This window comes from Rahnella sp. CJA17(1/100), from assembly GCF_963881615.1.
In the GTDB taxonomy this organism is placed as follows: domain Bacteria; phylum Pseudomonadota; class Gammaproteobacteria; order Enterobacterales; family Enterobacteriaceae; genus Rahnella; species Rahnella aceris.
This window is the reverse complement of the sequence record NZ_CAWOJA010000044.1, coordinates 230687-287994: the sequence shown is the minus strand read 5'-3', so window position 1 is coordinate 287994 and position 57308 is coordinate 230687. Positions and strand designations below refer to the sequence as shown.

Below are 57308 nucleotides of genomic sequence, written 5' to 3'. Positions count from 1 at the left end.
ATCATGGTGGGTTTGGATAAAGTGACCGAAGGTGGCGGTGAACGCCAGTGGCTGGTCGGTATGGCGGCAAGTTTCGCAAAATCCAGCCTGTCTATGGATGATGCCGATGCGGATACTGACAGCCAGTCAGCACGCGTTTACTCAAGCCTGGACTTCAATAATGGCGCATTCTTCGATACTTCTCTGAGCTACAGCCACTTCAGCAACTCAACAGAAAGCACCATGAGCAACGGTCAGCAAGTATCAGGTGATAACTCGACTGATGCATGGGGCTTTGGTCTGAAACTGGGTTATGACTGGAAATTCGCTCCTCAGGCTTATTTGACACCATACGCAAGCATTACTGGCGTGTTTATCGGCGATGACGATTACAGCATGAGCAACAACATGCATGTCAGCGATCAGGCTTATGACAGCATGCGTTATGAGCTGGGTGGTAATCTGGGTTATACCTTCGACCTGGGTGCAGATCAGGCAATTAGCCCGTACGGCACACTGGCGTATGTGTATGAAGATGCTAACAACGATGCAAACATCAATGGCGACCGTATCGACAACGGCGTTGATGGTTCTGCTGTCCGCGTTGGTTTAGGCGGTCAGTTCGACATGAGCAAAAACTTCACCGTTTACGCAGGGGCTAACTACCTTGGCGGCAGCGATGTTGACCAGCCTTGGGCAGCAAACCTGGGTATGAAATACCGCTGGTAACTTGCCGGTCTGAATAACACTCTTCAGTAATTTTTTGGCCCCTTTTCAGGGGCCAATTTTTTTGGCATCTTCACGACTTTGCTGATTAGGATTCTGCTGCAGTGACATTTTCTGAAAAATAACTTCTACTATACTTATCAATATCCTGAATCGTTCAGGACGAGATGTTTAGGGAGTTACAGAATGGGAATAATTAAAACCGTTATCCTGCTGGCCGTCATTTACGCGATTTTTCTTTTTTCGGGTTATGGCGTGACGGTAGGCAGCAGTGAGAATGCCGCAGGACTGGGACTGAAATGCCAGTACTTAACCGCCAGAGGAATTGTAAGTTCGCAATATATTCACTCTGACAGTGGCGTCATCGGTGTTGCAAACTGCCCGATTTTCAAGCGGGTGGATGAAGTGGTCGACAATAAATAAAACAAATATTTTACCGCACTACATTATTGTCATGCCCGCGGATGCAGGCATGACAATTATTTATCAGCTGTCGTGCCTGGTAAATTTCAGCTCGATCAGTGAGATTGCTTTCTCGATAGCGCGCTTCGTCACAGGATCTGCACCGGCAGGATGCTTGCTGAAATCAATGCTTTTCAACTGATGAGACATCTTCTCGCGCACTTCTGCTGGCGCAATAATTTCAATCACATCCAGAATTTGTTTAATTACCAGCTGGCATGCAACCAGATCGGATTCGATTTCCTGTTCTCTGTTCAAAGACTCAGACATGAGCTGCTCCTTCCATAATGGTCATTCATAAAAATTATGGCCGCGAGGATATCACGCCCTTTCCTGAAATTCTCTTTTCTGCCACTTCACATTTTTTCGTCCGATAAAGACGGACAAATAAGCAGCAAACGCACCGCGTCGGATGTTGCCAGGGGCATAATAGTTCTATGCTTAACAGGATGACAAAAATGGAGATGCGCTATGTTCGCACTTGTTTTGACTATTTGTTATCTGGGCGGAGGATGTGAAGACTTAGTCGTTGATGCCTTTAATACTCAGAAACAATGCATGGTCGCGATGCATCAGCAAGGTTTACGCCAGGCTGGCTGTTACCCAATCGAAGATTTTATCGACGGCTACTGGATCCCTGCACATGAGAACGTTGACTACTGAACATTTGTGTCAGCATTCACACAGCGCGACAAAAAATGCCATAACGATTGCTAAAGTGTTCGAAGAACGGTATGAATACCCTGTTACTCATTGATATTTAACCATATTAACAGGACAGGAAATGGCAATGACGATACGTAAAACTTATGGGTGCTTCAAAAAAATTCCTCTCGCACTCCTTTTCTCCGGCTCTTTCATGGCTTCTTTTGCTACCTACGCTGCGACCGTTCCCGCAGGTGTTGAACTGGCAGCCAAACAGGAAATTGTCCGCAACAACGGTAGCGAACCCGCGTCACTTGATCCGCACAAAGTGGAGAGCGACGTTGAATTCAATATCCTCAGCGATCTTTTTGCCGGACTGGTTACTATAGATAACAAAGGCAATGCGCAACCTTCTCTGGCGGAGAACTGGGAAACTAAAGATAACAAAACCTGGGTTTTCCATCTGCGCCCTGGAATCGTCTGGTCTGATGGTTCGCCCATCACCGCGCAGGATGTCGTTTTCAGCTGGCAACGCCTTATAGACCCGAAAACGGCTTCACCTTATGAAACCTATCTTAGCAGTATGCATGTACTGAACGCCGGCGACATCATCAACGGCAAGAAGCCTGCTGACCAACTGGGTATCAAAGCGCTGGATAAGCAGACGCTGGAAATTACCCTGGATCAACCGCTTTCCTATTTCCTTGGTATGCTGGCACACCCTTCTCTCTCCCCGATCAGTCAGGCAGAGGTAGAGAAATACGGCGATAAGTGGACTCAGCCAGGCAATCTGATCAGCAGCGGTCCGTTTAAGCTTGATACATGGACGGTTAACGAACGCATCACGGCTGTCCGCAACCCGAACTACTGGGATAACGCACATACTGTCATCAACAAAGTCACTTATTTACCGATCGCTTCGGGGACTGCGGACGTTAACCGCTATAAAGCCGGTGAAATCGACATTACTTATACCGTCCCTTCCCCGCTGTTTGCATCGCTGAAAAAAGAGCTGGGTTCGCAAGTTCATGTCAGCCCTTATCTGGCCGTTTATTACTATGCAATGAACACGCAGAAGCCGCCGTTTAACGATGTTCGCGTGCGTAAAGCGCTGAATCTGGCGATTGATAAGTCAATCATTGCCGATAAAGTCATGGGTCAGGGACAAACGCCAGCCTGGCATCTTTCTCCTGATAACACCGGCGGTTTTACTTTCGCCAAACCTAAAGAGGCCAGCCTGACACAGGAACAGCGTAACGAAGAAGCTAAAAAGTTGCTGACAGAAGCAGGTTTCGGTCCGAACCATCCGCTGAAATTCAACCTGCTGTATAACACTTCTGAAGCGCATCAGCGCATTGCGATTGCCGCCGCATCAATGTGGAAAAAGAATCTGGGCGTCGATGCTGTTTTACAGAATCAGGAATGGAAAACCATGCTGGACACCATGCATCAGGGCACATATGAAGTGGTGCGTTATGCGTGGATTGCAGACTATAACGAGCCGTCCACTTTTCTGAATACCCTGCGCACGGGTAACAGCGAGAACACGCCAAAATTCAGCAATGCCGCCTACGATAAGGCACTGGATGATGCGTTAAAAGCCACGGACAAAGCGGATGTGGGCAAAGCCTATCAGCAGGCGGAACAGGTGTTAACCGAGCAGTCGCCGGTCATTCCTTTGTATCACTACGTCAGCGCCCGTCTGGTCAAACCCTATGTGGGTGGTTTCAACGACAGCCTGCTCAATTACATTTATACCAAAGACTTGTATGTAATTAAGCATTAAGCTGTCTTCCTCTCCTTGCGGCGATTGACTGCCTGAGGAGAGGCTTTTCAAATGCTACGCACCGCCCTTCTTCCTCTAACCCACTTGCCACGCGCCGCCCAGATGATAGATTGTACGTAAATCACACAAACGGGAGCCGTTATGAAATTCTCGGAAAGTGAGATCCAACCGCTCTGGGATGAAGTCGCGCGTATTATCGGTGATGGTGTCATTAAGATGCGCCACAGAGGAGAACCTCTGAGTGCCGATGCGCTGATTAATTATCTCGACGAGCAACTGGCCTGCGCGACGGGGGTCCAGCGCCGTATTATGCTGGGTGCAGCAATTAATATGCTTAAAGCCGACCGGCGTTGCTGATTGTGCGACACAGCAAAACCTCGCAGCCTTTTCAGGCAACGAGTTACTTATCAATGATCCGTCAGTCGCTACTTAGATTGTGCCGCACGTCCCTGCGCAAATAAGAAAATGCGCTGGGTGATGTCATCAGCGCCCAGAATATTCCCTTTCTGCTCCAGATTAGCTCTGGCATATGCCACATCATGAGCCTGATCGACCATGCTGATCACCCGGTCACGGGTTGGTTTATCCAGTATTCCCAGTAATGTTGTTAAAATCGCCTGATAAGCATTTGAAGCATAAGTCAGTTGTCTTTCACGTTGTTCCAGCGCGTCAATGCGAACCATCAGGGCCTGCAATTGCTCTTGATGCGTCATAGCAGCATCCTTCTTCACGGGTGGAAAATAACCGGAGACAGCGGAGAAAGCAGACCTCCGCCGGTTACTGAATATAAGTTTAGCAGACTTAAAAAAAGTGAAGTCCCTCGCCTTCTATATATAAAGTAAACCTTTGTTCAATGAGCCGTTAACTGCCTCGGCAGATGTAACCGGGATAAGCCACTCATGGCCGTCGGCAAGCAGATTCTCTTATCTGAGAAGTAACAGCAGCAGTACCTGCTTACAGATAGCAAAATGACAAACCGGGGCTGTTATGACATTTTCTGCCACAGCACTATGTGTTCATTTGGGAGAATTCAGTTGAAAAAAACGATGTTGGGTGCAGCCATTTTCAGCATGATGTTAGTGAGTTCATTTGCTCAGGCAGAAGGATGTCTCAAAGGGGCAGTGGCGGGGGGTGTAGTCGGTCATCTGAAACATCACGCTGTTCTCGGCGCGGTGGCAGGATGCGCTATTGGGCATCATCTCGCAGCACAAGCTAAAAAACAGCAGGTCGCGGCCGCTAAATAAACAGCATCAGGGCCGCAGAATCCCCTGATGAAATAAGTTTCTGGTTATTCCTGAGCAACGACCTTTTTCGGGATACCATTAATCGTCATCTTCATATTAGTTCAAATAAAAAGCCTCGCTAATGCGAGGCTTAAAAGAATGCTATGTCATTTTTAATCAAATACGCCATTGATAATCGTAGTGACAATTGCAGTACTCAGGGCAATGAGAACTAAATCATCCCCCACAGCTCGCCATTCATAACCAGGATAATACGGCAACTCGTTCAGCATTGAGGCCGGAACCGCTTTCCTGGCAATGCCCGGAGGCAATGGTTTGCCACGCATTAAATTTTTTGCGATTCCTGGTGGTAGAGCCTGATATCCGGTTAATCCATAGTTAACTGCGAGTGAACGGGCACGTGAGAAGCTTATATCTGACGAGACATGGTCTGGCTTACCATAATTTTTGCGATTCCCGGAGTGCTCAGATGATTTACCATTTCCCTGACCTTTATTGGCGTGGCCGTTGCCATTGCTATTACCGTTGCTATTGCCGTTACCATTACTATTCCCATTCCCGGGATTAGCAAAAACGGGAGCTGACAGCACTGTCAGAGAAATAACCGCCGCCAGAGCAATCTGGAGTGTGCGACGCTTAAACATGATGGTTGTTCCTTGAGGTAAATTACACTTTTTAAATCTATGTGAGAAAACGCCCTTTCACAATATCATGCATTCCTATTTTATATTTTTAAGACGATGTAAAGCTTAATAACGCTGTTCTCATTATTTATCAGGATCATCGCCCAAATTATTAATCAAATAGCTCTCATGTTTTCACGGACAAAGACTGCAGGAAAGGTTTGTGGTTCTGATTATTTAAATCAGGTGTTTTCAGTCTGGGTTTGCAGAAGATTTTACAGGGGTTTGCAGAAGAATTTTTGGAGGGATGAAAAACAAAGGGGGCGCGATGCCCCCGATGTCGACTTCAACAATTTCGCAATTACATATTTGCGATCATGTCGTCGGCAAACTCGCTACATTTGCGCAGCTTAGCGCCTTCCATCAGACGTTCGAAATCGTAAGTCACAGTTTTGGCAGCGATTGCGCCTTCCATGCCTTTGACGATCAGGTCTGCGGCTTCGAACCATTCCATATGACGCAGCATCATTTCTGCGGACAGAATGATTGAACCCGGGTTCACTTTGTCCTGACCGGCATATTTCGGTGCAGTACCGTGAGTGGCTTCGAACAGTGCACAATCAGAACCGATGTTTGCGCCCGGTGCGATACCAATGCCGCCAACCTGCGCCGCCAGAGCGTCAGAAATGTAGTCACCGTTGAGGTTCATACAGGCGATAACGTCATATTCAGCAGGACGCAGCAGGATTTGTTGCAGGAATGCATCCGCAATCACGTCTTTAATAATGATGTCTTTGCCGTTGTTCGGGTTCTTGATTTTCACCCACGGGCCGCCGTCGATCAGCTCACCGCCGAACTCTTCGCGCGCCAGCTGGTAGCCCCAATCCTTGAAGGCACCTTCGGTGAACTTCATGATGTTGCCTTTATGAACCAGCGTCAGTGAATCACGGTCATTGGTGATGGTGTATTCAATCGCCGCACGAACCAGACGTTTGGTGCCTTCTTCGGAGCAAGGTTTGATACCAATACCGCATTCTTGTGGGAAACGGATTTTCTTCACGCCCATTTCTTCTTGCAGGAACTTGATCACTTTATCAGCTTCAGCAGAACCGGCTTTCCACTCGATACCTGCGTAGATATCTTCAGAGTTCTCGCGGAAGATCACCATGTCGGTATCTTCAGGACGCTTCACCGGGCTTGGTGTGCCGGTGTAATAGCGTACCGGACGCAGACAGATGTACAGGTCGAGTTGCTGGCGAAGTGCCACGTTCAGGGAGCGAATGCCGCCGCCAACTGGAGTTGTCAGTGGGCCTTTGATAGCAACACGGTAATCACGGATCAGATCGAGGGTTTCTTCTGGCAACCAGACATCTTTGCCGTACAGTTCTACGGATTTTTCGCCGGTGTAGATTTCCATCCAGGAGATTTTACGCTCACCTTTGTAGGCTTTCTGAACAGCCGCATCAACGACTTTGATCATGGCAGGCGTCACATCAACACCGATGCCATCACCTTCGATAAATGGGATAACAGGATTATTAGGAATGACCAGTTTACCCTGAGCGTCTACTGTAATCTTTTTACCTTCAGCCGGAACAACTACTTTGCTTTCCATTAACCTCTCCTTCGAGCGCATTTTTGTTAAAAATTTGTAAGATGCCGGTCGATATTACTCGAATATTTCTCGCTAGCCAATCCGAAACATTTTTCAAGTATAATGCGCTAATTCTCTCTAACTTCAATGCCTATGAACCCGCTATCTTTTAAAAATCACAACGTTAAACGTTTCAGCAAAAGGCCGTCTAAAGCACAATCTGCCCCAAAAGGGCCAGTAAAGGTGATTCTTTTCAATAAACCGTTTGATGTGCTGCCACAATTCACTGATGAGGCGGGTCGTGCGACACTTAAAGATTACATTCCATTAACAGATATTTATGCCGCTGGCCGTCTGGATCGGGACAGCGAAGGTTTACTGGTGTTGACCAACGATGGCAAACTGCAGGCTGCGCTGACCCAACCCGGCAAGCGCACCGGTAAGATTTACTATGTCCAGGTCGAGGGCGAACCGGATGACGCCGCAGTGAAATCATTGCGTGAAGGCATCACGTTGAAAGACGGCCCGACGCTGCCCGCAGGTGCAGAGATTGTGCCAGAGCCGGAATGGCTGTGGGCGCGCAATCCGCCGATCCGCGAACGGAAATCTATCCCGACAGCGTGGTTAAAAATCACGTTATACGAGGGAAGAAACCGTCAGGTGCGCCGCATGACGGCTCATGTCGGTTTCCCGACATTGCGTCTGATCCGTTACAGCATGGGCGAGTTTACTCTCGGCGATTTACAACCCGGCCAATGGAAGGAAATCCCACATGTTTAAACCGCACGTCACTGTCGCCTGCGTGGTGCAGGCACAGGGAAAGTTTCTGGTTGTTGAAGAAACCATTCACGGCAAAGTCACCTGGAATCAACCTGCCGGACATCTTGAAGCCAATGAGACCTTAGTCAGCGCCGCAAAACGCGAGCTGTATGAGGAAACCGGCATCCACGCCGAGCCGCAGTTTTTCCTGGGTTTACATCAGTGGCAGGCGCCGGACGATACGCCGTTCCTGCGTTTCGCTTTCGTGATTGATTTGCCTGAAATGCTGGAAACTGCGCCGCAGGACGATGATATCGACCAGTGCCGTTGGGTCAGCGCCGAAGAAATTATCGGCTCTGCGCAATTGCGCTCGCCGCTGGTGGCCGAAAGCATCCGCTGCTATCAGCAATCGCCGCGTTACCCTCTGGAAATCCTGCACAATTTCAATCTGCCGGAATAACGGCCCTTCTCCGGTTGTTGCCACGCAGTTAATCAGCGATGCAGCAACCGGCCCGACGTGATAAAATTTTGCGCTTCACGATTTACCTCGTGTAAAGCAGTACCTCTCTGTTCGGGTTTCTGTGGTGTTCGGGTTTTCTGTGAACTATGAGTTGCGCGCGGCCTTCATCCTCGTGGGACAAGCTTCAGAAAAACACCGTCAGTACCGGGCAATTAATTCATGTGTTTCGGGACTATTATGTCTGACAACAGCCAGAAAAAAGTGATCGTCGGGATGTCCGGCGGTGTCGATTCCTCTGTCTCTGCGTACCTTTTGCAACAGCAGGGTTACCAGGTCGAGGGCCTCTTCATGAAAAATTGGGAAGAGGATGACGACGAAGAATATTGCACAGCAGCCACCGACCTTGCGGATGCGCAAGCCGTGTGTGACAAGCTGGGTATCGAACTGCACACCGTGAATTTCGCTGCGGAATATTGGGACAACGTGTTCGAATTATTCCTTGAGGAATACAAAGCCGGACGCACGCCAAACCCGGATATCCTGTGCAACAAAGAGATCAAATTCAAAGCCTTCCTGGAATTTGCGGCTGAAGACCTGGGCGCAGATTATATCGCGACCGGCCACTACGTGCGCCGCCAGGATATCAATGGCGTCAGCCATTTGCTGCGGGGCGTTGATGGCAATAAAGACCAGAGCTATTTCCTCTACACGCTCGGTCACGAACAGGTCGCACAAAGCCTGTTCCCGGTCGGTGAGCTGGAAAAACCGGAAGTTCGCCGCATCGCCGAAGAACTGGATTTGATCACCGCGAAGAAAAAAGACTCTACCGGCATCTGCTTTATTGGTGAGCGTAAATTCCGTGATTTCCTGGGCCGCTATTTACCGGCGCAACCGGGCGTGATCAAAAGCGTTGACGGTCAGGTGATGGGACAACATCAGGGTCTGATGTATCACACACTCGGTCAGCGTAAAGGTCTGGGCATCGGCGGGCAGAAAGACGGCAGCGAAGAACCGTGGTACACCGTCGAGAAGGATGTGGAAAACAACATTCTTTACGTCGCACAGGGCCACGAGCATCCGCGCCTGATGAATGTCGGTCTGATTGCCCAACAGTTGCACTGGGTGGATCGCAAAACGCTGACCGGCCCGCTCACCTGCACCGTGAAAACCCGTTACCGCCAGGAAGATATCCCGTGCGTAGTGACACCGCTCGGTGACGACCGCATCGAGGTGCGTTTCGATGCACCCGTTGCCGCCGTCACGCCGGGTCAGTCAGCGGTGTTTTATCTCGGGGAAGTGTGCCTCGGCGGGGGCGTAATTGAACAGCGTCTGCCGCTTCAGGCCTGATATCGAGTCAATATGTGATTGAATAAGGGACGCTTTCGGGCGTCCCGCTTTATTTCTGCCCGACTGTGACGCCCTGCACTGATTCCGAACTGTGTTTAGGGGCAGTTTTATGGCATGATCTGTCGCCATGAATTTGGGCTATTTCATTGTCACTGCGTCTCATCGTTTCAAAACGCTTACAGGAGTAAACGTGGCTAAAAATTATTACGACATTACGCTGGCTTTGGCGGGGATCTGTCAGGCAGCACGCCTGGTTCAGCAACTGGCACATGAAGGCCAATGCTCACAGCAAGAAATGTCAGTGTCACTGCGCAGCCTGCTGGAGATGAATCCGGCCTCGACGCTGGCAGTTTACGGTAATAATGAAGCCAATTTGAAGATGGGGCTTGAGACGCTGCTGGGCGTGCTGAACGCTAACCGCCAGGGGCCGGGCGCTGAGTTAACGCGTTATGCGTTAAGCCTGATGGTGCTGGAGCGCAAGCTGTACGCCAACAAAGCCGCCATGAATCAGCTCGGTGAACGTATCGACCAGCTCGACCGTCAACTCGCGCATTTCGAACTGGAATCTGAAACGATGATCAGCTCTCTGGCCTCGATTTATGTCGACGTAGTCAGCCCGGCCGGTCCGCGTATTCAGGTGACCGGTTCACCGGCAATTTTGCAAAATTCGCAAGTGCAGGCAAAGGTCCGCGCCATTTTACTGGCCGGGATCCGCTCCGCGGTGCTGTGGCACCAGGTCGGCGGTGGCCGCCTGCAACTAATGTTTTCCCGTAATCGCTTGTTTGAACAGGCGAAGAATATTCTCGCTCATTGTTAATAAGATCCCAGGAGTTGCTACCGATGGAATTATCCTCACTGACCGCCGTTTCCCCCGTTGATGGACGCTACGGTGATAAAGTCAGCGCGCTGCGTACTATTTTCAGCGAATTTGGCCTGCTGAAATTCCGTGTGCAGGTTGAAGTACGTTGGCTGCAAAAACTGGCAGCCTGTGCAGAAATCAAGGAAGTTCCTGCTTTTGATGCCGACGCAAACGCTTTCCTCGACCAGATTGTGGCAAATTTTGATGTTAATGACGCACAGCGCATTAAAGATATCGAAAAAACCACCAATCATGATGTCAAAGCCGTTGAGTATTTCCTGAAAGAAAAAGTGGCTACGCTCCCTGCCCTGCATGCGGTGTCTGAATTCATTCACTTCGCCTGTACTTCTGAAGACATCAATAACCTGTCTCACGCACTGATGCTGCAAACTGCACGTCAGGATGTGATGCTGCCGTACTGGAAACAGATTATTGATGCCGTGAAAGACCTGGCACACAAATACCGCGACATTCCGCTGCTGTCCCGTACCCACGGCCAGCCTGCTACGCCATCCACCATCGGTAAAGAACTGGCTAACGTCGCTTACCGTATGGATCGTCAGTTTAAGCAACTGCAAAACGTCGAAATCCTGGGTAAAATCAACGGTGCAGTCGGCAACTACAATGCTCACATCGTGGCGTATCCGGAAGTGAACTGGCACCAGTTCAGTGAAGAGTTCGTTACCTCTCTGGGCATTACCTGGAATCCGTACACTACCCAGATCGAGCCACATGACTACATCGCCGAACTGTTTGACTGCGTGGCGCGTTTCAATACCATCCTGATCGACTTCGACCGCGACATCTGGGGTTACATTGCCCTGAACCACTTCAAGCAGCGCACTATTGCAGGCGAAATCGGTTCTTCTACCATGCCGCACAAAGTGAACCCGATCGACTTCGAAAACTCCGAAGGCAACCTCGGTCTGTCAAATGCGGTATTGCAGCATCTGGCCAGCAAATTGCCGGTTTCCCGCTGGCAGCGCGACCTGACGGATTCTACTGTACTGCGCAACCTCGGCGTGGGTCTGGGCTATGCGCTGATCGCGTATCAGGCAACCATGAAAGGCGTCAGCAAGCTGGAAGTGAACGAAGCGAATCTGGCGAACGAACTGGATCACAACTGGGAAGTACTGGCTGAACCTATCCAGACCGTGATGCGTCGTTACGGCATTGAAAAGCCTTACGAGAAGCTGAAAGAGCTGACACGCGGCAAGCGCGTTGATGCCGCCGGCATGCAGGCATTTATCGATTCGCTTGAATTACCCGAAGACGAGAAAGTGCGTCTGAAAGCCATGACACCGGGCAACTACATCGGCCGCGCCACCACCATGGTTGACGAACTGAAGTAAGTTTTTGCTCTGCACGTCAAAAGGCGACCTTCGGGTTAATGCCGGTCACTTAAGCATTTTTATGAATACAAATTCATTTTTGTGCTTCAAAGGATAATGAAGGAATCAGGCTTATAGCGCTATTTTTCTTCATCGAAGGCCCAAATTCACGGGCCTCATTTCCTTAAGTGACCGGCATTAACCTTCGGGTCGCCTTTTTTATGCCGCGCCTGGCGGAAGCCGCTTATAATTCGTTTAGGTTCTGTTGATGTTCGGCACACCTGCGTTGACCTGAGGTTGATTAAAATGTTTCTGAATCATTTACAATCGCACTCAGAATGTTTGATCCATTTTTCGCGCTGTCAGGATAAGGAATCACCATGCGAATTTTAGTCATTGAAGATAACGCACTGTTACGTCATCACCTCTCAGTACAGCTGCGGGAAATGGGCCATCAGGTCGATGCGGCAGAAGACGCCAAAGAAGCAGACTATTTTCTGCATGAGCATGCGCCTGATATCGCCATTGTTGACCTCGGCTTGCCTGGTGAAGATGGCCTGAGCCTGATCCGCCGCTGGCGAAGTCATCAGAACAATCTGCCGATTCTGGTGCTGACCGCCCGCGAAAGCTGGCAGGATAAAGTCGCTGTGCTGGAAGCCGGTGCGGATGATTACGTCACTAAGCCATTCCATCTGGAAGAAGTGCTGGCGCGCATGCAGGCGCTGATGCGCCGTAACAGCGGTCTCGCTTCACAGGTGATCACGCTGCAACCTTTCCAGATTGATCTGTCACGTCGTGAACTGACCGTCAATGAGCAGCCGATTAAACTGACCGCTTTCGAATACACGATTATAGAGACACTGATCCGCAATGCGGGAAAGGTGGTCAGCAAGGACTCTCTGATGCTTCAGCTCTATCCGGATGCCGAGCTGCGTGAAAGTCACACCGTCGATGTTCTGATGGGCCGTCTGCGCAAAAAATTGCAGGCAGAACACCCGGTTGATGTGATAACGACCGTACGTGGTCAGGGTTACCGTTTCGACATCAGGCCATAATCATCGTCATTTTCAAAGGACGCTTCATGAAAGGACGTCGTACCCGGAACCCCTTCTCCCTTCGCGTCCGCTTTATGATGGCGACCGCTGCGGTGGTACTTACCCTGTCGCTGGCCTACGGGCTGGTGGCCGTGGTGGGTTACATGGTGAGTTTCGACAAAACCGCCTACCGGCTCCTGCGCGGCGAAAGTAACCTCTTCTTCAGCCTTGCACAATGGCGCGACGGCAAACTGACTATCAACGTTCCGCCTGATCTCGACCTCAACACGCCGACGCTGGTGTTCATTTACGACGCAGACGGAAAACTGTTATGGGCCGAGCGCCGCATCCCTGAGCTCGAAGCGCATATCGATAAAGCGTGGATGAATAAACCCGGCTTCTATGAGCTGGATACCGACACGCAAATCAGCAGTGAAGTCCTGGGTAACAACCCGCAAGCGCAGGATAAGTTGAAGGATTACGACGATACCGACGCCAACGCGATGACCCACTCCATTGCGGTCAATACCTATAATGCAACCTCGCGCCTGCCGGCGCTGAACATTGTGGTGGTCGATACCATTCCGCAGGAATTACAGCGTTCTGATCTTGTCTGGGAATGGTTCAGCTATGTCTTACTGGCGAACCTGCTGCTGGTGGTGCCTTTGTTATGGCTGGCAGCTTACTGGAGCCTGAGGCCAATCAAAGAACTGATCCATCAGGTCGCCGAACTGGAAACCCACGAGCGGGAATCACTGGATGAAAACCCGCCACGTGAACTGCGCGGTCTGGTGCGTAACCTGAATATTTTGCTGCACGGGGAGCGTGGCCGTTATGATCGTTACCGCACCACGCTGGCTGACCTGACGCACAGCCTGAAAACGCCGCTGGCTGTCTTGCAGTCCACCCTGCGTGCACTGCGCAATGGTAAACAGATGACCATTGAAGATGCCGAGCCGGTGATGCTTGAGCAAATCAGCCGCATCTCACAGCAGATTGGCTATTACCTGCATCGCGCGACATTGCGCTCCGAACAAAACCTACTGATCCGTGAAGTTCACTCCGTCCCGGCGATCCTCGACGGATTATGTTCGGCGTTGAATAAGGTTTATCAGCGTAAAGGCGTGGTGATCACGGTGGATATTTCACCGGAAATCACCTTTGTGGGCGAAAAAAATGACTTCATGGAAGTGATGGGTAACGTGATAGACAACGCCTGCAAATACTGTCTGGAGTTTGTCGAAATCAGTGCCGTCCATACCGAGAATCAGTTGGTGATCCTGATTGAAGACGATGGCCCGGGTATTCCGGTAAGTAAGCGCGAGGTGATTTTCCAGCGCGGGCAGCGGGCAGATACCTTGCGTCCGGGACAAGGGCTGGGGTTATCGCTCGCCAACGACATCATTGAACAGTACGACGGCAAAATTATCATTGGTGACAGCCCGCTTGGCGGCGCCAGCATGCGCGTCTGTTTTGGCCTGCAACAAGGCATTGAACTGGAATAACGTTCTCCCCCGATTATTTTGCCAGCAAATTTCGGCGCAATCTTAAGCATAGTGCAAAATTTGCTGGCAATTGCCCAACTCAGCCGCAACACCTTCCGTTATAATCATTTACAGACTCTTCTCTTCCTTATCACCCTCCATTTAATGCAAGGGAAATACTATGGATTACCAACTCGACCTAGACTGGAATGATTTCCTGCAGCGTTACTGGCAAAAGCGTCCTGTGGTGTTAAAACGCGGCTTTAAAAATTTCGTCGATCCGATTTCTCCGGACGAACTGGCTGGTCTGGCGATGGAAAATGAGGTGGACAGCCGTCTGGTGAGCAATCAGGACGGCAAGTGGAATGTCAGCCACGGGCCGTTTGAAAGTTACGATCATCTGGGTGAAACGGGCTGGTCGGTTCTGGTGCAGGCAGTCGATCACTGGCATGAACCCTCTTCCCATCTGATGACGCCATTCCGCCACATTCCTGACTGGCGCATGGACGATTTGATGATTTCCTTCTCGGTGCCCGGCGGTGGTGTTGGCCCGCATCTGGATCAGTACGACGTATTTATTATTCAGGGCACTGGCCGCCGCCGCTGGCGTGTGGGCGAGAAAGTCGCCATGAAACAACATTGCCCGCATCCTGATTTGCTGCAGGTCGAGCCGTTCGAGGCGATTATTGATGAAGAACTGGAGCCGGGCGATATCGTCTACATTCCGCCGGGCTTCCCGCACGACGGCTATTCGCTGGAAAACTCCCTCAACTATTCCGTCGGTTTCCGTGCGCCAAACGCCCGTGAGATGGTCAGTGGTTTTGCAGATTTCGTGCTTTCCCGCGAGCTGGGCAGCCACCGTTACAGCGATCCGGAACTGGTGGAACGTGAACATCCGGCCGAAGTGCAACCGGCTGAGCTGGATAAACTGCGCGGCATGATGCTGGATCTGATTGGTAATCCGGCGCATTTCAACAGCTGGTTTGGCGAGTTTATTTCCCAGTCGCGTCATGAGCTGGATCTGGCACCGCCGGAACCGCCTTATCAGCCGGGTGAGATTTATGAACTGCTGGAGTCGGGTGAAACGCTGGAACGTCTGGGCGGTCTTCGCGTGCTGCGCGTGGGTGATACCTGTTACGTCAACGGCGAAGCCATGACCACGGAACATATCGGCGCAGTAGATGCAATTGCCCGCCATAAAACCGTAACCAAAGACATGCTTGGCGATGCGCTGGACGATCCCTCATTCCTTGCACTGCTGTCTTCGCTGGTTAACAGTGGTTACTGGTACTTTAACGACTGACCGGTGTTGCGCTAATAAAATAAAAGGGACGATGTTTTCAGACATCGCCCCTTTTTTGTCGCCACCCGCACCGTCAGTGCTTCACGGCTTCTTTTGCTGTCAGCTCAGCAATACGCATAATCACGGAGACCGCTTTTTCCATTCCTTCGAGCGTCACGAATTCGTGTTTTCCATGGAAGTTATAACCGCCGGTGAAGATATTCGGGCATGGCAAACCGCGAAACGAAAGCTGCGCGCCATCAGTGCCGCCACGAATGGGCTTCATGATTGGCTCGATATCGCAATCTTTCATCGCCTGCTGCGCCAGCGCAATAATGTGCGGATGCTGAGCCACTTTGTCGCGCATGTTGTAATAGTGATCGTCGAGCGTCACTTCGATATAACAATCACGGTGCAGGCCTTTGCCGACCACGTGTGCGACATCAATAATTTTTTGCTTACGGGCTTCGAACTGCGTTTTGTCGAAATCACGGATGATGTAATGCATTTCCGCACGCTCAACGTTGCCCTTGATGGTCGTCAGATGGTAGAAACCTTCGTAACCTTCTGTATGCTCGGGCGTTTCATCTGCAGGCAGCTCGTTGTGAAAACGCGTCGCCAGTGACAGCGCATTCACCATCACCCCTTTGGCACTGCCCGGATGCACATTATTACCGACAATTTTAATCGTGGCCGACGCAGCGTTGAAGTTCTCAAACTCCAGCTCCCCCACTCCGCCACCGTCGACGGTGTAGGCCCACTGCGCGCCGAATGCAGGAATATCAAAACTCTGCGCGCCTTTGCCGATTTCCTCGTCTGGCGTGAAGGCGATACGCACCGGTCCGTGCGGAATATTGCTGTTTTTCAGTCGCACCATCGCGGTAATAATTTCTGCGATACCAGATTTATCATCAGACCCGAGCAAGGTTTTGCCGTCGGTGGTGATAATCGTGTGCCCGAGAAGCTGATGTAATACCGGGAACATCACAGGCGATAAAATCTCGTCGCCATTTCCCAGTGCGATATCGCCGCCGCGGTAATTTTCCACAATTTGTGGATTAACGTGTTTAGCCGTGAAATCAGGCGCGGTATCCAGATGGGAAATAAAGCCAATCACCGGCACTTTCCAGGCCACATTGCCTGGCAAGGTGGCCATCACGCAGCCTTTATCACTGAGCGTAACCTGAGAAAAACCTAGCTCGGTCAGTTCATTACGCAGGGCCTGCGCCAGCCTGAGTTGTCCGTCGGTGCTGGGCGTGTGTTTAACATTGGGCTTAGATTGAGTATCGAAAGAAACATAATGAAGAAAACGATCAAGCAACTTATTCATTTGGGTATCCTCTGGCGGCTGGGTTTTATTATGCGCAGCATGAAAACCCTGAATATTGCGTCAGGTCATTTTTCACCAAGTTTAACGAGATATGTCTATGGGGCAGGCGCAATTTTTGGCGAGAACAATAAAAAAAAGCCTGGTGATCACCAGGCCTGGTCTTTCTTGGTCAGGAACTTATGGACAAATTCCGGTACGACCTGGCTCGCCAGCCCGTAGTGCTTCATATCGAATTCGCTTTCAACCTGACTCGGTTCAAGATTCAGTTCAACAGCACAGGCGCCGCCGATGCGCGCTTCATGGACAAATCCCGCGGCCGGATAAACGTGGCCAGACGTACCGATAGCGACAAAGAAATCGGCTTTTGCCAGCGCATCGTAAATCTCATCCATGCCAAAAGGCATTTCACCGAACCAGACTATGTGCGGACGCAACGGTGCCGGAAACTGACAGCAGTGACAGCGGTCATCCACACTCAGGTCGCCCGGCCAGTCCAGCACCTGACCCGATTGTGTACAGCGCACTTTTAGCAATTCGCCGTGCATATGAATGACGCGTAAGCTGCCCGCGCGCTCGTGCAGGTTATCGATATTTTGCGTAACCAGCAGGAAGTTCTCACCGAGCGCCTCTTCCAGCGTGGCCAGCGCGTAATGTGCAGCATTCGGTTTGAGATCTTCTGCCTGCAACTGACGGCGGCGCTCATTATAAAAACGCTGTACCAGTTCAGGATCACGGCGATAGCCTTCGGGCGTCGCCACATCCTCAACATGATGTTCTTCCCACAAACCGTCAGCGGCGCGGAAAGTACGGATGCCAGACTCGGCGGAAATCCCTGCGCCGGTCAGCACCACGACAAACGGCTTCTTCAACGACGCAGCCGCCATCGAGTCACGGTGGAAAATATTCGACCGGAACCGCTGATGGCGAATGCGCTTATTTTTGCGAAACCGACACAGACGATGACGTGTGCGCATGAAGTGCTCCTTACTCTCTGTGTCTGATTAAGACTTCATTTAAAAATGGATTACTGACCGCCACTGAGTACGCGGGCAGGATCGATACGGCTCGCACGCCGCGCCGGATACCAGCTTGCCAGCAAACTCAGCACCAGGGCGGTTACCAGCACCCCTGCGACATCCAGCCAGTGAACTTCAGAAGGCAGGAAGTCGATGAAATAAATATCGCCCGACAGGAACTGGTGACCGGTCAGTTTTTGCAATGCATTGACGATGTTAGTCAGCTGGAAGGCCGCAATCACGCCGATCACTACACCTGCAACGCTACCGACCAGCCCCGCCAGTAAACCGTACCAGATGAAGACTGCGCGGATAAGTCCGTCTTTCGCACCCAGTGTGCGCAAAATCGCAATATCGCTGCTTTTATCTTTCACCGCCATCACCAGCGTTGAAACGATATTGAAGCAGGCCACACCAATCACCAGCACCATCGCCATATACATGATAGCGCGCACCATTTGGATATCACGGTACATGTAGCCATAAGTTCCGATCCAGCTGCTGATATAAACGTAAGCCTGAGTCACTTCACCAGCGTCGTGCACCAGTTTCTGTGCGGCAAAGACATCGTTCACTTTGATATCAATACCGGTCACGCTGCTGCCCATATCCTGATATTGCTGGGCATCGGCCAGAGGCACCATGCCAAGGCTGTGATCAAGTTGTCCGCTGAGCTGCAAAATACCGGCAACCTGCAGGCGAATACGTTTTGGCTGCAACAGCTTCATTTCCGGGTCGCTGTTCGGGATCATCACGGTCACCCAGTCGCCCTGCTTCACGCCCACCGCATCCGCGACACCTTTGCCGAGGATCAGCTGTTGCTGACCGGCTTTAAAATTCTGCCAGGCATTATTCTGCACGAATTTCGGCGCGGCACTGACTCGCGGTTCACTCTGTGGATCAACACCTTTCAGCTGGATGGCGCGCAGTTTGGCGCCGTGCTCAATCAGGCCGTTGAACTGGATATAGGGTGCAGCCGCCACAATACCCGGCACTTTTTCCACCCGATCCAGCACGCCCTGCCAGTTGTTGAACGGCTGATTGACCGGGCGGATTTCGCCGTGCGGTACGACCGCCAGTACGCGTTCTTTCAGCTCACGTTCAAAACCATTCATGGCGCTGAGGCCAACGATCAGCACCGCCACACCCAGTGCAATGCCTAACGTTGAAATCACCGAAATCAGCGACACCATGCCGCTGCGACGGCGTCCACGGCTGAACCGCAGGCCAATCAATAATGAAAAAGGAATGCCAGACATTACTTCGCTCCCAGCAACATCGATTCCTGCTGCAACTTGCCGTCACGCATTTCCAGCTGACGCGTCAGACGGTTCGCCAGTTGCAGATCATGCGTCACCACCAGAAACGCCGTGCCCTGGCGCACATTCAGTTCGCCGAGCAATTCGAAAATGCTGTCGGCATTGCGCTGATCGAGATTACCGGTCGGTTCATCGGCCAGCACCAGCGAAGGATTATTCACCAGCGCACGGGCAATTGCCACCCGCTGACGTTCACCACCGGAAAGCTCGGAAGGACGGTGATTGCTGCGATGTTGCAGTCCCACCGCTTCGAGCATCGCCAGCGCGCGTTCCTGCACTTCGGCAGATTTCTTTTTGCCAATCAGCAGCGGCATCGCGACGTTTTCCAGCGCGGTGAAATCCGGCAGCAAATGGTGGAACTGATAGATGAAGCCCAGCTCGCGGTTACGCAATTCAGATTTCGCCGATGAAGACATCGCGTTCAGAGACTGACCTTTGAAAATCACTTCGCCGGACGTCGGGGAATCGAGTCCACCCAGCAAATGCAGCAAAGTACTTTTGCCGGAACCGGAGGTGCCGACAATCGCCATCATCTCACCCGGCTGCATGGCGAAGCTGACGTCGCGCAGCACGTCGGTGTGCATTTTACCTTCCTGATAAGTCTTACAGAGGTTTTCACACTGCAATAATAAAGAATTACTCATAACGTAAAGCCTCTGCGGGATGGGTGGCAGCAGCGCGCCAGGAAGGATAAAGCGTAGATAATAAAGCAATAGCCATAGCAACCAGCGCGATGACCACGACCTGAACCGGTTCGATATCGACCGGCAGCGACGCGCCATCGAGCATCAGCCCGATAGCTGGCATAATTGTATTCAGTTGGGTGGCCAGCACCACGCCGAGCACGGCACCGAGCAACGCGCCGATCACACCGGCACTGGCGCCCTGCACCATAAACAGCGCCATAATCTGGCGACGGCTTAAGCCCTGTGTTTGCAAAATGGCCACTTCGGCTTGCTTCTCCATCACCAGTAAACCCAGTGACGTAATAATGTTAAACGCGGCGACGGCGACGATCAGGCTCAGCAGCAGCCCCATCATATTTTTCTCCATGCGCACCGCCTGGAACAATTCGCCGCGGCGTTCACGCCAGTCTTTCCAGCTTGCACCGTCAGGCAGTTTTTGCGTACTCAGACTGTCGACGTCCAGCGGTTTGTCGAGGAACAAACGCCAGCCGGTGACATTGCCTTTCGGATACAGCATCAGGCGTGAGGCGTCCTGAATGTTCACCAGCATCTGGTAACCATCCACTTCGCTGTTGGCGGAGAAAGTGCCGATAACGTTGAACAAACGCTGGCTCGGGACGCGCCCGACCGGCGTGAACTGGCTGACACTGGTGACCATCAGACGCAGTTGATCGCCACGGCGCACTTTTAACTGCTGCGCCAGCTGATCGCCAAGAATAACGTTGTATTTACCGGGTTGAAGTTCCTGCTGGGCAACCCCAATTAAGTATTTCGCCAGCGGGTCTTTCTGGTCAGGATCGACACCAAGCATCACGCCCACCGCGACGCTGCCTGGGCTTTGCAGCACGACATCGCCGGTGGTCAGCGGTACAGCGCGGTTAACACTTTTCAGCGTCGACACCTGTTGATGGGTGATTTTCTGAGGGTCGAGGGATCCGCCCGGCGTGGTGATTAACGCCTGAGGCATCAGACCCAGGATGTTACCTTCCAGATCTTTCTCAAAACCGTTCATCACTGACAGCACGGTCACCAGCGCCATCACGCCGAGAGTGATACCAATGGTGGATAACCAGGAGACAAACCGCCCGAAGCGGTCCGAAGCACGCCCGCGCATGTAGCGCAGACCTATAAATAACGCGACAGGTTGATACATAACATCCGTTTTAAGTGCTTGGCCGCAAATAAGTGCGTGGCGCAGACTAAAGTGATCAAGGATAATAAAGGCTAGCACCGCTTTATGGAACCATTAACCCAAAGTAATCGGTTTAACTTTGTGACGCCGTTGACCCTTTTATACAGACAACGGGTTGACCCCGATTACCCCTGCAAAGCAAGATACGGTCTGCTAATTGGCCTCCGACAGCCGCCAAAACGAGAACTCAACACAGCCTATGTCTCAAGATTATCGTTATTCGTTGCCTGAACGCCCGGGCGACAACCGCCTGTTAGGCCAGCTTACAGGCTCCGCCTGCGCGCTGGAATGTGCCCAAATCAGTGAACGCCATACAGGCCCGATCCTGCTGATTGCGCCTGATATGCAAAATGCCCTGCGCCTGCGCGATGAAATTCAACAGTTTACTGACAACAAAGTCCTGAGTATTGCGGACTGGGAAACGCTACCTTACGACAGTTTTTCTCCACATCAGGAAATTATTTCTTCACGCCTTTCCAGTTTGTATCAGCTTCCTACTATGGAACGCGGCATCATTATTCTGCCGGTGAATACACTGATGCAACGCGTCTGCCCGCACGAATTCCTGCACGGTCACGCGCTGGTGATGAAGAAAGGTCAGCAGCTTTCGCGCGATAAATTGCGTGCACAGCTGGAACAGGCCGGTTATCGCAGCGTAGATCAGGTGATGGAGCACGGCGAGTTTGCCACCCGTGGCGCTCTGCTGGATTTGTATCCGATGGGCAGCGAAGAACCTTATCGCATTGATTTCTTTGATGATGAAATCGACAGCCTGCGCATTTTCGATGTGGATACCCAGCGCACGCTGAGTGAAGTGGAACATATCAATCTGCTACCCGCGCACGAATTTCCAACCGATAAAAATGCCATTGAACTGTTCCGCAGCCAATGGCGCGAGAAGTTCGAAGTACGTCGCGATGCCGAACACGTTTATCAGCAGGTCAGTAAAGGGACCTTCCCCGCCGGTATCGAATACTGGCAGCCGTTGTTTTTCAGTCAGCCGCTGACCACGCTGTTCAGCTATCTGCCGGAAAACACGCTGGTATTGAATACCGGCGATCTCGAAGCCGCCGCTGAGCGCTTCTGGCAGGACGCCTGCCAGCGTTACGAAAGCCGCCGTGTCGATCCGATGCGTCCGCTGCTCGAGCCGGAAAATCTCTGGCTGCGTGTGGAGTCGCTGTTTACCGAGCTGAAAGCCTGGCCACGTGTTCAGCTGCGTACTGATTCGCTGCCGAAGAAAGCCGCCAATACCAATCTGAGTTACGAAAAGCTGCCAGACTTATCCGTTCAGCCGCAGAATAAAGCGCCGATGGATAACCTGCGTCGCTTTAATGAATCCTTTGCCGGCAGCCTGGTATTCTCCGTAGAAAGTGAAGGCCGCCGCGAAACGCTTCAGGATTTGCTGGCACGCATCAAGCTGATGCCGACGCTTATCACCCGGATTGAAGAAGCCGATATCGCCGGTCGTTACATCATGATCGGCGCGTGCGAACGTGGTTTTCTGGATGCGGATAAACAGCTGGCGCTGATCTGTGAAAGCGATCTGCTTGGTGAACGCGTGGCGCGTCGCCGTCAGGACAGCCGCCGGTCGATCAACACCGATACACTGATCCGTAATCTCGCCGAACTGCGTCCCGGCCAGCCGGTAGTGCATGTCGAACACGGCGTGGGCCGTTATCTCGGGCTGACAACGCTTGAAACCGGCGGCATCACTGCCGAATACCTGATACTGACCTACGCAGGTGAAGACAAACTGTATGTGCCGGTATCATCGCTGCATCTCATCAGCCGCTATGCCGGTGGCGCGGATGAGAGCGCGCCGCTGCATAAACTCGGCGGTGAAGCCTGGTCAAAAGCGCGGCAGAAAGCGGCCGAGAAAGTGCGCGATGTCGCTGCGGAACTGCTGGATATCTACGCCCAGCGCGAAGCCAAAAGTGGTTTCGCGTTCAAGCACGACAAAGCACAGTATCAGCTGTTCTGTCAGGCTTTCCCGTTTGAAACCACGCCGGATCAGGCACAGGCCATTAACGCGGTACTGACTGACATGACCCAACCGCTGGCGATGGACCGGCTGGTATGCGGCGACGTCGGTTTCGGTAAAACCGAAGTAGCGATGCGCGCAGCCTTCCTCGCCGTTTCCAACAATAAGCAGGTGGCCGTTCTGGTACCGACCACCCTGCTGGCACAACAGCACTTCGATAACTTCCGCGACCGCTTCGCCAGCTGGCCAGTGCGCATCGAAATGATGTCGCGTTTCCGCAGCGCCAAAGAACAAAACGTCGTGCTGGAAGATGCGGTTGAAGGCAAAGTCGATATTATTATCGGCACACACAAACTGCTGCAAACCGATCTACGCTGGAAAGATCTGGGACTGCTGATTGTCGATGAAGAGCACCGTTTCGGCGTACGCCATAAAGAGCGCATCAAGGCGATGCGTGCAGACGTAGATATTCTTACCCTGACCGCAACGCCTATCCCGCGTACGCTGAACATGGCTATGAGCGGCATGCGCGATCTGTCGATTATTGCCACACCGCCCGCGCGTCGTATGGCGGTGAAAACCTTTGTGCGCGAGTACGACAGTCTGGTCGTGCGTGAGGCAATCCTGCGTGAAATTCTGCGCGGCGGGCAGGTTTATTATCTCTACAACGATGTCGAGAATATCGAGAAAGCCTCGCAGCGGCTGGCCGAACTCGTGCCGGAAGCGCGCATTGCCATCGGCCACGGTCAGATGCGTGAACGCGACCTCGAGCGTGTGATGAATGATTTCCATCACCAGCGTTTCAACGTGCTGGTGTGTACCACCATTATCGAAACCGGTATCGATATCCCGACGGCGAACACAATCATTATTGAGCGCGCCGACCACTTTGGTCTGGCGCAGTTGCATCAGTTGCGTGGCCGCGTAGGGCGGTCACACCATCAGGCCTATGCATATCTGCTGACGCCACCACCGAAAGCCATGTCGGCCGATGCACATAAACGTCTGGAGGCCATTGCCTCGCTGGAAGACCTGGGTGCCGGTTTTGCGCTGGCGACGCACGACCTTGAAATCCGCGGTGCTGGCGAACTGCTCGGCGAAGGCCAGAGCGGCCAGATGACCAGTATCGGTTTCTCGCTGTATATGGAGTTGCTGGAAAACGCCGTCGAAGCGTTGAAAGAAGGCCGCGAGCCATCGCTGGAGGATTTAACCACCAGCCAGACCGAAGTTGAAATGCGCATGCCTGCGCTGCTGCCGGAGGATTTCATTCCTGATGTGAATACGCGCCTGTCATTGTATAAACGTATCGCCAGTGCGAAAACCGAAGGCGAACTGGATGAACTCCGCGTTGAGCTGATCGACCGTTTTGGCACACTGCCGGACGGTGCGCGCAATCTGTTGCTGATTGCCGTGCTGCGCCTGAAAGCCAAAGAACTCGGTATCCGGCGTATTGAAGGCAATGAGCGCGGCGGATTCATTGAGTTTGGCGATAAGAACCGTGTGGATCCGGGCTTCCTGATTGGTCTGTTACAGAAACAGCCACAGGTTTACCGTCTCGACGGCCCGACAAAACTGAAGTTTGTGTTAGACCTGACAGATCGCCCGAAACGCCTGAAGTTTGTCGGCGACATGCTGAGTGAGTTTACTGAGCATCTGATCTGAATCTGATCTTCATGCGTTAAAAAAGCCTGAGGTTCTCACCTCAGGCTTTTTATTTTCCACACTTCCCGCTTGATTATGAACGGGTAAGTTGCAACTGACCGCTTTTATCCAGCGGAATTTGTGTGCCCGGATCGTGGTCCATACGAACTTTCCCTTGCTGATCGCCTATTTTATAGGTCACATCATAACCGAGCGTTTTATCTTCTTTGTCATACACGGTTTTACAGCGCTGCTGTTGCGTGGTGTAGGTGTCGTTTTCCTGCATGCTGCTCTGCACGCGGTTACCCGCATAGCCACCGCCCAATGCACCCGCTACCGTCGCAACATCACGTCCGCGGCCGCCACCAAACTGGTGCCCCAGTACGCCACCGGCGACTGCACCGAGCACGGAGCCAGCAATCTGATGTTCATCCTGTACAGGACGCCGGTGAGTGACCGTCACATTCCGACATTCCTGACGCGGGATTTTCGTGGTTTCTTTGATTGGCGTCGCGCTGACAACCTGCGCGTACTCCGGGCCAGATGAAAAAACATTCATGCTTGCAACGCCAGCAATGCCCAACGCCGCAGCCACACCAATACCGACCCCAGCTAACATTGACTTGTTCACAGGACTTCCTCCGCAAATGTTACCACGCAATGACTCCGTTACCGGGGTCCCTCAGCGGACAGCTTCATATCTGAGGTTCGGCGTGCGTGAATCGCCGTCTGTGACCATCTGTTCTTGTAAACTTATTGTTAAGTCTGCACACCTAAACGTAAGCAAACAATAAGACGAAATCTGTAAGTGAGATAAACAACCGGTGCATCCCCCTGTTTCGGAGAATTCTTAGCAGACAACCTCATGGTGGCGGGATCTTATGCTGTTCACAGGGGTATTCATGCAGATAAGAAAAAGCCTGTCAGAAACAGGCTTTGGGCTATGAAACGATTCAGCTGACGTTGAAAAAAATATCAGCGAACAGGTATCAGTGTAGTTTAAGACGCGGGCGGATCACCCGGTTAATGCCGCCGACCAGCATCATCAGACCGGTTTTGATGTAACCGTGCAATGCAATCTGGTGCATACGGTACAGCGAGATATAAACCAGTCTCGCCAGACGGCCTTCGACCATCATAGAACCGCGCATCAGGTTACCCATCAGGCTGCCGACAGTACTGAAGCGTGAAAGGGAAACCAGTGAACCGTGGTCTTTATAGACGTAAGGTTTCAGGCTTTGCCCCTTACGCTGCGCCATGATGTTGGCAAAACAACGGGAGGCCATCTGATGCGCTGACTGCGCACGCGGTGGCACGAAACCGCCGGATGGCTGCGGACAGGAAGCGCAGTCGCCAATCGCATAGATGTTCGGGTCGCGCGTGGTCTGCAGCGTCGGTTCCACCACAAGCTGATTGATACGGTTGGTTTCCAGACCCGCGATGTCTTTCATGAAATCAGGGGCTTTAATCCCCGCCGCCCAGACCATCAGATCGGCGTCAATGAATTCGCCGGACTTGGTGTTCAGACCGTTCTTATCCGCGCTGGTCACCATGGTTTGCGTCAGAACGCGTACGCCCAGTTTAGTCAGCTCGTTATGCGCCGCAGCAGAAATACGCGGTGGCAGCGCAGGCAGAATACGTTCACCGGCTTCCACCAGCGTGACGTTCAGCGCTTCGCTGTCCAGCCCTTCGAAACCGTAGCTGTGCAGTTGTTTTACCGCATTATGCAGCTCGGCAGACAGCTCGACACCCGTCGCCCCGCCGCCAACAATCGCAATGTTCACTTTCTTCTGCTTGTCTGCACTGGCAGAGAATTTGAGGAACAGGTTCAGCATTTCGTTATGGAAACGGTGCGCCTGATGCGGGTTATCCAGGAAGATGCAGTGGTCTTTGACGCCCGGTGTACCGAAATCGTTAGACGTGCTGCCCAGCGCCATCACCAGGGTGTCGTACGCAATATCCCGTACCGGCACCAGCATTTCGCCGTTCTCGTCACAGATTTCAGCCAGTTTGATGGTCTGATTTTCACGGTCGATATCGGTCAGTGAGCCAATCTGGAAGGTGAAACCGTGGTTGCGGGCATGAGCCAGATAGCTCAGCGCATCCACGCCGTCATCCAGACTGCCGGTCGCCACTTCGTGCAACAGGGGTTTCCATAAATGGCTGTGGTTACGGTCGACCAGAATGATCTCCGCTTTTTTGTTGCGGCCAAGTTTATGGCCCAGGCTGGTCGCCAGTTCCAGACCGCCGGCGCCACCGCCGATAATCACAATTTTCTTCATTGGTGATGTCAAAATGACCCCCTCAAATGTGAACCAATTGTTATATAAGAGTAAAAATATAATCCTTATATAACATAGGGTTGCTTAAGTTAAATCGGTATCTGAGACGGAGGATATCACGCGTGGTGATTTGGTCATACCAAAATTGATATAGGTCAATTTAAATTCATTTGGCTAATTTGACTTAGGAAAATGGCACGCATTTTGACATCTTTAAATCAGCAAGTTAGACGCGGATCTGCCATGAAAACGAATTCTGAAGCGGGAATGACACAAATAAAAAACCACTGCGCAAAGGCAGTGGTTTTAGCGATTTCAGAAACGAAATGTTAAATCAGACGATATTTTTGAACGCTTTAATGCGTTGCAGATGCGTCGAGATATCTTTGAATTTATGGCTCTGATGCTCGTCCCATTCAACCGGATAATAGTGATGCAATTTCTCAGCCGTTTTGCTGCTGTCGAGCACGCCATCTTCACGGGATAAAATCACCAGACAGCGGTCGCGGTTTTTCTCGCGGAAATCGCTGATGCACTTGGTGGCGATATCTTCATACTCTTCCGGGCGGTCGATTTTCCCGGTCATATTATCCTGCGGTGACAAATTCGGATTGAACATCACCTGGCGGATCCCGCACAGGAAACCGATGCGTTCAGCCCAGAATCCGCCAAGTCCGACGCCGCAAATCAGCGCATTCTTGTCCGTCGTTTCCTGCAGCACTTTATCCACTTCTTTTAGCAGATGTTGCATGTCATGACGCGGGTGCAGCGTGCTGTAACTGATGAAGCGCACGTCCGGATCAATGAACTGTAACTGCAACACTTTCTCGTGATTACCGGGACTGGTTGAATCGAAGCCATGCAAATAGATAATCATCGTTTACCTCATCCTGAATGTGCGTTGAACCCTTCACGTGGTCGGAAAAACGTTACAGGGCAGCCTGTTTATGTTCCTGCCAGCGGACGTCGAGTGTGGTCAGATCACGGTTTGCCTCTTTCCAGCGTCTCGAATTTTGCAGGTCCTGACGGGCCTGTTTTCCACTATACAGTCCGCGATGATACAACTGTGCAACGCGCTCAGCGTTGACCGGAGACAGGTTATCCAGCACGCTGACAGCGCCCTGCCGGTTGTTACAGGCCAGGATCATGTCGCAACCCGCATCCAGAGAGGCCTGCGCGCGTTCGGGATAAGACCCCATGATTGCCGCACCTTCCATTGAGATATCATCGGAGAAGATCACGCCGTTGAAATTCAGCTCTTTGCGCAAAATTTCCTGCAACCAGTATGGCGAACCGCTGGCCGGACGTGGATCGGCCTGGGTATAAATCACGTGCGCCGGCATCACGGCATCCAGTAATTTACGTTCGTTGAGCTGACGGAAGATAGCCATGTCGTGCTGGCGGATAACTTCCAGCGGGCGATCGTCGTGTGGCGTTTCTTTATGGGAATCCGCGCTGACGGCACCGTGCCCCGGAAAATGCTTACCGGTGGTTTTCATGCCAGCGGAATGCATACCGAGAATATACTGCTCAGCCATTTCAAGCGCTTTCCGGGGTTCTGCATGGAACGAACGTTCGCCGATAGCTGCGCTGATATGTCCGATATCCAGCACTGGCGCGAAGCTGATGTCGATATCCATCACAATCATTTCCGACGCCATCAGCCAGCCGCTTTCCTGCGCCAGACGCCCCGCTTCGTGCGGTTCATTGAGCGCCGCAAAAGATTGCGCGGCAGGCAGACGGGTAAAACTTTCGCGGAAGCGCTGTACGCGCCCGCCTTCCTGATCTACAGCCAGCACCAGCCTGTCGTGCGACGCGGCGCGGATCTGGCGGATCAGTTCATGCAACTGATCGACATCATGATAATTTCGGGTGAATAAAATCAGCCCGCCCACCAGCGGGTGCTGCAAAATTTCACGTTCTTCGGCATCCAGCGCGTAGCCAGCGACATCCAGCATTACAGGTCCCAACAAAATGGACGCTCCTTTTCATTTTTCAGACGATTATCACGGGTGCAACGGGCGCACCCATTCAAGATATTTACTCTCGCCGGTCTGCTGCCAGCGCACTTCGAACCACATCAGCATCAGGTAATCGACCCAGGGGATCCAGCGGTTAACCCGCTGCTGCAAAAGAGATATTTCCTGATAGCCGCCAGCATCAACGTATTCGCCGATGAACGCATTTTGCTGCTGCGCGTTCCAGTCGTTGCCGCGAATAATCGCCGCCAGCTCCAGCGCAATGTCCGCATTCGCCGCATATTCCCAGTCAATCAGCCGCAGCCCGTCTGGCGTACTAAGCACATTACCGGCGTGAATATCCATATGTACCAGCGCCAGTTTCAGCGGTGACGGCGGATCCTGCGACAACATTTTGCGGTGCAAACGCAGCCAGTGCGGCGTCAGCCTGCGCCGGTCGATATGTTGCCAGTAGCGGGCAAATTGCTGCTGTAAATCCAGCCGGTAGCCTGATAGTGGCAACCGGTGTAACTGCACCAGACGCTGGCACAAGGCTTTCTGGCCTGAAACGGCGGCGAGTACCTGATCTTGCAACGGGGTTCCGTCTATCCAGTCGACTATCAGCCACGGCGGCGAATAAAGTCTGACACAAGGGCCTAATTTGTGCCGCGCGATATGCCGCAAAATCACAGATTCACGTTGCCGGTCAGCGCCCAAAGCTTGCCGCTGTACAGACTGATGTCGTGCCAGAAACTCGCCGGCAGACGAGCTGATTTTCCAGCTTTCGCCGGTCAGCCCGGCAACCGGTAATAAACGAAAACCGGCGGTTTTCACCGCCGGATAATGTTGTTCAATCAGTTGCCGGAGTTCGTGCTGCAGAAGCTCAGCGTTAATTCTGAACTGCACCGCGGCCTGACCAGATGATTTCACCACTCGGTGCGGTAATCAGACGCATCGACATGGTCGGCGCTTTCACATCACCACTCACGGTACTGTAAAGCACGTACTGCGCTTTTACGATGTTTGCCAGGCCGATGGCCTTACTGACCGAAGCCAGACTGTCATCCGGCGATAATCCCAGAGACTGTTTGGCCGAAGCCAGTTGCTCGGCAGGTACCACCTGGAAGGTCGTGTTGTTGGCCAGTGCATTGCGCAACGCATCGGTGGCTTTTGCCATTTGCAGGGAACCGTTGGTGCTGTTTTTCACTCCATCCACCAGCAGAACGCTGCCCGGCTGCACACCCCCGGATTTCAGCATTTTCGCAAGCATTGGCTCAACGGTTGCGGTCCAGTCGATATTGGCAAATTTAGGCGGCTGTGGAACTGGCTGGACCTGCGGTTGCTCCGGAACCGGCGGGTTAACCGGTGGCAACGGTTGCTGTGGCTGCTGCGGTTGCTCAGGCTGCTGTGGCTGGTTTTGCTGCTGGTTTGGCAACGTACAACCGCCAAGGATCAATGCGGCCATTGCCACAATGAGGAAATACTTTTTCATCAACCTTCTCCGTGCAAAAAATTAGAGATAAAGGTAAATACGCACACTGTACGCATCAAGATTGCCGTTCAGGGAACTGACGTCCACGCTGCTGTTCGCCGGAACAGTAATGGTCCTGGCCTCGGCGACCGGGAATAAATCCAGCCCCTGTTTATCATACCAATAGTAACGATAATGCAGGGTGACAGAGTGTGGCTGGTTGTTATCCAACGTGGTTGTGGCTTTTTTCTGCCCGCCGGAATCAGATACGGATGGCGAACCTGGGATTATGCCCGCCGTCAGAACGGGGGATTCCATTACCACTCTTTGTTGATTATTCAGCGCAATAGTGGGCTTGCTGCTACAACCTATCAACAAAATCACTGGCAATAACGCCATCAAAAAACGCATGTTTACCCTTACTGATGTGACAGCAATGGACCCAGTGCACGGCCACCGACCAGATGCATATGGATGTGATAAACCTCCTGACCAGCATCACGGTTGCAGTTGACGATCAGGCGGTAACCGCTTTCGGCGATGCCTTCCTGTTCGGCAATTTTCGCGGCCACCGTCATCATTCTGCCCAGCGCTGCTTCATGCGTCGCATCGACGTCATTCATTGTCGGGATCAGAACATTCGGGATAATCAAAATATGGCTGGGTGCCTGAGGAGAAATGTCGCGAAACGCAGTGACAAGTTCGTCCTGATAAACCACGTCGGCAGGGATCTCACGACGAATGATTTTGCTGAAAATTGTCTCTTCGGCCATCTTAACTGTCCTTAACAAAGTAAAAAGCGTTGTACGCAGTATGGGTTAGAATTTCCATTCCTTTCAACCTGATTACGCTTTTTGATGCTTAATTGACGCAGAAAGCGTCAGCCAGCGCTCCGCTGAATCGCAGACATAAAAAAAGGAGGCCGAAGCCTCCTTTCTCAGAACCAGACATTGCTCACCATTAATGGCTACGCATGTACTCGTCCATATCGGTTTTCAGGTTGTCAGACTTGGTACCGAAAATCGCCTGAACACCAGAACCTGCAACCACCACACCTGCCGCACCCAGTTTTTTCAGGCCAGCCTGATCGACTTTGGAGACGTCCGCTACGCTGACGCGCAGACGGGTAATACAGGCATCAAGGTTAGTGATGTTGTCTTTGCCGCCGAAAGCCTGAACCAGAGAGGCGGACATTTCAGAACCGCCCTGCGCGGTGGTTTCGCTGGTAGAGTCTTCACGACCAGGTGTTTTCAGATCCAGCTTCGCAATCAGGAAACGGAAGATGCTGTAGTAAACAACCGCATACACCGCACCTACGATTGGGAACAGCCAGATTTTGCTGCTGTTACCACTCAGAACGATGAAGTCGATCAGGCCGTGCGAGAAGCTGGTGCCGTCACGCATACCCAACAGGATACAGATTGGGAATGCTAGACCGGCCAGAATCGCGTGGATCACGTACAGGATCGGCGCAACGAACATGAAGGAGAATTCGATTGGCTCAGTGATACCGGTCAGGAACGCAGTCAGGGCAGCGGAAATCATGATGCCGCCGACTTTTGCACGATTTTCAGGTTTCGCTGAATGCCAGATAGCAACCGCAGCGGCTGGCAGACCGTACATTTTGAACAGGAAGCCACCTGACAGTTTACCTGCAGTCGGGTCACCGGCCATATAACGTGGGATATCGCCGTGGAACACCTGACCTGCAGAGTTCACGTACTCACCGATTTGCATCTGGAATGGAACGTTCCAGATATGGTGCAGACCAAACGGAACAAGTGCACGTTCTACCACACCGTAGATACCGAATGCCACGACCGGGTTCTGGTAAGCCGCCCATTGTGAGAAGGTCTGGATACCTGTACCGATTGGCGGCCAGATGAAGGACAGAACCACACCCAGGATAATTGCAGCCAGACCAGAGATGATCGGAACAAAACGTTTACCGGCGAAGAAGCCCAGATATTCTGGCAACTTGATACGATAGAAACGGTTGAACATGTAAGCCGCAATCGCACCGGAGATGATACCACCCAGTACGCCGGTATCGGCCAGATGCTTGGCTGCAATTTCTTCAGCGGGCAAATGCAGAACCAGTGGAGCCACAACCGCCATGGTTTTCACCATGATGCCATATGCCACAACGGACGCCAGTGCAGAAACACCGTCGTTGTTAGTGAAGCCTAAGGCAACACCAATAGCAAAGATCAAAGGCATATTAGCGAAGACTGAACCACCGGCTTCGGCCATAACATGAGAAACGATCAGTGGCAGCCAGCTAAAGTTTGCAGAACCGACGCCAAGCAGGATACCTGCGATTGGCAGTACGGATACTGGCAGCATTAGCGATTTACCGACCTTTTGAAGGTTTGCAAACGCGTTCTTAAACATAATTGATTGTGCTCCTGAGTAATGATTCTTTTTGATACTTATTGCGGTTTAGCCTGATAACTAACCGCTTTGCAAAAGTGTTGCGAACCTTTTGCTGTCGGGTGTCTGAGCACCCCTTTTAATTTTTACGCAGGGTAAAATAATTCCCTTTGTTAATGTTTGATGGCAGTCACGTTTTTCTGAAAAATGCAGTAAGAGCGTCTTAAAAGCCACCATTTATCAACATAAAATCCGAATATAAGCACCCTGACACCGCCAAAAACGGTGCCAAAATACCTCATTCAGAGGATTAATTACGAGGTGAAAAATAAATACAGAAAATATGACCTGGCCTAAAGCGACATCAGGGAAGAAGAATCGATGTGAAATAATCGTGAAAAGTTGGTTGTCGTGGCTTCGGCAAGTTGTTCCACGCTCACGCCTTTGAGCACTGCCATGTAGTCGGCAACGTCACGCACATAAGCAGGCTGGTTTTCCTTTCCGCGATGCGGAACCGGTGCCAGGTATGGCGAATCAGTTTCTACCAGCAGACGATCCAGCGGGACGTAACGTGCCACTTCACGCAGCGTATCGGCATTACGGAAAGTCACAATTCCGGAGAAAGAGATATAAAAACCCAAATCGAGCAGGAATTTTGCGGTCGGCAAATCCTCGGTGAAGCAATGGAGTACACCACCGCACTCCCCTGCTTTCTCTTCTTTGAGAATATCCAGCGTATCCAGGCGGGCATCACGGGTATGGACGATCACCGGTTTGTTCAGCTCGCGGCCAATACGGATGTGCTCACGGAAAGAGTCCTGCTGCAATTTCAGCTGATGCGCTTCTTTCTGATAAAAATAATCCAGACCGGTTTCCCCCATCGCCACCACTTTCGGGCTGGCGGCAAGCTGACGCAGCTCGTTGAAATCGTAACCATCGTCGATATTCAGCGGATGAACACCGCAGGAAAATGCCACGTCCGGGCGATCACCAATCAGCTGCGTCATTGCCCGATAGCCCGGCAGGGTTGTTGCGACGGCCAGCATAAATTTCACATCACGTTCGCGGGCTTTTTCCAGCACACTGTCCACGCCTGAATGCAGCGCGTTGTAATCCAGGCTGTCGAGGTGGCAGTGGGAATCGACTAAAAACATAATAATTAACTCGTTGCGGTATGTTGAAGATAAAGAGTATATCAGCGCGATAGCGCGGAACTGAAAACTGACGAGGAAACCGCCCCCTGAAGCATTTGTTCCCATTCCAGCAGCTGTTCTGTCAGCAGCAGTTCGCGGTTTACCCCCACGATGGAAATCAATTGCTGACGGCAGTGCATCCACGCCGTAACCGACTGTTGCAGAGATGCGTTAGACTGCGCGCCTGCCAGCAAAGCAATCAGCGGTTGCTGATCGTGATTAATGATGAACTGCCCGGCATGTTGCTGCCATTTGACAGCATCCAGCAGTAACGTCGCCAGCCAGTACAGGCGTTCAGCGGCATCCTCATGATTAAGCTGAGGCAACAGAGAAAGCATATCCTGCTGCTGGCACTGAATGTAAAGCTGCTGGCAAAGCGCCACGCGCTGTTTCCAGCGCTCCGGCTGCAACAGTTCAATGGCCGATAATGGCCCGCCGTTGGCCAAACGCAGGGCGGTTTTAATCGCGACCGGATCCGCGCTGAGCTGGCGGTTAATCCAGTGCACCGCCAGCGTTTCTTCCGGCACCGGCAGATGCCAGTAGAAGCAGCGACTGCGGATCGTCGCCAGTAAAGCTGAAGGCTCCCGGCAACCGAGCAGGAAATAAGTGCCAGCAGGCGGCTCTTCCAGCGTTTTCAGCAAGGCATTGGCCGCAGCTTCGGTCAGCATTTCCGTCTGAGGGATCCATACAACTTTTGCGCCGCCCTGTTGCGAATAGTTATACAGCGTTTCAATAAGCTGACGCACCGGGTCGATGCCCAAAGAGTTTTTGCCCTTTTCAGGCTGGAGAATATGCCAGTCAGGATGGTTTCCGGCAATCATCAGCTGGCAGCTGTGGCAGGTTCCGCAGCTTTTTTCCCCGTCTTTATGCCGGCACAGCAACCATCGACTCAGACCATACACCAGCGCCTCATCACCCATCCCCGCAGCCGCATGCATCAGCAAAGCGTGGTGGCCACGCCCCGTCAGATATTGCCCGACCAGTTGTCTGTACGGGCCACTGAGCCACGGATACCAGTTCATGATGCGTTGCCTTGTAAAACCTGCTCATCGAACCAGTTTTTCAACGTCAGCTCGATGGAAGCGGTGACCTGCTCAATGGATTGGGAGGCATCGATGGTTTTGATGCGGCTGTCTCCGGCAGCAAGTTCGAGATAACGCGTACGCGTACGCTCAAAGAAAGGCAACGCTTCCTGCTCAATACGATCCAGTTCCCCACGGGCACGGGCACGTTGCAATCCGATAGCCGGAGGCAGATCAAGATACAGCGTCAAATCAGGACGGAAATCACCCAGGACGGTATCACGCAAGGAGGTCATCAGTTTGGCATCAATCCCGCGACCACCGCCCTGGTAGGCCTGTGAAGAAAGATCATGACGGTCCCCGACAACCCACGCGCCACGCGCCAGTGCAGGCAAAATTACCGTTTCGACCAGTTGAACACGAGCGGCATAAAGCATCAGTACTTCTGCTTTCACGGTGGGCTTTTCGCCATCGACGCCCCGTTTGAATAAATCGCGTAATTTCTCAGCAAGCGGCGTTCCACCCGGTTCACGGGTGAAGACGATTTCTCCCACGCCGTGCTGACGCAGAGCATTGACGACCACATCATGAGCAGTTGTTTTCCCTGCCCCTTCAAGGCCTTCAATCACAATGAAGTTACTTTTCATTCTTATTCTTAAGCGCCTCTATGTACACACGAACCGCCTTGTTATGGTTCTCAAGGTTGGTGCTGAAAGTATGCCCGCCTTTGCCGTCTGCGACAAAGTATAGATACGGGGTTTTCGCCGGATGCGCGGCGGCATGCAGTGAGGCTTCGCTCGGCATCGCAATTGGCGACGGCGGCAGGCCGGTGATCACGTAGGTATTGTACGGAGTCGGCGTTTCCAGATCTTTCTTGGTGATGTTGCCAGTGTATTTATCACCCATCCCGTAAATCACCGTCGGATCGGTTTGCAATCGCATACCAATATGCAGGCGGTTAATAAATACTGAAGCGACTTCAGGGCGCTCATCTTTAACTGCAGTTTCTTTTTCAATGATCGACGCCATGGTGACCATATCGGCAGGTGTTTTATACGGCAGAGAATCCATGCGGCCTTTCCAGATATCCGCCACCGTTTTTTCCATCCTTGCGTGAGCACGTTTGAGCAGAGATAAATCGGTCATGCCCGCAGTGTAATGGTAAGTATCCGGATACAGCCAGCCTTCGAGATTTTTGGTGTCCGTTGCGCCCAGCGCGGCGGCAATGTCTTCGCCACTTTTACCACTGAGTTCATGCTTCAGATACTCTGATTTATCCAGAACTTTCATCCAGTCGCTGAGCTTAAAGCCCTCTACAAAACGAACGCTGAATTGCGCCTCTTTACCGCTTTTCAGCAGCTCAAGCATCTGACGTACTGTCATGCCTTTTTCAAAACGGTAAGTACCAGCTTTAAACTCGCTCAGTTCAGGTTCTAAACGTAATAACCACGGAAACCACGGATTGGGCTTCATCAGTTTTTTATCAATTAGCAGTGTTTCCAGTACCACGCGTCCCGTGCCTGCGTGCAGGGTAAAGATCGTTTCGCTGCTGACATTGATCGGGCGATCCGCAAACTGTTTTACTTTTTGATAGGCAAACGTCGCCAGCCCTAACAGAATCAGGGCAATGAGGGCGAAGATTTTGGTCTTTTTGTTTGTCATTGTTTAATCACTTTTTCTTAACAGCTCTGGAGCAGGAAATCGCACAAACGCCGTGAAATGTAATATTTGTCATCGACCTGATTCACCGGCAGAACGGGCATCAGGGCGTTACAAATCAGGATTTCGTCAGCATCTGATAATGTTTCCGCAGATTCACTGACGATGTTCACAACCCAGGGGGATGTCGCTTCAAGTACGCGGATGATGTGCTGACGCATAAGGCCATCAACGCCGGACTGCGATAAATCCGGAGTAAACACCTGATTTCCCTTACGCCAGAATAAATTTGCCGCACAGCATTCCACCAGGCAGCCCGAGGTGTCAACCACCAGCGCTTCATTGGCATCTGTCTGGTCAAGATGCATGCGGATCATTACCTGTTCCAGCCGGTTAAGATGTTTTATTCCGGCCAGCAACGGGTTCTTACTCAATGTTACCGGGCTCAGCGCGAGTTTCACGCCCTCTTGCCGCCACGCGTGATAATGCACCGGATAATCAGACGCAGAAACAATACGCGTCGGCGCAGAGCAACCTGCGGCGCTGTAACCTCGGCCGCCCTGCCCGCGCGTCACGACGGCTTTAACCACTGCCTCTTTCTGCTGTCCGGCAGCCAGAACCATTTCCTGTTCCAGAGCCATCCAGTCCACACCTTCAATCCGCAGTTGCGACGCAGCACGTTGCAGACGCTGAATATGCCCGGCCAGAAACACAATCACACCGTCTGACACCCTGGCTGTGGTAAAGCAACCGTCGCCAAACTGCACTGAACGGTCACTTGCCGACAACATCGCGGCCGCCACACCATTAATCCACATGGTTACTTCCTCCGGTTCTGGAGCTTATGGTCACGATTCTCTGACAGCAGAGCCTGCGTGAGCCGGTCTGTCGCATCAAGGAGAGCATTCTTACTTTATCGTATTGACACGCGCTGCCAGCAGGAACACGCATCCCGTTTACGCATTGTTGTATTCAGTCTTCACTTTAATTCAGACAACAAAAAGGCCCGATTAACGGGCCTTCACAAACACAGCTTGTGCGGGATCAGATCTTACGGAATACCAGCGAACCATTGGTACCGCCGAAACCGAACGAGTTGCACAAGGAATACTGCATATCTTTAACCTGGCGCGCTTCGTGAGGGACGAAATCCAGATCACAACCTTCATCCGGATTATCCAGATTGATGGTCGGCGGAACCGCCTGGTCGCGTAATGCCAGCAAGGTGAAAATGGACTCCACCGCACCCGCTGCGCCTAAGAGATGGCCGGTCATCGACTTGGTCGAGCTGACCATAACTTTATGCGCATCGGCACCAAAGACGGATTTAACCGCCTGAGCTTCGGCTTTATCACCCGCCGCAGTCGAGGTGCCGTGTGCGTTGATGTAGCCAATCTGAGCCGCAGAAACCCCCGCGTCACGCAGCGCGTTCTCCATCGCCAATGCCGCACCCGCACCATCTTCCGGCGGTGATGTCATATGGTAAGCATCGCTGCTCATGCCAAAACCGACAATTTCAGCATAAATTTTTGCACCGCGTTTACGGGCATGTTCGTACTCTTCCAGCACCATAATACCTGCGCCGTCACCCAGTACGAAACCATCACGATCTTTATCCCACGGACGACTCGCCGCCTGAGGATTGTCATTGCGCGTCGAAAGCGCGCGTGCTGCACCGAATCCACCGACGCCCAACGGGGTACTGGCTTTTTCCGCGCCGCCTGCCAGCATCACGTCGGCATCGTTATAAGCGATGATACGTGCTGCATGACCAATATTATGCACCCCAGAAGTACAGGCTGTTGCAATAGAAATACTCGGCCCACGCAACCCGAACATGATACTCAAATGACCTGCAATCATGTTGACGATAGTGGATGGAACGAAGAAAGGACTAATTTTGCGGGGTCCGCCGTTAACCAATGAGGAATGGTTTTCTTCAATCAGACCAAGCCCACCGATACCGGAACCGATCGCCGCACCAATGCGTGGCGCGTTCTCAGCAGTTACCTCAAGCCCGGAGTCTTGCATCGCCTGAATACCGGCAGTAATACCATACTGAATAAAGGCATCCATCTTGCGAGCATCTTTGCGCGGGATGAAGTCTTCACAGTTAAAATCTTTTACTAAGCCAGCAAAACGCGTTGCGTAGGCACTAGTATCAAAATGGTCGATCAGGCTGATGCCACTCTGACCGGCAAGGAGAGCGTTCCAAGTGGACTCTACAGTATTGCCGACAGGAGACAGCATGCCCAGTCCAGTCACTACAACTCGACGCTTAGACACGTATGTCCTCCAGGGAGGGAAAAAAGTAGTAATACCGTGGGATAAAAAAAACTTAGGCGGTCAAATGACCGCCTAACTATCTAAACTTAAAGCATGTACGCTTACTGTTGGCTAGCGTTGATAAAATCAATTGCTGCCTGAACAGTAGTGATTTTTTCAGCTTCTTCGTCAGGGATCTCGGTATCAAACTCTTCTTCCAGAGCCATAACCAGCTCAACGGTGTCGAGAGAATCAGCGCCAAGGTCGTCTACGAAAGATGCAGCATTCACTACTTCTTCCTGTTTAACACCCAGCTGTTCAACGATGATTTTCTTAACGCGTTCTTCGATAGTGCTCATACTCTTAAATTTCCTATCAAAACTCGCTTTCGCGATGGTTTTCGTAGTGTATAAAATGTTGAAAAAGATGCAACTAAATCCAGGCTGTTCAAACCACGAATTTGCTCTATTTTGCGGTTTTTACCGCAAAAAACGCAAATAATTTCGTAATTTTTAAATCATGTACATGCCGCCATTGACATGTAATGTTTCACCCGTGATGTAGCTGGCCTCGTCAGAGGCTAAAAAAGCAACGGCGCTGGCAATTTCTTTGGCATCGCCCAACCGGTTGGCTGGAACTGATGACAAAATGCCTGCGCGTTGATCATCTGTCAACGCCCTTGTCATATCCGTCTCAATAAAGCCAGGAGCGACGACGTTGACAGTAATGCCACGTGAAGCGACCTCACGTGCCAAAGACTTACTAAAACCAATCAAGCCAGCTTTAGCCGCCGCGTAATTCGCCTGCCCTGCGTTACCCATGGTGCCAACAACGGAACCAATTGTAATAATCCGTCCACACCGTTTCTTCATCATAGCCCGCATGACAGCTTTTGACAGCCGAAACACTGAAGTCAGGTTCGTATCCAGGATATCCTGCCACTCATCATCCTTCATACGCATGAGAAGGTTATCACGGGTAATGCCGGCATTATTAACTAAAATATCAATTTCGCCAAATTCAGCTCGAATCGTCGCCAATACTTGCTCAATAGATGCAGAATCAACCACATTGAGCATGATACCTTTGCCATTTTCGCCTAAATATTCGCCGATCGCTTCTGCGCCTTTCTCGCTGGTCGCAGTGCCGATCACTTTTGCGCCACCAGCAACCAGTTTTTCTGCGATTGCGCGGCCAATACCACGGCTGGCACCGGTAACCAGTGCAATTTTGCCTTCGAAGCTCATACTCATCCTCTTATTACTGTTCAAGCGCCGCTGCCAGACTTGCCGTGTCATTCACAGCGGCAGCCGTCAGGGTGTCAACAATACGTTTGGTCAGACCGGTCAGCACTTTACCTGGTCCCACTTCTAATAACTGTTCTACGCCTTGTGCAGCGATGTATTCGACAGACTCAGTCCAGCGAACCGGGCTGTACAACTGACGTACCAGCGCACTGCGGATCGCTTCAGGAGACGTTTCGACTTTCACGTCAACGTTATTCACGACAGAGTACTGTGGCGCACTGAAAGTGACATTTTCGAGCGCAATCGCCATCTTTTCAGCGGCTGGCTTCATCAGTGCACAATGTGAAGGCACGCTCACAGGCAGAGGCAGAGCACGTTTTGCACCGGCTTCTTTACATGCTGCACCAGCGCGTTCTACGGCTTCTTTGTTACCCGCGATCACAACCTGACCAGGCGAGTTAAAGTTCACCGGAGAAACAACCTGACCCTGTGCAGATTCTTCACAAGCTTTGGCAATGGCATCATTATCCAGACCAATGATCGCATACATCGCGCCAGTTCCGGCCGGAACGGCTTCCTGCATCAGCTTACCGCGCAGTTCAACCAGAGAAATCGCCTGTTTAAAATCCAGTACACCAGCACAAACCAAAGCGGAATACTCACCCAGACTGTGGCCAGCCATCAGAACAGGCTGAGTGCCATTCTGTTGCTGCCATACGCGCCAGATGGCGACAGAAGCGGCCAGCAATGCCGGTTGCGTCTGCCAGGTTTTATTCAGTTCTTCAGCAGGCCCCTGCTGCACCAACTGCCATAAATCGTACCCCAGTGCCGAAGAAGCCTCGGCAAATGTTTCTTCAACCACCGGATGCGCAGCGGCTAAATCAGCCAGCATACCGAGTGTCTGAGAACCCTGACCAGGGAAAACCACCGCTATTTTTGTCATTTTTATCATCCTGTTAAATCAAAAACGTACCAGCGCCGAGCCCCAGGTAAAGCCACCGCCAAATGCTTCGAGCAACACTAATTGCCCGCGCTGAATTCTGCCGTCACGGACCGCTTCGTCAAGTGCTGCAGGCACCGAAGCCGCCGACGTATTGCCATGACGATCGAGCGTAACAACGACTTTATCCATGCCCATGCCCAGCTTTTTCGCTGTTGCGCTGATGATACGCAGGTTCGCCTGATGTGGCACCAGCCAGTCAAGAGCAGAGCGGTCGAGATTATTTGCCGTCAGGGTTTCATCAACAATGTGCGCCAACTCAGTCACCGCGACTTTGAAGACTTCATTACCTGCCATAGTGACATAAGCAGGTTTTTCTGGTTCTGACTGGCTAGGGTACGCCAACGTCAACAGATTACCGTAATGACCATCGGCATGCATGTGAGTGGAGATGATGCCTTGCTCTTCGGAAGCTCCCAGCAAAACTGCACCAGCGCCATCTCCAAAGAGGATCACCGTGCCACGATCTTCAGGATCGAGTTTACGGGATAGCACATCAGATCCGATCACCAGCGCGTATTTTACAGCACCGTTTTTAATGTATTGATCGGCAACGCTCAGCGCATAGGTGAAACCTGCACATGCCGCCGCCAGATCGAACGCTGCGCAATCCCTGATGCCGAGCATATTCTGCACCTGGCAGGCTGAACTCGGGAATGCATGTGAAGATGAGGTTGTTGCAACAATGATCAAACCTACGTCGCTTGCGCTGACGCTGGCCATTTCAAGTGCTTTTTCAGCAGCGTGCAGGCCCATTGTGGCCACAGTCTCATCCGGTGTAGCGATACGACGTTCACGAATACCCGTACGGGTGACGATCCACTCGTCGGAGGTATCCACCATTTTTTCTAAGTCGGCATTAGTCCGAACTTGCACGGGCAAATAGCTCCCCGTACCGAGAATCTTTGTATACATGTACGATCAGTCACTCTTGGGTAATACAGCTTCAAGGCGCGCGGCAATCCGCTGAGGGACTTGCCGCTGCACCGCCTGCACAGCCTGTTCGATAGCAACAGCAAACGCACGCTGGTTTGCTCCGCCGTGGCTTTTAATAACGATGCCCCGTAATCCTAACAAACATGCGCCATTATACTGGTCGGGATTGAGATGGCTAAAACGCTTTAGCAATTTTTTCTGCAGAATCCGACCTAACCATTTCAACCACCAGGCCTTCTTGCCACCCTCTCCCGAGGATTTTAACAGTGACAAAAACATCCTTATTACACCTTCCATGGTCTTGAGCGTAACGTTACCCACAAAGCCGTCACACACCATCACATCTGTTTTACCGGTCAGAAGGTCGTTACCTTCAAGATAACCGATATAGTTGATTAGTGCGGTATTTTTTAAAATCGCGGCGGCTTCACGGATATTATCCAGCCCTTTGCTTTCCTCTTCGCCGATATTGAGCAAGGCAACGCGGGGATTCGTGATCCCCACCACCTGTTCGGCCATCACAGCCCCCATCACGGCAAACTGGACCAACATCGTGCTGTCGCACTCAACGTTGGCGCCCAGATCCAGCACCACAGTTTTACTACGTTGCTGGTTAGGTAGCACGCTCATCAACGCCGGGCGCTCAATACCATCCAGCGGCTTGACAACCAGCTTGGCTAATCCCATCAGTGCGCCGGTATTCCCGGCACTGACACACGCCAGTGCATCACCACTCTTGATCAGTTCCAACGCCACACGCATCGAGCTTCCTTTACTGGCCCGTATAGCTTGCGACGCACGTAAATCGCTGGCTATAACTGATTCAGCAGGAATTATCCGAATTCGTTCTGTTAAAGAAGGATCGGCTTTGGCTAAGAAAGGTGTGATTGCGTCGGGATCGCCGACCAGAAGGAGGTCTAATTCAGAATTAGAGATCAGTGCCTGCAATGAAGCAGGCACTGTGACGGAAGGACCGAAATCTCCGCCCATTACATCTAACGCGATGGTTAGACGAGTCAAGGTATCGCCTTGCCAGCACTTATCACGTGAATAAGTTGCAGACAAATATCAGCCGATTACCTTGCGACCGCGGTAGAAACCGTCGGCAGTGATGTGGTGACGCAGGTGAGTTTCACCAGAAGTCTTGTCCACAGACAGAGTGGAAGTGGTCAGAGCATCATGTGAACGACGCATGCCACGTTTAGAACGGGTTGGTTTATTCTGTTGTACGGCCATGGACCTTACTCCTTAAGTACTTTTCTTTAAACTCGCTAATACGGCAAATGGATTTGGTTTCTCCGCCTCTTCAGGCAGTTTACCGAATACCATGTCCGCTTCGGACACTTCACAGTGTTCAGATTCATGTACCGGCACGACAGGCAGTGAAAGAATAATTTCGTCTTCAATCATTGCCAGCAAATCAACTTCGCCAAAATCATCGACTTCGATCGGCTCGTACGCTTCCGGTAATGCCTCAGCCTGTTCATCATTCTGGACAGGACTAAAACAATATGTTGTGTGAACCTGATGTTCAAACGTCTTACCGCATCTCTGGCATTCCAGAGTGACAGCAACATCGGAGTGGCCGGTAATCACAGCCAGACGCTGGTTGTCGATATTAAACGACAAAGAGGTTTGTATATCAGAATCCACACTGACCACTGATTGGGCAACACGCGTAACCTGATCAGCAGTATAGACACCTGTATAGTCTAAACGCTTCTGGGCAGTGCGAACCGCATCAAGGGTCAGGGGTAATTTTACTTTTTGCATAGGGCGCGCATATTAACTTTGTAACGACAGAGAGTCAAAGAAAAAGGCCTTAAAACCGCACCTTTCACCAATATTCGCTTCCGCAGCGGCCGACAGTTTAAAATGTGCGATTCAATAACGCTACGCTTTGTGAAAAAAAATTATGTCAGCACATCAAAAAAAATTACTTCTGGCTTCAACATCGGTTTACCGCAAGGCCCTTCTCGATAAAGCCGGCCTGGTATTTTCCTGCGCCTCACCCGCCATTGATGAGACGCCGGGTCGGGACGAAAAACCCGCCGAACTGGTGCAGCGTCTGGCTTACAGCAAAGCCAGCGTGCTTGCAGCTTTGTATCCTGAACACCTGATAATCGGTTCTGATCAGGTCTGCGTGATTGACAGAAAAATAACCGGCAAGCCGCACACGTTTGATAACGCATTCCACCAGTTGCGTGCTGCCAGTGGCAAGACAGTGACGTTTTACACCGGTCTGAGCCTGTATAACGGCGAAACACAAACGGCGCAGACTTTATGTGAAACATTTGACGTGACCTTCCGGTCATTAACTGATGAAGAAATTACCGGTTATTTGCATCGCGAACAACCTTATGACTGTGCCGGGAGCTTTAAATGCGAAGGACTGGGGATCACACTTTTCGACAGTCTGGCAGGACGCGACCCGAACACGCTGATTGGGTTGCCCCTTATTGCCCTGCTCGCCTTGTTGCGTCAGGAAGGCATCAATCCGTTGCTATAAAAGGAATAAAAAAGGCACACTCTGTGCGCCTCTGTTTACTATTCGTGCTTTAACGTGCTGTCGTTTTACCCCGTAAAACTTTCAGACAGTTACGCAGTTTAGCATCCATCGGTGCTTCAATACGCATCGTCTCCCCCGTGTTCGGATGCTCAAAACGCAACGCCGCCGCATGCAGGAATAAACGATTGAGGCCAGTTCCGGACAGTTTTGCATCGAAATCTCGCTCACCATAACGGTCATCAAACGCAATCGGATGTCCGGCATGCAATGCGTGTACGCGGATCTGATGGGTTCTGCCGGTCACCGGGCTGGCTTTAACCAGAGTTGCAAACTCATAACGTTCTTCAATTTTGAAGCGCGTTTCTGAAGGCTTGCCTTCGGCATTAACCCTGACAATACGTTCGCCGCTTTGCAGAATATTTTTCAGTAAAGGCGCCTGCACGACTTTGCAGTGTGACGGCCATTCACCCCGGACCAGCGCCAGATAATCCTTTTGCATGCTTTTCACACGCAGTTGCTCATGTAAGGAACGTAGTGCAGAGCGTTTCTTGGCGACCAGCAAAACACCGGAAGTATCACGGTCCAGACGGTGAACCAGTTCCAGAAAACGAGCATCCGGACGCAGCGCGCGCAGGCCTTCAATCACGCCGAAACTTAAACCACTGCCGCCGTGTACGGCAGTGCCGGAAGGTTTATTAAGGATCAGCAAATGATCGTCTTCATATAAGATGCAATCCGCCAGCGCGGCGACTTTATCCAGCTTTGCAGAAACTGGCGCTTCATCACGTTCAGCAACACGAACGGGCGGGACACGCACTTCATCACCGGCAATTAATTTATATTCCGGCTTAATTCTTTTCTTATTTACCCGCACTTCACCCTTACGCACGATGCGATAGATCATGCTCTTCGGCACGCCCTTAAGGATTTTAAGTAAGAAGTTGTCGATACGCTGACCGGCTTCGTCGTCAGAAATGGGGATTAATTGTACAGTTGGATTCTCAGTTTTCATGGCTCGCGATTCTAAATATCCGGCACGGTTCGCGCCACTGATTTTTATGTGCTTAACTTTTACTTTACCAGTAACAGCATAGGAAAACCTTCTCACTCCCCCTGTTTTTTAAGAAAGCTCAGGTTCTGACAATGCGGCGCATCTCTCATTGAGGTAAATATCTTACCTGCTTGGGAAAAGTCACCTTGCTATCACAGTGCCTGCAATGGAATAATGAAGTCACTTTCGGCGTTGTTTCTCTTAAGTTAGGGAAAACGCAGGAATTATAGATTTGCCTGATCGCACAAAAACGCAGCAATGGCGTAAGACGTAATGTGAAATCAAGCAATTAGCGGGCTGCGGGTTGCAGCTTGGCCGGCGAATGGAATGAGATCTGTTAACGTAAATTCAGAAGCTATTCCCCTAATAAAAGTGCTGCTTTCACAACGCTGGTGTCTTTAATACAGCAAAAGCAGACTTACCGAAATAATGCGCCCCTATGCAAGCGACAGCCGTGAGGTTGACGATTTGCGAGAAGACTCGGGGCCAACGGTTTATCCGGTCATGAGGTCATTTTGCCCGCAGCTCTGTCAATAATGGAATAATAATGAGTAAGTTAAGATGAAAAGAATGTTGATTAACGCAACTCAGCAAGAAGAGTTGCGCGTTGCCCTCGTAGATGGACAGCGGCTGTATGATTTGGATATTGAAAGTCCGGGCCATGAGCAGAAAAAAGCGAATATTTACAAAGGTAAAATCACCCGCATTGAGCCAAGTCTGGAAGCAGCATTCGTAGATTACGGCGCGGAACGACATGGTTTCCTCCCTCTGAAAGAAATTTCCCGCGAATATTTCCCAAGCAATTATTCTTCCCATGGCCGCCCGAACATCAAAGATGTGTTGCGCGAAGGCCAGGAAGTCATTGTTCAGGTAGATAAAGAAGAGCGTGGAAATAAAGGCGCAGCACTGACGACGTTTATCAGTCTGGCCGGTAGTTATCTGGTTCTGATGCCAAACAATCCACGCGCAGGGGGTATTTCCCGCCGTATTGAAGGCGATGACCGTACTGAACTGAAAGAAGCCTTGTCTTCCCTGCAACTGCCTGATGGCATGGGCCTGATTGTGCGTACTGCCGGTGTCGGTAAATCCGCAGAAGCTCTGCAGTGGGACCTGACTTTCCGTCTTAAGCATTGGGATGCGATCAAGAAAGCCGCTGAAGGCCGCCCTGCGCCATTCCTGATCCATCAGGAAAGCAACGTTATCGTTCGTGCGTTTCGTGATTACCTGCGCCCGGACATCGGTGAGATCCTCATCGATAACCCGAAAGTCCTCGAGCTGGCAAAAGAACATATTGCTGCTCTGGGTCGTCCTGATTTCAGCAGCAAAATTAAGCCGTATGTTGGCGAAATTCCGCTGTTCAGTCATTACCAAATCGAATCGCAGATTGAATCCGCTTTCCAGCGCGAAGTCCGTCTGCCTTCCGGTGGCTCTATTGTTATCGACAGCACCGAAGCGCTGACCGCTATCGACATCAACTCCGCGCGTGCAACCCGCGGCGGCGATATCGAAGAAACCGCATTCAACACCAACCTTGAAGCTGCAGATGAAATTGCCCGTCAGTTACGCCTGCGTGACCTCGGTGGTCTGATTGTTATCGACTTCATCGACATGACACCTGTTCGCCACCAGCGCGAAGTAGAAAACCGTCTGCGTGATGCCGTTCGTCAGGACCGCGCCCGTATTCAAATCGGTCGCATTTCCCGTTTCGGTTTGCTGGAAATGTCCCGTCAGCGCCTCAGCCCGTCATTGGGTGAATCAACGCACCATATCTGCCCGCGTTGTGCAGGTACTGGTACCGTCCGTGACAACGAATCTCTGTCACTGTCGATTCTGCGCTTGATCGAAGAAGAAGCACTGAAAGAAAATACTAAAGAAGTGCATGCCATCGTTCCGGTGCCAATCGCTTCTTACTTGCTGAACGAAAAACGTGAATCGGTGAATGCCATCGAGAAACGTCAGGGTGGTGTGCGTGCAGTGATCGTGCCTAACGATCAGATGCAAACTCCGCACTACCATGTTCTTCGCGTTCGTAAAGGCGAAGAAATTTCTGCACTGAGCTATTTGCTGCCACAGATTCATGAAGCGGAAATGCTGCAACCTTCAGAAGAGTTGCCGACTGAACGTCGTCGTCCTGAGCAACCGGCTCTGGCTGCGTTTGCGCTGCAAAGCGAAGCGCCTCCATCCAGCTTTGAGCAGGCAACAGTGACCGAAGAACCGGTTAAAACCCGAACGGCAACAGTTAATGCGCCTGCGACACCTGTTGCTGAGAAATCAGGGTTTGTCAGCCGCCTTCTGAGTGGGTTGAAAAGCTTGTTCGCACCGGAGCCACAGCAGGAAGTTAAACCTGTTGAAGCACCGCAAGAGACGCCGGAAGCTACTGAAACGGAAAACCGTCGTAACAACGAACGCCGTAATCAACGCCGCCTGGGCGGACGTCGTGATCGCAACGGAGAACGTGGCGATCGCAATGAACGCGGTAATCGTGGCGAACGTGGTGAAGGTCGTGACAACAATCGTGATAATCGTGGTGAAAACCGTGATACCCGCGAAAATAATCGCGAACAGCGTGATGATCAGCAGCGCCGTGGCCGCCGTAATCAGGAACAGGTTGTTACCGAAACCCGTAGCGAAGAAGTTGAAACTGTTGCTCGTGAAGAACAGCAGCAACAGCCTCGCCGTGAACGTTCGCGTCGCCGTTCTGAAGACAAGCGTAAACCACAAACTGAAGAGAAAGTTCAGGATGTCGCAGTTGTCGAACAAGTTGCTGCTCCGGTGGTTACCGATGAAACTGAGCAGGAAGATCGTCAGCCAACTCAGCGCCGTCAGCGTCGTCAGTTATCGCATAAAATCCGTTTCGAATCTGAAGCAGAAGTAGATCATGAAGAAGAAGCTGCAGCTCAGTTATTGATCACCGGCACCCGCCCTGCGGCGCCAGCGATTGCTGAGCAGGAACCTTCTGATGCTGAAACCGCAAACGTTGCTGATAACGAAGATAATCAGAATGACAACGCCCGTGAAAATGGCATGCCACGTCGTTCACGTCGTTCTCCACGCCACCTGCGTGTAAGCGGCCAACGTCGTCGTCGTTATCGTGATGAGCGTTATCCGACCCAGTCACCAATGCCACTTGCAGGTGCGTTCGTTTCTCCGGAAATGGCTTCGGGTAAAGTCTGGGTCACTTATCCGGTTGCTCAGTCCTCTGAACAACAGGTTACTGAAACAGAAACTCCTGAAGTGCTGACTGAGCAGGTCGAGATTGCACAGGCGAATACGCCGGTCATATCTGACATCACTGAAGTTACGCAACAGCCAGTCGCAGAGCCTGTCAATGATGTTGTTGACGCTGCACCACAAGAGGTGCCAGCCGAAACAGCAGCAGCAGACGTTGCACAGCCTGTAGCCAACGAGCCAGTGCTGGTTGAACCGGCAACAGCTGAACCTGTTGCAGAAACAGCTGTGGTTGATGTTGCGCCAGAAGCGCTCGAGCCTGCGATCGTTGAACCCACAGATGTTCTCGCTGCATCTGAAGTTCAGGCACCTGCGCCAGTCGCCGAACCCGAAGTGAAAGCTGAACCTGTTGTTGCTGAAGTTAAACCTGCTGTGGAAACTGCGCCAGTCGCAGCCGCTCCGGCAGGTACTGAAGCTGCGGTTGTTGCACCTCGCTTCAAGCACCTCGCAACCGCGCCAATGACGAAGGCACCAGCACCTGCCTATGTGCCAGAGCCACCTCGTCACAGTGACTGGATTCGTCCTGAGTTCAACTTTGAGGGTAAAGGCTCTGCAGGCGGCCATGCGGCAGCCACCACTGCAACAGCCCCGGCCACCAAACCTGAGATGCCAGCCGAGTAATCGCTGACCACTCAGTCTAAAAAAACCCGCCTCGGCGGGTTTTTTTATAGAAACTGTTGAAGATTCAATCTCATCAGGCCAGACTTTTCAACCGGCGAATCGTGAGTTCCTCCAGTTTGCCTTCCAGGCTTTTTGCAAAATGCTGGAAATGTTCAGTTTTGTTGTGCTGATTCAGCGCTTCTTCAGAGGCCCATCGCTCGTAGAAAACAAAAGTCCCTTCTGTATCGAGATCCTGATGCAACTCATATTGCAGGCACCCTACTTCCTGTCGGCTTGGTTCAATTACGTCAAGCAACGCTTCTGTCACTTTTGCCGTAAACTCTTTTTTAGCGACAATAGTGGCAACAACTCTGATTTCCATAATGGTTCTCCTGTTTTTTTGGTCATGCTTAGCGGCGAACCGGTAAGCACTCTGACTAAAATCTGTCCCCACTATGAACCTTTCGACACATTGATTTCAATACGAACTTTATTTAACAGATGCAACACATCGCTTTTACGCTTATTCTTGTTCCCCGCCGTTAATGCTCCCATTACCGCACCTGATCCCAATATCTTGTCTCTCAATGCCGGAGTTTTGCCTGATGACCGCAACACCGCAAGTTTTGAAAATCCGCCGTCCAGATGACTGGCATATTCACCTTCGTGACGACCAAATGCTCAGCACGGTGTTACCTTTCACCAGTGAAGTATTTGGTCGTGCGATTGTCATGCCAAACCTGAGTCCTCCCGTAACCACCGTGGCGGCTGCGATAGCATATCGTGAACGGATTATGGCCGCGTTGCCTGTCGGACATAATTTTACCCCTCTGATGACCTGCTATCTGACCGATTCTCTGGATCCGGAAGAAATTGCCCGCGGTTTCGAGCAAGGCGTGTTCACAGCAGCAAAACTGTATCCGGCGAACGCGACAACAAATTCCCAGCATGGCGTTTCTGATACCAAAATGATTTACCCTGTTTTGGAACGTATGCAGAAAATCGGTATGCCTTTGCTGATCCACGGTGAAGTCACTCACAACCATGTCGATATTTTTGATCGTGAAGCCCGTTTCATTGATGAAGTGATGGATCCGGTGCGTCGTCAGTTCCCTGAATTGAAAATTGTCTTCGAGCACATCACCACCAAAGAAGCCGCGCAGTATGTTCTTTCCGGCAATCAGTATCTGGGTGCAACCATTACGCCGCAGCATCTGATGTTCAACCGCAATCACATGCTGGTTGGCGGCGTGCGCCCTCACCTGTTCTGTCTCCCCATTCTCAAACGCAACGTTCATCAGGAAGCATTGCGTGAGGTCATCGCCAGCGGCGCGGATCGCTTCTTCCTCGGTACCGACTCTGCGCCGCACACCAAAGACCGTAAAGAATCGAGCTGCGGATGTGCAGGTTGCTTCAATGCCCCACTGGCGTTATCGGCTTATGCGACCGTCTTTGAAGAAATGAATGCACTGCAACACTTTGAGGCGTTTTGCTCCCTTAACGGCCCGCGTTTCTATGGCCTGCCGCTCAATGAAGACTTCATCGAAATGTCTCGTATACCGGTGACGCAGCCGGAAGAAATTGCGTTGGGCAATGAATCTGTTGTGCCATTCCTCGCAGGTCAGACACTGAACTGGAAAGTGACGTCGAACTAAATACAAATTCTCACAAGCGTGTATTGCACTGATCATGATTTGACTGTATAAATATACAGTCAAATCTATTCAGGAGGTCCTATGCGTGTTGAAGTCACAATCGATAAAACCAAGCCTCTGCCTGCTGGCGCGCTGGACGCGTTATCAGGTGAATTGAGTAAAAGAATTAACAAACTGTTTTCTGACCGCGAAAATAAAATTCAGGTCCGCTATGCGGGGGCAAATAGCCTGTCCGTTTTGGGTGGCGCAAAAACTGACCGTGACCTTATCGAGGAAATTCTTCAGGAAACCTGGGAAAGCGCTGATGACTGGTTCTCAAATCAGAACGATGAGTAACCCGATGAAATCCCTGAAAAGCCATTCACTTTTTACTCCCTATCTATAATAATCAGGTTTATTAAAACCACGCCGCAAGGCTATTGGTGTATTTCACCGGGCGTCGCAGTCCGGTTTTTTATTCTTTTTTACTGCATAAAACAGACTCTTCTGAAAAATAAAATTTAAGTTAATCTCAGATTATTCCGCTGAATAAATAATCAACACAAATTATTTACAATTTAATACGCTTAAATCACTCCATAAATCGGTTTATCTGTTTATACTGAAATTGCTCACATGATAATGAGCCGCCTTGATCCTCAGATAGTCACTCACGTCAGTCACTACAATATAAGGGGTCTATATGGACAGAAATGATGAAGTTATTCAGACACACCCGCTTGTTGGTTGGGATATCAGTACCGTCGACTCTTATGATGCCATGATGATACGCCTTCATTACCTGTCTTCAAAAGACCAGACACCCGAGGATGCTCAGGTAGACAGAACCTTGTGGTTAACTACCGACGTTGCACGGCAACTCATTAACATTCTTGAAGCCGGCATCGAAAAGATAGAATCTAACGAGTACGAATACAGTGATCACCGAAAACACTAATCTTTACCTGCCAGTCTGAGGCACCAGCGATTTATCCTGGTGCCTTTTTCTTTGCCTCCGCGCTGCTTGCCATCTTCGCCTTAAACTCTCTATCATGCCAGTAGCCAGTTTGTTAAAAATTCTCACCACAGGAACGTTTGAATTATGGATTACGATCTCATTATCGTAGGCAGCGGTTCGGTCGGTTCAGCCGCAGGCTACTACGCCACCCGTTCCGGCTTGAAAGTGCTGATGATAGATAGCGCAATGCCACCCCATCAGGCGGGCAGTCACCATGGCGAAACACGCCTTATCCGCCACGCTTACGGCGAAGGTTCCCGTTATGTGCCAATGCTGCTGAGAGCTCAAACGCTTTGGGATGAGCTGGCAGAACTGAGCAGCGATAAGATTTTCCATCGTAGCGGCGTCCTGAATATTGGTCCTGAAAACTCTGAATTTATCGGTAACGTTAAGAACAGCGCAGAAACCTACAACCTCGTCATACAATCCCTCAGTGCGGCTGAAATTCGTGAAAAGTGGCCTCTGTTCACGCTGCAGGACGGCTATTGCGGTGTATACGAACCCAACTCGGGTTTTCTGCAAAGTGAAATGGCGGTTGCGGCATACATTCGTCTCGCACGGGAAGCAGGCTGTGCGCAATTATTCAACTGTCCCGTTGAAAGTATTAACTGGCTGGATGATGGCATTGAAGTCTCAACGATTGACGGAGTCTACCGCGGGGCCAAACTGGTAGTAACGGCGGGAACCTGGGTCACGAAAATCCTCCCGGAATTACCCGTGAAACCTCTGCGTAAGGTGTTTGCCTGGTTCCATGCAGATGGCCGCTACAGTGAAGAAAACCATTTTCCAGCCTTTACGCTCGAAACTCTGCAGGGCGATCAGTACTACGGATTCCCCTCAGTGAAGGATGAACTTAAGTTAGGTAAGCATAACGGTGGCCAATGGATAACGGAACCCGAGCAGCGTAAACCTTATGGCAGCGTCAGTCAGGATGGCACAGAGTCCTTCAATTTCTTCCGCCATTTCCTGCCGGGTGTAGGTGTCAGTTTGCGTGGTGCGTCATGCACTTATGACATGACGACTGATGAAGATTTCATTATTGATACCCTGCCGGACAGAGAAAATACCTTAGTGATTTCGGGATTAAGTGGTCACGGTTTTAAATTCGCCAGCGTATTAGGGGAAATAGTTACTCACTTCGGTAACAATCATCCTATTCCTTTTGATCTCACCCCCTTTTCTCTTACGCGGTTCAATTAACGTAAAATAATTTCAACCCTCGTGAATATTTATCGAGGGTTATCATTTTATTAACGATACGATTTTTCAATTCCAGTTTGAACAAGATCAATAGACTGGAATTTACGAATTGACAGCATTATAGAAAAGAATCTATGCTGGATACAGAAATCACAGGAGTGGTTTCGGCGCGTAATGTTACGCATGACAAGGACGTGGTATGAAAATTTGTATAATTGAACCCTGTGGTTTTACGCGTTTAGGAATTTTCTCTTATCTTATTGAAAATAACAGCCTCGATATTATCGACACTGTGAATATTTCTCACTCCCTCAATCTAATTCCTGAATTTCAACCTGATATTATTCTTGTGAATATGACAAACCATTGCCATAACGCAGAAGTATCTGAGGAATTAAAAGCGTTTTTTGAATTTCGTCAAAGCGCCCGAATATACTGCTACGTTGACGCCAGTTACCCGGATTCTGAAACACCGATTGCCGTTACCCGCGAAGTCTCTATTCTCAACAAGCAGGCACTCACCTCCCTCTTGCAGCAGATTGCAGCAGATCCCGAAGCATTTATGCCGATAAATAACTTCGGTTTGCCAAAAATGTTACTTAGCGATCAGGAAATTCTGGTAATGAGCTACTGGATGTCTGAGATGCCGAACTACCGCATTGCCAGAAAATTAAACATCAGCAGCCGTACGGTATATGTCCATAAACGACATCTGGCGCAGAAAATCAAAGTCCGTAACCGGCTGGAATTTTGTTTCATTTACAACCTGATTAAGTATTTATTCTGGCCCATTGATGATATTTCTGCGACGCCAATCAGCCGACAAATTAAAGACGACTTGCAGATGATTTACAAAACTTATAGCTAAACCTGCAAAAATCCTAAATGCCCTGATAATTCAGGGCATTTTATATCATGGTATTCTTCACCCATCTTTTTAAATATCTTGTTTTTATCCCTTCTCTCTCGCCAGGTTGCACTATGACGACAGAAGCCGACGATGGCCTTAATGTTAGCAGCCTCACCAATGACAAGCATAATTTCTCGTCACGCGACTCCCACAAAAATCACAAACATCCTGCTTTCAGTGATTCGCTTAATGCATAAAAAAATTGAAATGTTTGCTCATCATTTTGAAGAGAAAAGCTAACTTTTATGTTCTGGCGGACCATCGCCCAGAAGCACGGCAATTTTGTGGCCTGCCGCCGTAGGTTCAAGGGCTATTTTGAGCACAATCGTCAGCGGCACCGAAAGCAACATGCCGACCGGCCCCATCAGCCATCCCCAGAATATCAGCGACATAAAGACCACAAGCGTCGATAACCCCAATCCGCGCCCCAGAATTTTCGGATCAATAATGCTGCCGAAAATCAGATTGATGAGGATATAGCCCCCTGCCAGGATCAGCCCTTCACTGAAACCGTTAAACAAAAATGCCTGAATGATCGGCGGAATAGCCGCGATAAAAGAACCAATATTGGGAATGTAATTCAGGGCGAAAGCCAGCATCCCCCACAGGAACGCAAAACGGATGCCGGTAACTGCCAGCAAGGCCCAAACTGCCAGCCCCGTCACCACACTTATCAGCGTTTTGATCACCAGATAGCGTGTCACGCTGTCCAGGGCACGCTGAATATTAGCCATTCCTTTGCCCGGGTCCTCTGACATCTGCTCCACTTTGTAGGGCAGTTGCGGGACTTCAAGCAGCATGAATGCCACGGTCATCAGCAGTAAGAACAGACCGGCCATGGCGTTGGACAAATAGCTGATTAACTTACTGACCATATTCAGCGTCGCCGCCGGATCGATGTAACTGGCCAGTTGCTCGGGAGATAACGTCAGTTCGCTTTGCGGAAACCAGGCCTCAATATCACTGAGTTTGTCGACAATAAGTCCGCGATATTGTGGCAATGTGCGGGCAAATTCATTGAGCGTCACCAGCAGTTTGGTGGTCAGAAAAACCATCATGCAAATCACCAGCGTTGCCACCAGCAAAACAGCGAGTGCCCGGGGCACCCGCCATTTTTCCAGTAAGACAATCAGCGGATTCAATACGAAAGCCAGAAACAGCGCCAGAATAAAGGGCACGATGATATCTGCAGCAGATTTAATCCCCGCGAAGATCACTACCAGCATCGCCATCATTACAACAATTTTCAGACCCTGAGTTGTCACGATCGTTTTACGCAAGCCTTTCTCTCCTGAAGCTGGCCGGATCCTTAGCGAGATTTCACCCACTCACGCAGACGCTGGATATGCAGATACAGCGCCGGAATAAACAGGATCCCCACCGTCGTGGATAGCAACATACCACTGAACACCGTAACGCCGATGATATGCCGACTCATGGCACCTGCACCGGATGCCATGACCAGCGGTAACACCCCGAGAATGAACGAGATTGCCGTCATCATTACCGCACGGAAACGCTGTTTCGCGCCGTCCTGCGCCGCTTCGCTGACAGATGCCCCCTCTTCTCTTCTGGCTTTTGAGAATTCAACAATCAGAATGGCATTTTTCGCCGCGAGGCCGATTAACAAGACCATACCAATCTGAGCATATACGTCGTTGCTCAGCCCCGCCATGTGCAGGCCGCCGATTGCACCAAACACCGCGAAAATCACAGAAATCATCACAACAAGAGGAATGCTCCAGCTTTCGTATTGCGCCACCAGAAACAGATACGCAAACAGCAGTGCCGCGGCATAGATAAGGATGGCCTGGCCACCAGCCTGAATTTCCTGCAATGACATGCCGGTCCATTCATAGCCGTAACCCGCAGGCAGCTTCTCGCTCAGGATATGTTCCATCTGCGCCATCGCCTCACCGGAACTGATGCCGGGTGCCGCCGAGCCGCTGATAGCCAGTGAAGGGAACTGATTATATTGCGTGATAAACGGTGCACCCAGCGACGGTGTCATTTCAACCATCTTCGCAAGACTGACCAGTGAGCCGTTGTCGCTGCGTACCGTGAGTGTGGATATCTGGTCTGCGCGCTGGCGATCTTCCATTTCGTTTTGCATCTGCACATTAAACAGGCGGTTATTGATGATGAAATCGCTGACGTTCACGCCACCAAGTGATGTCTGCAACGTACCGAAAATACGGCTGACCGGTACCTGTAACAGCGCCGCACGGTCACGATCCACACTCAGGGCGATTTCCGGCACGGAGGCACTGAAGGTAGTAAACACACGGCTCAGATTAGGATCCTGGTTAGCGGTCTGGATCAGCGCCTGTCCGGTGACAGCCAGTTCCTGTGGCGATTGCCCCTGTAACGCCTGCAAACGTAAATCCAGCCCTGAGGCCGTACCTAATCCGGAAATCGCAGGCGGATTTATTGCCATAATCATTGCAGAGGGAATGCCCGCCATCGCCGGTTGCAGGCGACCAATCACCTGATCCACACTGTCGCGATCGCCCCACGGCTTGAGCAACACGATACCAAAGGCGGCGTTTGGCGAACTCCCGCCACTCAGCAGGCTGAAGCCACTGATGGCGATCACATCCTCGACCGCCGGGTCTTTTTGCATAATCTGCTGCATCTGCCCGAGCACGGCATCGGTGCGGTTTAATGACGCCCCGTCGGGTAACTGCACATTCACGAAGAAGTAGCCCTGATCTTCATCCGGCAGGAAGGATTTTGGCAAACTGCTGTAGCCCCATACACAGGCTCCGCCGATCACCAGAACCGTTACAACGCTGGTGAACGCACTTTTACTGATGCCCCGTGCGGCTTTCACATAGACATCGCGAACAGCGTCCAGCCCCTGATTAAACCAGTGGAAAACACGGGCCGGCTTCGCAGGTCGCGGCTTGAGAAGGGTTGCGCACAGCGCAGGGGTCAGGGTCAGCGCGTTGATACTTGAAAGAACAACGGCC

The 57308-nt window shown here is 51.3% G+C and carries 57 protein-coding genes (2 of these 57 running past the window's edge); 22 read left to right on the top strand and 35 right to left on the bottom strand.

Features of this window, described 5'->3' with window-relative positions:
- Window positions 1-708, top strand: partial view of an autotransporter outer membrane beta-barrel domain-containing protein gene (locus AACU55_RS18255; protein ID WP_134705883.1) — the end only. It extends 1986 nt beyond the left edge of the window; the window shows 708 of its 2694 coding nt (coding positions 1987-2694); the start codon falls outside the window, past its left edge; its stop codon occupies window positions 706-708.
- Between the two features lie 183 nt (window positions 709-891).
- Window positions 892-1128 carry a YobH family protein gene (locus tag AACU55_RS18250; RefSeq protein WP_013576203.1) on the top strand — a complete coding sequence of 79 codons (237 nt, stop codon included), beginning with the start codon at window positions 892-894 and terminating at the stop codon, window positions 1126-1128.
- A gap of 63 nt (window positions 1129-1191) precedes the next feature.
- On the opposite strand, the gene AACU55_RS18245 is transcribed toward AACU55_RS18250, so the two are convergent.
- On the bottom strand, window positions 1192-1437 hold the full coding sequence (locus tag AACU55_RS18245; protein ID WP_013576204.1) for a DUF2766 family protein: 246 nt from the start codon (window positions 1435-1437) through the stop codon (window positions 1192-1194).
- A 201-nt stretch (window positions 1438-1638) separates the two neighbouring features.
- On the opposite strand from AACU55_RS18245, the gene AACU55_RS18240 reads away from it, so the two are divergent.
- The 3 genes from AACU55_RS18240 (at window position 1639) to AACU55_RS18230 (ending at window position 3955) form a co-directional block, all read left to right on the top strand.
- A complete protein-coding gene (locus AACU55_RS18240; RefSeq protein ID WP_037037388.1) occupies window positions 1639-1830 on the top strand; it encodes a YebW family protein in 192 nt (63 codons plus the stop codon).
- A 127-nt stretch (window positions 1831-1957) separates the two neighbouring features.
- Complete coding sequence (locus tag AACU55_RS18235) at window positions 1958-3598, top strand: ABC transporter substrate-binding protein (protein WP_134705882.1); 1641 nt, start codon at window positions 1958-1960, stop codon at window positions 3596-3598.
- A 141-nt stretch (window positions 3599-3739) separates the two neighbouring features.
- Entirely contained in the window at window positions 3740-3955 is a 216-nt protein-coding gene (locus AACU55_RS18230; protein ID WP_013576207.1) for a hypothetical protein, read from the top strand.
- A gap of 68 nt (window positions 3956-4023) precedes the next feature.
- Here AACU55_RS18230 and AACU55_RS18225 read toward each other — a convergent pair whose 3' ends face one another.
- Entirely contained in the window at window positions 4024-4311 is a 288-nt protein-coding gene (locus tag AACU55_RS18225; RefSeq protein ID WP_013576208.1) for a hypothetical protein, read from the bottom strand.
- Between the two features lie 333 nt (window positions 4312-4644).
- Between AACU55_RS18225 and AACU55_RS18220 the strand changes: the two genes are divergently transcribed.
- Window positions 4645-4842: a hypothetical protein gene (locus tag AACU55_RS18220; protein WP_037037530.1), complete on the top strand. Its 198-nt coding sequence runs from the start codon at window positions 4645-4647 to the stop codon at window positions 4840-4842.
- A 152-nt stretch (window positions 4843-4994) separates the two neighbouring features.
- On the opposite strand, the gene AACU55_RS18215 is transcribed toward AACU55_RS18220, so the two are convergent.
- On the bottom strand, window positions 4995-5486 hold the full coding sequence (locus AACU55_RS18215; protein WP_037037380.1) for an anti-virulence regulator CigR family protein: 492 nt from the start codon (window positions 5484-5486) through the stop codon (window positions 4995-4997).
- Between the two features lie 340 nt (window positions 5487-5826).
- Complete coding sequence (gene icd / locus AACU55_RS18210) at window positions 5827-7080, bottom strand: NADP-dependent isocitrate dehydrogenase (protein ID WP_013576210.1); 1254 nt, start codon at window positions 7078-7080, stop codon at window positions 5827-5829.
- A gap of 132 nt (window positions 7081-7212) precedes the next feature.
- On the opposite strand from icd, the gene rluE reads away from it, so the two are divergent.
- From rluE to AACU55_RS18170, 8 genes are all read left to right on the top strand, one after another.
- Window positions 7213-7839 carry a 23S rRNA pseudouridine(2457) synthase RluE gene (gene rluE / locus AACU55_RS18205; RefSeq protein ID WP_037037377.1) on the top strand — a complete coding sequence of 209 codons (627 nt, stop codon included), beginning with the start codon at window positions 7213-7215 and terminating at the stop codon, window positions 7837-7839.
- Window positions 7832-8278, top strand: coding sequence for an NUDIX hydrolase (locus AACU55_RS18200; RefSeq protein ID WP_134705881.1), 447 nt, complete (start codon window positions 7832-7834; stop codon window positions 8276-8278). The genes rluE and AACU55_RS18200 overlap by 8 nt, the downstream gene beginning before the upstream one ends.
- A gap of 237 nt (window positions 8279-8515) precedes the next feature.
- On the top strand, window positions 8516-9625 hold the full coding sequence (mnmA, locus tag AACU55_RS18195; protein WP_112198431.1) for a tRNA 2-thiouridine(34) synthase MnmA: 1110 nt from the start codon (window positions 8516-8518) through the stop codon (window positions 9623-9625).
- Between the two features lie 190 nt (window positions 9626-9815).
- The gene (hflD, locus tag AACU55_RS18190) at window positions 9816-10442 is read left to right on the top strand and encodes a high frequency lysogenization protein HflD (RefSeq protein WP_013576214.1); all 627 of its coding nucleotides are present in this window, start codon (window positions 9816-9818) and stop codon (window positions 10440-10442) included.
- 23 nt (window positions 10443-10465) lie between these two features.
- On the top strand, window positions 10466-11836 hold the full coding sequence (gene purB, locus AACU55_RS18185; protein WP_134705880.1) for an adenylosuccinate lyase: 1371 nt from the start codon (window positions 10466-10468) through the stop codon (window positions 11834-11836).
- A 359-nt stretch (window positions 11837-12195) separates the two neighbouring features.
- Complete coding sequence (phoP, locus tag AACU55_RS18180) at window positions 12196-12870, top strand: two-component system response regulator PhoP (RefSeq protein WP_013576218.1); 675 nt, start codon at window positions 12196-12198, stop codon at window positions 12868-12870.
- A gap of 26 nt (window positions 12871-12896) precedes the next feature.
- Window positions 12897-14354 (top strand): two-component system sensor histidine kinase PhoQ, encoded by a 1458-nt coding sequence (gene phoQ, locus AACU55_RS18175; protein WP_013576219.1) that lies wholly within the window; start codon window positions 12897-12899, stop codon window positions 14352-14354.
- Window positions 14355-14514: 160 nt separating this feature from the next.
- Window positions 14515-15636 (top strand): ribosomal protein uL16 3-hydroxylase, encoded by a 1122-nt coding sequence (locus tag AACU55_RS18170; protein WP_131638032.1) that lies wholly within the window; start codon window positions 14515-14517, stop codon window positions 15634-15636.
- Window positions 15637-15709: 73 nt separating this feature from the next.
- On the opposite strand, the gene pepT is transcribed toward AACU55_RS18170, so the two are convergent.
- The 5 genes from pepT to lolC form a co-directional block, all read right to left on the bottom strand.
- Window positions 15710-16945: a peptidase T gene (pepT, locus tag AACU55_RS18165; protein WP_121020069.1), complete on the bottom strand. Its 1236-nt coding sequence runs from the start codon at window positions 16943-16945 to the stop codon at window positions 15710-15712.
- A gap of 146 nt (window positions 16946-17091) precedes the next feature.
- Entirely contained in the window at window positions 17092-17919 is an 828-nt protein-coding gene (gene cobB, locus AACU55_RS18160) for a Sir2 family NAD+-dependent deacetylase (protein WP_134705879.1), read from the bottom strand.
- Window positions 17920-17969: 50 nt separating this feature from the next.
- The gene (lolE, locus tag AACU55_RS18155) at window positions 17970-19220 is read right to left on the bottom strand and encodes a lipoprotein-releasing ABC transporter permease subunit LolE (protein ID WP_037037364.1); all 1251 of its coding nucleotides are present in this window, start codon (window positions 19218-19220) and stop codon (window positions 17970-17972) included.
- A complete protein-coding gene (gene lolD, locus AACU55_RS18150) occupies window positions 19220-19924 on the bottom strand; it encodes a lipoprotein-releasing ABC transporter ATP-binding protein LolD (RefSeq protein WP_013576226.1) in 705 nt (234 codons plus the stop codon). The genes lolE and lolD overlap by 1 nt, the downstream gene beginning before the upstream one ends.
- Entirely contained in the window at window positions 19917-21119 is a 1203-nt protein-coding gene (gene lolC / locus AACU55_RS18145; RefSeq protein ID WP_134705878.1) for a lipoprotein-releasing ABC transporter permease subunit LolC, read from the bottom strand. Before lolC ends, lolD begins: the two co-directional genes overlap by 8 nt.
- Window positions 21120-21357: 238 nt before the next feature.
- On the opposite strand from lolC, the gene mfd reads away from it, so the two are divergent.
- The gene (gene mfd / locus AACU55_RS18140) at window positions 21358-24801 is read left to right on the top strand and encodes a transcription-repair coupling factor (protein ID WP_037037361.1); all 3444 of its coding nucleotides are present in this window, start codon (window positions 21358-21360) and stop codon (window positions 24799-24801) included.
- Between the two features lie 73 nt (window positions 24802-24874).
- Here mfd and AACU55_RS18135 read toward each other — a convergent pair whose 3' ends face one another.
- The 22 genes from AACU55_RS18135 to yceD all read right to left on the bottom strand — a co-directional run bounded on the left by AACU55_RS18135 (window position 24875) and on the right by yceD (window position 43959).
- On the bottom strand, window positions 24875-25411 hold the full coding sequence (locus AACU55_RS18135; RefSeq protein WP_013576229.1) for a glycine zipper 2TM domain-containing protein: 537 nt from the start codon (window positions 25409-25411) through the stop codon (window positions 24875-24877).
- A gap of 358 nt (window positions 25412-25769) precedes the next feature.
- Entirely contained in the window at window positions 25770-27074 is a 1305-nt protein-coding gene (locus AACU55_RS18130) for an NAD(P)/FAD-dependent oxidoreductase (protein ID WP_013576230.1), read from the bottom strand.
- Window positions 27075-27396: 322 nt separating this feature from the next.
- On the bottom strand, window positions 27397-27939 hold the full coding sequence (ycfP, locus tag AACU55_RS18125) for an alpha/beta hydrolase YcfP (RefSeq protein ID WP_013576231.1): 543 nt from the start codon (window positions 27937-27939) through the stop codon (window positions 27397-27399).
- 52 nt (window positions 27940-27991) lie between these two features.
- Entirely contained in the window at window positions 27992-29020 is a 1029-nt protein-coding gene (gene nagZ / locus AACU55_RS18120) for a beta-N-acetylhexosaminidase (protein ID WP_134705927.1), read from the bottom strand.
- A 48-nt stretch (window positions 29021-29068) separates the two neighbouring features.
- Window positions 29069-29926 (bottom strand): phosphotransferase, encoded by an 858-nt coding sequence (locus tag AACU55_RS18115; RefSeq protein WP_037037354.1) that lies wholly within the window; start codon window positions 29924-29926, stop codon window positions 29069-29071.
- On the bottom strand, window positions 29910-30512 hold the full coding sequence (lpoB, locus tag AACU55_RS18110; protein WP_112151608.1) for a penicillin-binding protein activator LpoB: 603 nt from the start codon (window positions 30510-30512) through the stop codon (window positions 29910-29912). Before lpoB ends, AACU55_RS18115 begins: the two co-directional genes overlap by 17 nt.
- Before the next feature lie 21 nt (window positions 30513-30533).
- Window positions 30534-30902, bottom strand: coding sequence for a YcfL family protein (locus tag AACU55_RS18105; protein WP_037037348.1), 369 nt, complete (start codon window positions 30900-30902; stop codon window positions 30534-30536).
- An 8-nt stretch (window positions 30903-30910) separates the two neighbouring features.
- On the bottom strand, window positions 30911-31264 hold the full coding sequence (gene hinT, locus AACU55_RS18100; RefSeq protein WP_037037346.1) for a purine nucleoside phosphoramidase: 354 nt from the start codon (window positions 31262-31264) through the stop codon (window positions 30911-30913).
- Window positions 31265-31451: 187 nt separating this feature from the next.
- Window positions 31452-32885: a PTS glucose transporter subunit IIBC gene (gene ptsG, locus AACU55_RS18095; protein ID WP_013576238.1), complete on the bottom strand. Its 1434-nt coding sequence runs from the start codon at window positions 32883-32885 to the stop codon at window positions 31452-31454.
- 332 nt (window positions 32886-33217) lie between these two features.
- Window positions 33218-34018, bottom strand: coding sequence for a metal-dependent hydrolase (locus tag AACU55_RS18090; protein ID WP_134705877.1), 801 nt, complete (start codon window positions 34016-34018; stop codon window positions 33218-33220).
- Between the two features lie 41 nt (window positions 34019-34059).
- Entirely contained in the window at window positions 34060-35079 is a 1020-nt protein-coding gene (holB, locus tag AACU55_RS18085) for a DNA polymerase III subunit delta' (protein WP_134705876.1), read from the bottom strand.
- Window positions 35076-35726, bottom strand: a complete 651-nt coding sequence (gene tmk / locus AACU55_RS18080; RefSeq protein WP_013576241.1) for a dTMP kinase — start codon at window positions 35724-35726, stop codon at window positions 35076-35078. Before tmk ends, holB begins: the two co-directional genes overlap by 4 nt.
- Window positions 35716-36741 (bottom strand): endolytic transglycosylase MltG, encoded by a 1026-nt coding sequence (mltG, locus tag AACU55_RS18075; RefSeq protein WP_134705875.1) that lies wholly within the window; start codon window positions 36739-36741, stop codon window positions 35716-35718. Before mltG ends, tmk begins: the two co-directional genes overlap by 11 nt.
- A gap of 17 nt (window positions 36742-36758) precedes the next feature.
- Complete coding sequence (gene pabC, locus AACU55_RS18070) at window positions 36759-37556, bottom strand: aminodeoxychorismate lyase (RefSeq protein WP_134705874.1); 798 nt, start codon at window positions 37554-37556, stop codon at window positions 36759-36761.
- 226 nt (window positions 37557-37782) lie between these two features.
- Window positions 37783-39024 carry a beta-ketoacyl-ACP synthase II gene (fabF, locus tag AACU55_RS18065; protein ID WP_013576244.1) on the bottom strand — a complete coding sequence of 414 codons (1242 nt, stop codon included), beginning with the start codon at window positions 39022-39024 and terminating at the stop codon, window positions 37783-37785.
- Between the two features lie 101 nt (window positions 39025-39125).
- On the bottom strand, window positions 39126-39362 hold the full coding sequence (gene acpP / locus AACU55_RS18060; protein ID WP_015690190.1) for an acyl carrier protein: 237 nt from the start codon (window positions 39360-39362) through the stop codon (window positions 39126-39128).
- A 153-nt stretch (window positions 39363-39515) separates the two neighbouring features.
- On the bottom strand, window positions 39516-40250 hold the full coding sequence (gene fabG / locus AACU55_RS18055) for a 3-oxoacyl-ACP reductase FabG (protein WP_013576245.1): 735 nt from the start codon (window positions 40248-40250) through the stop codon (window positions 39516-39518).
- A gap of 13 nt (window positions 40251-40263) precedes the next feature.
- A complete protein-coding gene (gene fabD, locus AACU55_RS18050) occupies window positions 40264-41193 on the bottom strand; it encodes an ACP S-malonyltransferase (protein ID WP_037037332.1) in 930 nt (309 codons plus the stop codon).
- An 18-nt stretch (window positions 41194-41211) separates the two neighbouring features.
- Window positions 41212-42165, bottom strand: coding sequence for a beta-ketoacyl-ACP synthase III (locus AACU55_RS18045; RefSeq protein WP_134705873.1), 954 nt, complete (start codon window positions 42163-42165; stop codon window positions 41212-41214).
- Between the two features lie 6 nt (window positions 42166-42171).
- Window positions 42172-43206, bottom strand: coding sequence for a phosphate acyltransferase PlsX (gene plsX, locus AACU55_RS18040; protein ID WP_013576248.1), 1035 nt, complete (start codon window positions 43204-43206; stop codon window positions 42172-42174).
- Between the two features lie 48 nt (window positions 43207-43254).
- Window positions 43255-43422 carry a 50S ribosomal protein L32 gene (gene rpmF / locus AACU55_RS18035; RefSeq protein WP_013576249.1) on the bottom strand — a complete coding sequence of 56 codons (168 nt, stop codon included), beginning with the start codon at window positions 43420-43422 and terminating at the stop codon, window positions 43255-43257.
- Window positions 43423-43434: 12 nt separating this feature from the next.
- The gene (gene yceD / locus AACU55_RS18030) at window positions 43435-43959 is read right to left on the bottom strand and encodes a 23S rRNA accumulation protein YceD (RefSeq protein WP_013576250.1); all 525 of its coding nucleotides are present in this window, start codon (window positions 43957-43959) and stop codon (window positions 43435-43437) included.
- Between the two features lie 142 nt (window positions 43960-44101).
- On the opposite strand from yceD, the gene AACU55_RS18025 reads away from it, so the two are divergent.
- Complete coding sequence (locus AACU55_RS18025; protein ID WP_013576251.1) at window positions 44102-44695, top strand: Maf family protein; 594 nt, start codon at window positions 44102-44104, stop codon at window positions 44693-44695.
- Between the two features lie 49 nt (window positions 44696-44744).
- On the opposite strand, the gene rluC is transcribed toward AACU55_RS18025, so the two are convergent.
- Window positions 44745-45707 carry a 23S rRNA pseudouridine(955/2504/2580) synthase RluC gene (gene rluC, locus AACU55_RS18020; RefSeq protein ID WP_013576252.1) on the bottom strand — a complete coding sequence of 321 codons (963 nt, stop codon included), beginning with the start codon at window positions 45705-45707 and terminating at the stop codon, window positions 44745-44747.
- A gap of 600 nt (window positions 45708-46307) precedes the next feature.
- Between rluC and rne the strand changes: the two genes are divergently transcribed.
- A complete protein-coding gene (gene rne, locus AACU55_RS18015) occupies window positions 46308-49595 on the top strand; it encodes a ribonuclease E (protein ID WP_134705872.1) in 3288 nt (1095 codons plus the stop codon).
- A 73-nt stretch (window positions 49596-49668) separates the two neighbouring features.
- Here rne and AACU55_RS18010 read toward each other — a convergent pair whose 3' ends face one another.
- Window positions 49669-49956 carry a putative quinol monooxygenase gene (locus tag AACU55_RS18010; RefSeq protein ID WP_013576254.1) on the bottom strand — a complete coding sequence of 96 codons (288 nt, stop codon included), beginning with the start codon at window positions 49954-49956 and terminating at the stop codon, window positions 49669-49671.
- 223 nt (window positions 49957-50179) lie between these two features.
- Between AACU55_RS18010 and pyrC the strand changes: the two genes are divergently transcribed.
- The 5 genes from pyrC to AACU55_RS17985 all read left to right on the top strand — a co-directional run bounded on the left by pyrC (window position 50180) and on the right by AACU55_RS17985 (window position 54294).
- Entirely contained in the window at window positions 50180-51229 is a 1050-nt protein-coding gene (gene pyrC / locus AACU55_RS18005) for a dihydroorotase (protein WP_037037326.1), read from the top strand.
- 81 nt (window positions 51230-51310) lie between these two features.
- Window positions 51311-51565: a DNA damage-inducible protein I gene (gene dinI / locus AACU55_RS18000; protein ID WP_134705871.1), complete on the top strand. Its 255-nt coding sequence runs from the start codon at window positions 51311-51313 to the stop codon at window positions 51563-51565.
- A 346-nt stretch (window positions 51566-51911) separates the two neighbouring features.
- Entirely contained in the window at window positions 51912-52166 is a 255-nt protein-coding gene (bssS, locus tag AACU55_RS17995; protein WP_013576258.1) for a biofilm formation regulator BssS, read from the top strand.
- Window positions 52167-52310: 144 nt separating this feature from the next.
- On the top strand, window positions 52311-53426 hold the full coding sequence (gene solA, locus AACU55_RS17990; RefSeq protein WP_119261814.1) for an N-methyl-L-tryptophan oxidase: 1116 nt from the start codon (window positions 52311-52313) through the stop codon (window positions 53424-53426).
- A gap of 199 nt (window positions 53427-53625) precedes the next feature.
- Window positions 53626-54294 carry a LuxR C-terminal-related transcriptional regulator gene (locus AACU55_RS17985; RefSeq protein WP_013576260.1) on the top strand — a complete coding sequence of 223 codons (669 nt, stop codon included), beginning with the start codon at window positions 53626-53628 and terminating at the stop codon, window positions 54292-54294.
- Window positions 54295-54572: 278 nt separating this feature from the next.
- On the opposite strand, the gene AACU55_RS17980 is transcribed toward AACU55_RS17985, so the two are convergent.
- Together AACU55_RS17980 and AACU55_RS17975 are read right to left on the bottom strand one after the other, a co-directional pair.
- A complete protein-coding gene (locus AACU55_RS17980) occupies window positions 54573-55616 on the bottom strand; it encodes an AI-2E family transporter (RefSeq protein WP_037037317.1) in 1044 nt (347 codons plus the stop codon).
- 29 nt (window positions 55617-55645) lie between these two features.
- Window positions 55646-57308: the 3' portion of an efflux RND transporter permease subunit gene (locus AACU55_RS17975; protein ID WP_134705870.1), read on the bottom strand. The gene runs 1433 nt beyond the window's last position; only the last 1663 of its 3096 coding nucleotides appear in the window; the start codon falls outside the window, past its right edge; its stop codon occupies window positions 55646-55648.

What these genes read in the sequence shown, in the direction of transcription:
- lolC (WP_134705878.1), bottom strand. Translation starts at nt 21,119, where the DNA reads ATGTATCAACCTGTCGCGTTATTTATAGGTCTGCGCTACATGCGCGGG.
- fabD (WP_037037332.1), bottom strand. Translation starts at nt 41,193, where the DNA reads ATGACAAAAATAGCGGTGGTTTTCCCTGGTCAGGGTTCTCAGACACTC.
- mltG (WP_134705875.1), bottom strand. Translation starts at nt 36,741, where the DNA reads ATGACAAACAAAAAGACCAAAATCTTCGCCCTCATTGCCCTGATTCTG.
- pyrC (WP_037037326.1), top strand. Translation starts at nt 50,180, where the DNA reads ATGACCGCAACACCGCAAGTTTTGAAAATCCGCCGTCCAGATGACTGG.
- fabG (WP_013576245.1), bottom strand. Translation starts at nt 40,250, where the DNA reads ATGAGCTTCGAAGGCAAAATTGCACTGGTTACCGGTGCCAGCCGTGGT.
- phoP (WP_013576218.1), top strand. Translation starts at nt 12,196, where the DNA reads ATGCGAATTTTAGTCATTGAAGATAACGCACTGTTACGTCATCACCTC.
- AACU55_RS18230 (WP_013576207.1), top strand. Translation starts at nt 3,740, where the DNA reads ATGAAATTCTCGGAAAGTGAGATCCAACCGCTCTGGGATGAAGTCGCG.
- holB (WP_134705876.1), bottom strand. Translation starts at nt 35,079, where the DNA reads ATGAACTGGTATCCGTGGCTCAGTGGCCCGTACAGACAACTGGTCGGG.
- ptsG (WP_013576238.1), bottom strand. Translation starts at nt 32,885, where the DNA reads ATGTTTAAGAACGCGTTTGCAAACCTTCAAAAGGTCGGTAAATCGCTA.
- cobB (WP_134705879.1), bottom strand. Translation starts at nt 17,919, where the DNA reads ATGCGCACACGTCATCGTCTGTGTCGGTTTCGCAAAAATAAGCGCATT.
- pepT (WP_121020069.1), bottom strand. Translation starts at nt 16,945, where the DNA reads ATGAATAAGTTGCTTGATCGTTTTCTTCATTATGTTTCTTTCGATACT.
- AACU55_RS18240 (WP_037037388.1), top strand. Translation starts at nt 1,639, where the DNA reads ATGTTCGCACTTGTTTTGACTATTTGTTATCTGGGCGGAGGATGTGAA.
- icd (WP_013576210.1), bottom strand. Translation starts at nt 7,080, where the DNA reads ATGGAAAGCAAAGTAGTTGTTCCGGCTGAAGGTAAAAAGATTACAGTA.
- yceD (WP_013576250.1), bottom strand. Translation starts at nt 43,959, where the DNA reads ATGCAAAAAGTAAAATTACCCCTGACCCTTGATGCGGTTCGCACTGCC.
- mnmA (WP_112198431.1), top strand. Translation starts at nt 8,516, where the DNA reads ATGTCTGACAACAGCCAGAAAAAAGTGATCGTCGGGATGTCCGGCGGT.
- purB (WP_134705880.1), top strand. Translation starts at nt 10,466, where the DNA reads ATGGAATTATCCTCACTGACCGCCGTTTCCCCCGTTGATGGACGCTAC.
- AACU55_RS18245 (WP_013576204.1), bottom strand. Translation starts at nt 1,437, where the DNA reads ATGTCTGAGTCTTTGAACAGAGAACAGGAAATCGAATCCGATCTGGTT.
- AACU55_RS18170 (WP_131638032.1), top strand. Translation starts at nt 14,515, where the DNA reads ATGGATTACCAACTCGACCTAGACTGGAATGATTTCCTGCAGCGTTAC.
- AACU55_RS18090 (WP_134705877.1), bottom strand. Translation starts at nt 34,018, where the DNA reads ATGTTTTTAGTCGATTCCCACTGCCACCTCGACAGCCTGGATTACAAC.
- tmk (WP_013576241.1), bottom strand. Translation starts at nt 35,726, where the DNA reads ATGAAAAGTAACTTCATTGTGATTGAAGGCCTTGAAGGGGCAGGGAAA.
- AACU55_RS18225 (WP_013576208.1), bottom strand. Translation starts at nt 4,311, where the DNA reads ATGACGCATCAAGAGCAATTGCAGGCCCTGATGGTTCGCATTGACGCG.
- lpoB (WP_112151608.1), bottom strand. Translation starts at nt 30,512, where the DNA reads ATGAAAAAGTATTTCCTCATTGTGGCAATGGCCGCATTGATCCTTGGC.
- AACU55_RS18010 (WP_013576254.1), bottom strand. Translation starts at nt 49,956, where the DNA reads ATGGAAATCAGAGTTGTTGCCACTATTGTCGCTAAAAAAGAGTTTACG.
- rluC (WP_013576252.1), bottom strand. Translation starts at nt 45,707, where the DNA reads ATGAAAACTGAGAATCCAACTGTACAATTAATCCCCATTTCTGACGAC.
- AACU55_RS18220 (WP_037037530.1), top strand. Translation starts at nt 4,645, where the DNA reads ATGTTGGGTGCAGCCATTTTCAGCATGATGTTAGTGAGTTCATTTGCT.
- pabC (WP_134705874.1), bottom strand. Translation starts at nt 37,556, where the DNA reads ATGTGGATTAATGGTGTGGCGGCCGCGATGTTGTCGGCAAGTGACCGT.
- AACU55_RS18045 (WP_134705873.1), bottom strand. Translation starts at nt 42,165, where the DNA reads ATGTATACAAAGATTCTCGGTACGGGGAGCTATTTGCCCGTGCAAGTT.
- mfd (WP_037037361.1), top strand. Translation starts at nt 21,358, where the DNA reads ATGTCTCAAGATTATCGTTATTCGTTGCCTGAACGCCCGGGCGACAAC.
- dinI (WP_134705871.1), top strand. Translation starts at nt 51,311, where the DNA reads ATGCGTGTTGAAGTCACAATCGATAAAACCAAGCCTCTGCCTGCTGGC.
- AACU55_RS17985 (WP_013576260.1), top strand. Translation starts at nt 53,626, where the DNA reads ATGAAAATTTGTATAATTGAACCCTGTGGTTTTACGCGTTTAGGAATT.
- AACU55_RS18215 (WP_037037380.1), bottom strand. Translation starts at nt 5,486, where the DNA reads ATGTTTAAGCGTCGCACACTCCAGATTGCTCTGGCGGCGGTTATTTCT.
- phoQ (WP_013576219.1), top strand. Translation starts at nt 12,897, where the DNA reads ATGAAAGGACGTCGTACCCGGAACCCCTTCTCCCTTCGCGTCCGCTTT.
- AACU55_RS18200 (WP_134705881.1), top strand. Translation starts at nt 7,832, where the DNA reads ATGTTTAAACCGCACGTCACTGTCGCCTGCGTGGTGCAGGCACAGGGA.
- nagZ (WP_134705927.1), bottom strand. Translation starts at nt 29,020, where the DNA reads ATGCTGGATGTCGCTGGCTACGCGCTGGATGCCGAAGAACGTGAAATT.
- AACU55_RS18250 (WP_013576203.1), top strand. Translation starts at nt 892, where the DNA reads ATGGGAATAATTAAAACCGTTATCCTGCTGGCCGTCATTTACGCGATT.
- solA (WP_119261814.1), top strand. Translation starts at nt 52,311, where the DNA reads ATGGATTACGATCTCATTATCGTAGGCAGCGGTTCGGTCGGTTCAGCC.
- lolD (WP_013576226.1), bottom strand. Translation starts at nt 19,924, where the DNA reads ATGAGTAATTCTTTATTATTGCAGTGTGAAAACCTCTGTAAGACTTAT.
- lolE (WP_037037364.1), bottom strand. Translation starts at nt 19,220, where the DNA reads ATGTCTGGCATTCCTTTTTCATTATTGATTGGCCTGCGGTTCAGCCGT.
- rluE (WP_037037377.1), top strand. Translation starts at nt 7,213, where the DNA reads ATGAACCCGCTATCTTTTAAAAATCACAACGTTAAACGTTTCAGCAAA.
- AACU55_RS18105 (WP_037037348.1), bottom strand. Translation starts at nt 30,902, where the DNA reads ATGCGTTTTTTGATGGCGTTATTGCCAGTGATTTTGTTGATAGGTTGT.
- bssS (WP_013576258.1), top strand. Translation starts at nt 51,912, where the DNA reads ATGGACAGAAATGATGAAGTTATTCAGACACACCCGCTTGTTGGTTGG.
- rne (WP_134705872.1), top strand. Translation starts at nt 46,308, where the DNA reads ATGAAAAGAATGTTGATTAACGCAACTCAGCAAGAAGAGTTGCGCGTT.
- rpmF (WP_013576249.1), bottom strand. Translation starts at nt 43,422, where the DNA reads ATGGCCGTACAACAGAATAAACCAACCCGTTCTAAACGTGGCATGCGT.
- AACU55_RS18235 (WP_134705882.1), top strand. Translation starts at nt 1,958, where the DNA reads ATGACGATACGTAAAACTTATGGGTGCTTCAAAAAAATTCCTCTCGCA.
- AACU55_RS18025 (WP_013576251.1), top strand. Translation starts at nt 44,102, where the DNA reads ATGTCAGCACATCAAAAAAAATTACTTCTGGCTTCAACATCGGTTTAC.
- hinT (WP_037037346.1), bottom strand. Translation starts at nt 31,264, where the DNA reads ATGGCCGAAGAGACAATTTTCAGCAAAATCATTCGTCGTGAGATCCCT.
- ycfP (WP_013576231.1), bottom strand. Translation starts at nt 27,939, where the DNA reads ATGATTATCTATTTGCATGGCTTCGATTCAACCAGTCCCGGTAATCAC.
- acpP (WP_015690190.1), bottom strand. Translation starts at nt 39,362, where the DNA reads ATGAGCACTATCGAAGAACGCGTTAAGAAAATCATCGTTGAACAGCTG.